General features: G+C 42.3%; 55 protein-coding genes, 1 other RNA gene and 1 pseudogene (2 of these 57 cut by a window edge). 43 read left to right on the top strand and 14 right to left on the bottom strand.

Translation table 11 applies throughout. The features are described from left to right. Positions 1-1331, bottom strand: the 5' portion of a protein-coding gene (gene nagE, locus IQ19_RS00555; RefSeq protein WP_144538870.1) for an N-acetylglucosamine-specific PTS transporter subunit IIBC. Its footprint begins 43 nt before the window's first position; the window shows 1331 of its 1374 coding nt (coding positions 1-1331); it begins with the start codon at positions 1329-1331; its stop codon lies beyond the left edge, outside the window. A 423-nt stretch (positions 1332-1754) separates the two neighbouring features. On the opposite strand from nagE, the gene nagB reads away from it, so the two are divergent. From nagB to IQ19_RS00535, 3 genes are all read left to right on the top strand, one after another. After that, the gene (gene nagB, locus IQ19_RS00550) at positions 1755-2492 is read left to right on the top strand and encodes a glucosamine-6-phosphate deaminase (protein ID WP_199749367.1); all 738 of its coding nucleotides are present in this window, start codon (positions 1755-1757) and stop codon (positions 2490-2492) included. 18 nt (positions 2493-2510) lie between these two features. Then, the gene (locus IQ19_RS00545; RefSeq protein WP_144538866.1) at positions 2511-3248 is read left to right on the top strand and encodes an SIS domain-containing protein; all 738 of its coding nucleotides are present in this window, start codon (positions 2511-2513) and stop codon (positions 3246-3248) included. A 394-nt stretch (positions 3249-3642) separates the two neighbouring features. Continuing rightward, positions 3643-4011, top strand: coding sequence for a hypothetical protein (locus IQ19_RS00535; RefSeq protein WP_242020841.1), 369 nt, complete (start codon positions 3643-3645; stop codon positions 4009-4011). Positions 4012-4192: 181 nt separating this feature from the next. Here IQ19_RS00535 and IQ19_RS00530 read toward each other — a convergent pair whose 3' ends face one another. From IQ19_RS00530 to IQ19_RS00500, 7 genes are all read right to left on the bottom strand, one after another. Further along, positions 4193-6133, bottom strand: coding sequence for an ABC transporter permease (locus IQ19_RS00530; protein WP_144538862.1), 1941 nt, complete (start codon positions 6131-6133; stop codon positions 4193-4195). Further along, positions 6123-6884: an ABC transporter ATP-binding protein gene (locus tag IQ19_RS00525; RefSeq protein WP_144538860.1), complete on the bottom strand. Its 762-nt coding sequence runs from the start codon at positions 6882-6884 to the stop codon at positions 6123-6125. The genes IQ19_RS00530 and IQ19_RS00525 overlap by 11 nt, the downstream gene beginning before the upstream one ends. Before the next feature lie 98 nt (positions 6885-6982). Next, a complete protein-coding gene (locus IQ19_RS00520) occupies positions 6983-7987 on the bottom strand; it encodes a sensor histidine kinase (protein ID WP_144538858.1) in 1005 nt (334 codons plus the stop codon). Continuing rightward, entirely contained in the window at positions 7980-8675 is a 696-nt protein-coding gene (locus IQ19_RS00515) for a response regulator transcription factor (RefSeq protein ID WP_144538856.1), read from the bottom strand. Before IQ19_RS00515 ends, IQ19_RS00520 begins: the two co-directional genes overlap by 8 nt. Positions 8676-9047: 372 nt before the next feature. Then, positions 9048-10259 (bottom strand): MFS transporter, encoded by a 1212-nt coding sequence (locus IQ19_RS00510; RefSeq protein ID WP_144538854.1) that lies wholly within the window; start codon positions 10257-10259, stop codon positions 9048-9050. Between the two features lie 4 nt (positions 10260-10263). After that, positions 10264-10653, bottom strand: coding sequence for a MarR family winged helix-turn-helix transcriptional regulator (locus tag IQ19_RS00505; RefSeq protein ID WP_144538852.1), 390 nt, complete (start codon positions 10651-10653; stop codon positions 10264-10266). 181 nt (positions 10654-10834) lie between these two features. Then, positions 10835-12106, bottom strand: coding sequence for an MFS transporter (locus IQ19_RS00500; RefSeq protein WP_158638712.1), 1272 nt, complete (start codon positions 12104-12106; stop codon positions 10835-10837). Between the two features lie 329 nt (positions 12107-12435). On the opposite strand from IQ19_RS00500, the gene IQ19_RS00495 reads away from it, so the two are divergent. The 4 genes from IQ19_RS00495 (at position 12436) to IQ19_RS00480 (ending at position 15620) form a co-directional block, all read left to right on the top strand. Continuing rightward, positions 12436-13170 (top strand): GTP pyrophosphokinase, encoded by a 735-nt coding sequence (locus IQ19_RS00495; protein ID WP_144538848.1) that lies wholly within the window; start codon positions 12436-12438, stop codon positions 13168-13170. A gap of 14 nt (positions 13171-13184) precedes the next feature. After that, positions 13185-13610, top strand: a complete 426-nt coding sequence (locus IQ19_RS00490; protein WP_144538845.1) for a DUF5392 family protein — start codon at positions 13185-13187, stop codon at positions 13608-13610. A 13-nt stretch (positions 13611-13623) separates the two neighbouring features. After that, the gene (locus IQ19_RS00485; RefSeq protein WP_144538843.1) at positions 13624-14232 is read left to right on the top strand and encodes a TetR/AcrR family transcriptional regulator; all 609 of its coding nucleotides are present in this window, start codon (positions 13624-13626) and stop codon (positions 14230-14232) included. 122 nt (positions 14233-14354) lie between these two features. Next, the gene (locus tag IQ19_RS00480) at positions 14355-15620 is read left to right on the top strand and encodes an L-lactate MFS transporter (protein ID WP_144538841.1); all 1266 of its coding nucleotides are present in this window, start codon (positions 14355-14357) and stop codon (positions 15618-15620) included. 239 nt (positions 15621-15859) lie between these two features. Here the strand turns inward: IQ19_RS00480 and IQ19_RS28865 are convergent, their stop codons facing one another. From IQ19_RS28865 to fdhF, 4 genes are read right to left on the bottom strand one after another with little or no spacing between them, the layout of a single operon-like run. After that, complete coding sequence (locus IQ19_RS28865) at positions 15860-15988, bottom strand: hypothetical protein (protein WP_277875240.1); 129 nt, start codon at positions 15986-15988, stop codon at positions 15860-15862. Positions 15989-16029: 41 nt separating this feature from the next. Then, positions 16030-16245, bottom strand: coding sequence for a heavy-metal-associated domain-containing protein (locus IQ19_RS00475; RefSeq protein ID WP_144538839.1), 216 nt, complete (start codon positions 16243-16245; stop codon positions 16030-16032). 8 nt (positions 16246-16253) lie between these two features. Beyond that, positions 16254-16760 (bottom strand): helical membrane plugin domain-containing protein, encoded by a 507-nt coding sequence (locus IQ19_RS00470; protein ID WP_144538837.1) that lies wholly within the window; start codon positions 16758-16760, stop codon positions 16254-16256. Continuing rightward, complete coding sequence (fdhF, locus tag IQ19_RS00465; RefSeq protein ID WP_144538835.1) at positions 16735-19725, bottom strand: formate dehydrogenase subunit alpha; 2991 nt, start codon at positions 19723-19725, stop codon at positions 16735-16737. The genes IQ19_RS00470 and fdhF overlap by 26 nt, the downstream gene beginning before the upstream one ends. A 269-nt stretch (positions 19726-19994) precedes the next feature. Between fdhF and IQ19_RS27620 the strand changes: the two genes are divergently transcribed. The 5 genes from IQ19_RS27620 to IQ19_RS00450 all read left to right on the top strand — a co-directional run bounded on the left by IQ19_RS27620 (position 19995) and on the right by IQ19_RS00450 (position 23498). Beyond that, positions 19995-20141 (top strand): hypothetical protein, encoded by a 147-nt coding sequence (locus IQ19_RS27620; RefSeq protein ID WP_158638711.1) that lies wholly within the window; start codon positions 19995-19997, stop codon positions 20139-20141. A gap of 419 nt (positions 20142-20560) precedes the next feature. After that, positions 20561-20757: non-coding RNA, 6S RNA (gene ssrS / locus IQ19_RS00460), on the top strand. A 105-nt stretch (positions 20758-20862) separates the two neighbouring features. Continuing rightward, positions 20863-21003 carry a hypothetical protein gene (locus IQ19_RS27940; protein ID WP_199749324.1) on the top strand — a complete coding sequence of 47 codons (141 nt, stop codon included), beginning with the start codon at positions 20863-20865 and terminating at the stop codon, positions 21001-21003. 148 nt (positions 21004-21151) lie between these two features. Beyond that, positions 21152-22129 (top strand): ring-cleaving dioxygenase, encoded by a 978-nt coding sequence (locus tag IQ19_RS00455; RefSeq protein WP_144538833.1) that lies wholly within the window; start codon positions 21152-21154, stop codon positions 22127-22129. Positions 22130-22244: 115 nt separating this feature from the next. Further along, on the top strand, positions 22245-23498 hold the full coding sequence (locus IQ19_RS00450; RefSeq protein ID WP_144538831.1) for an MFS transporter: 1254 nt from the start codon (positions 22245-22247) through the stop codon (positions 23496-23498). Positions 23499-23543: 45 nt separating this feature from the next. Here the strand turns inward: IQ19_RS00450 and IQ19_RS00445 are convergent, their stop codons facing one another. After that, positions 23544-24548, bottom strand: a complete 1005-nt coding sequence (locus IQ19_RS00445; protein ID WP_144538829.1) for a DUF3231 family protein — start codon at positions 24546-24548, stop codon at positions 23544-23546. Positions 24549-24706: 158 nt separating this feature from the next. On the opposite strand from IQ19_RS00445, the gene IQ19_RS00440 reads away from it, so the two are divergent. The 15 genes from IQ19_RS00440 to IQ19_RS00365 all read left to right on the top strand — a co-directional run bounded on the left by IQ19_RS00440 (position 24707) and on the right by IQ19_RS00365 (position 39870). Beyond that, positions 24707-25186 carry an SRPBCC family protein gene (locus IQ19_RS00440; RefSeq protein WP_144538827.1) on the top strand — a complete coding sequence of 160 codons (480 nt, stop codon included), beginning with the start codon at positions 24707-24709 and terminating at the stop codon, positions 25184-25186. A 244-nt stretch (positions 25187-25430) separates the two neighbouring features. Further along, complete coding sequence (locus IQ19_RS00435) at positions 25431-26642, top strand: acyl-CoA dehydrogenase (RefSeq protein WP_144538825.1); 1212 nt, start codon at positions 25431-25433, stop codon at positions 26640-26642. A gap of 33 nt (positions 26643-26675) precedes the next feature. Beyond that, on the top strand, positions 26676-27449 hold the full coding sequence (locus IQ19_RS00430) for an SDR family oxidoreductase (RefSeq protein WP_144538823.1): 774 nt from the start codon (positions 26676-26678) through the stop codon (positions 27447-27449). Between the two features lie 97 nt (positions 27450-27546). Next, positions 27547-29160 (top strand): long-chain-fatty-acid--CoA ligase, encoded by a 1614-nt coding sequence (locus IQ19_RS00425; RefSeq protein WP_144538821.1) that lies wholly within the window; start codon positions 27547-27549, stop codon positions 29158-29160. A 51-nt stretch (positions 29161-29211) separates the two neighbouring features. Then, positions 29212-29775, top strand: coding sequence for a TetR/AcrR family transcriptional regulator (locus tag IQ19_RS00420; protein ID WP_144538819.1), 564 nt, complete (start codon positions 29212-29214; stop codon positions 29773-29775). Positions 29776-30023: 248 nt separating this feature from the next. Continuing rightward, positions 30024-30908, top strand: coding sequence for a 3-hydroxyacyl-CoA dehydrogenase family protein (locus tag IQ19_RS00415; RefSeq protein WP_144538817.1), 885 nt, complete (start codon positions 30024-30026; stop codon positions 30906-30908). Positions 30909-30920: 12 nt separating this feature from the next. Next, the gene (locus tag IQ19_RS00410; RefSeq protein ID WP_144538815.1) at positions 30921-31307 is read left to right on the top strand and encodes an acyl-CoA thioesterase; all 387 of its coding nucleotides are present in this window, start codon (positions 30921-30923) and stop codon (positions 31305-31307) included. Between the two features lie 48 nt (positions 31308-31355). After that, the gene (locus tag IQ19_RS00405; RefSeq protein WP_144538813.1) at positions 31356-32429 is read left to right on the top strand and encodes a phosphotransferase family protein; all 1074 of its coding nucleotides are present in this window, start codon (positions 31356-31358) and stop codon (positions 32427-32429) included. After that, positions 32416-33216: a 2-phosphosulfolactate phosphatase gene (locus tag IQ19_RS00400; RefSeq protein WP_242020840.1), complete on the top strand. Its 801-nt coding sequence runs from the start codon at positions 32416-32418 to the stop codon at positions 33214-33216. The genes IQ19_RS00405 and IQ19_RS00400 overlap by 14 nt, the downstream gene beginning before the upstream one ends. Further along, positions 33191-34966: an acyl-CoA dehydrogenase family protein gene (locus tag IQ19_RS00395; RefSeq protein WP_144538811.1), complete on the top strand. Its 1776-nt coding sequence runs from the start codon at positions 33191-33193 to the stop codon at positions 34964-34966. Before IQ19_RS00400 ends, IQ19_RS00395 begins: the two co-directional genes overlap by 26 nt. 153 nt (positions 34967-35119) lie before the next feature. After that, positions 35120-36097 carry a quinone oxidoreductase family protein gene (locus IQ19_RS00390; RefSeq protein WP_144538809.1) on the top strand — a complete coding sequence of 326 codons (978 nt, stop codon included), beginning with the start codon at positions 35120-35122 and terminating at the stop codon, positions 36095-36097. Between the two features lie 364 nt (positions 36098-36461). Then, positions 36462-37247 carry an enoyl-CoA hydratase/isomerase family protein gene (locus IQ19_RS00385; RefSeq protein ID WP_144538807.1) on the top strand — a complete coding sequence of 262 codons (786 nt, stop codon included), beginning with the start codon at positions 36462-36464 and terminating at the stop codon, positions 37245-37247. A gap of 149 nt (positions 37248-37396) precedes the next feature. Next, positions 37397-38194, top strand: a complete 798-nt coding sequence (locus IQ19_RS00380; protein WP_144538805.1) for an SRPBCC domain-containing protein — start codon at positions 37397-37399, stop codon at positions 38192-38194. 15 nt (positions 38195-38209) lie between these two features. Next, positions 38210-38647, top strand: coding sequence for an SRPBCC family protein (locus tag IQ19_RS00375; protein WP_144538803.1), 438 nt, complete (start codon positions 38210-38212; stop codon positions 38645-38647). A 440-nt stretch (positions 38648-39087) separates the two neighbouring features. Continuing rightward, a complete protein-coding gene (locus tag IQ19_RS00365) occupies positions 39088-39870 on the top strand; it encodes an SDR family oxidoreductase (RefSeq protein ID WP_144538801.1) in 783 nt (260 codons plus the stop codon). A gap of 54 nt (positions 39871-39924) precedes the next feature. On the opposite strand, the gene IQ19_RS00360 is transcribed toward IQ19_RS00365, so the two are convergent. Continuing rightward, positions 39925-41109 (bottom strand): MFS transporter, encoded by a 1185-nt coding sequence (locus IQ19_RS00360; RefSeq protein WP_144538799.1) that lies wholly within the window; start codon positions 41107-41109, stop codon positions 39925-39927. Positions 41110-41276: 167 nt separating this feature from the next. On the opposite strand from IQ19_RS00360, the gene IQ19_RS00355 reads away from it, so the two are divergent. From IQ19_RS00355 to IQ19_RS00270, 16 genes and pseudogenes are all read left to right on the top strand, one after another. Next, positions 41277-42326, top strand: a complete 1050-nt coding sequence (locus IQ19_RS00355) for a DmpA family aminopeptidase (protein ID WP_144538797.1) — start codon at positions 41277-41279, stop codon at positions 42324-42326. Between the two features lie 83 nt (positions 42327-42409). Then, positions 42410-43033, top strand: a pseudogene (locus IQ19_RS00350) (malate dehydrogenase); the annotation flags it as partial. A 219-nt stretch (positions 43034-43252) separates the two neighbouring features. Then, positions 43253-43444: an IDEAL domain-containing protein gene (locus tag IQ19_RS00345; RefSeq protein WP_144538795.1), complete on the top strand. Its 192-nt coding sequence runs from the start codon at positions 43253-43255 to the stop codon at positions 43442-43444. A 509-nt stretch (positions 43445-43953) separates the two neighbouring features. Further along, on the top strand, positions 43954-44784 hold the full coding sequence (locus IQ19_RS00340) for an ABC transporter ATP-binding protein (protein ID WP_144538793.1): 831 nt from the start codon (positions 43954-43956) through the stop codon (positions 44782-44784). A 22-nt stretch (positions 44785-44806) separates the two neighbouring features. Continuing rightward, complete coding sequence (gene larA, locus IQ19_RS00335; RefSeq protein ID WP_144538791.1) at positions 44807-46081, top strand: nickel-dependent lactate racemase; 1275 nt, start codon at positions 44807-44809, stop codon at positions 46079-46081. A 422-nt stretch (positions 46082-46503) separates the two neighbouring features. Continuing rightward, the gene (locus tag IQ19_RS00325) at positions 46504-47490 is read left to right on the top strand and encodes a Gfo/Idh/MocA family protein (protein WP_144538789.1); all 987 of its coding nucleotides are present in this window, start codon (positions 46504-46506) and stop codon (positions 47488-47490) included. 275 nt (positions 47491-47765) lie between these two features. Beyond that, the gene (locus IQ19_RS00320; RefSeq protein WP_144538787.1) at positions 47766-48830 is read left to right on the top strand and encodes a M14 family zinc carboxypeptidase; all 1065 of its coding nucleotides are present in this window, start codon (positions 47766-47768) and stop codon (positions 48828-48830) included. Positions 48831-48963: 133 nt separating this feature from the next. Next, the gene (locus IQ19_RS00315) at positions 48964-50187 is read left to right on the top strand and encodes a C45 family autoproteolytic acyltransferase/hydrolase (protein WP_144538785.1); all 1224 of its coding nucleotides are present in this window, start codon (positions 48964-48966) and stop codon (positions 50185-50187) included. A gap of 542 nt (positions 50188-50729) precedes the next feature. After that, entirely contained in the window at positions 50730-50852 is a 123-nt protein-coding gene (locus IQ19_RS00310; RefSeq protein WP_394138152.1) for a YezD family protein, read from the top strand. A gap of 109 nt (positions 50853-50961) precedes the next feature. Further along, the gene (locus IQ19_RS00305; protein WP_144538783.1) at positions 50962-51678 is read left to right on the top strand and encodes a phosphoadenylyl-sulfate reductase; all 717 of its coding nucleotides are present in this window, start codon (positions 50962-50964) and stop codon (positions 51676-51678) included. 15 nt (positions 51679-51693) lie between these two features. Beyond that, entirely contained in the window at positions 51694-52758 is a 1065-nt protein-coding gene (locus IQ19_RS00300; RefSeq protein ID WP_144538781.1) for an inorganic phosphate transporter, read from the top strand. A 27-nt stretch (positions 52759-52785) separates the two neighbouring features. After that, positions 52786-53931 (top strand): sulfate adenylyltransferase, encoded by a 1146-nt coding sequence (gene sat / locus IQ19_RS00295; protein ID WP_144538779.1) that lies wholly within the window; start codon positions 52786-52788, stop codon positions 53929-53931. Positions 53932-53947: 16 nt separating this feature from the next. Beyond that, on the top strand, positions 53948-54547 hold the full coding sequence (gene cysC / locus IQ19_RS00290; RefSeq protein WP_144538777.1) for an adenylyl-sulfate kinase: 600 nt from the start codon (positions 53948-53950) through the stop codon (positions 54545-54547). Positions 54548-54942: 395 nt separating this feature from the next. Continuing rightward, positions 54943-55719 carry a uroporphyrinogen-III C-methyltransferase gene (cobA, locus tag IQ19_RS00280; RefSeq protein ID WP_144540010.1) on the top strand — a complete coding sequence of 259 codons (777 nt, stop codon included), beginning with the start codon at positions 54943-54945 and terminating at the stop codon, positions 55717-55719. 653 nt (positions 55720-56372) lie between these two features. Then, complete coding sequence (locus tag IQ19_RS00275) at positions 56373-57125, top strand: sirohydrochlorin chelatase (protein ID WP_144538773.1); 753 nt, start codon at positions 56373-56375, stop codon at positions 57123-57125. Further along, on the top strand, positions 57106-57671 hold the 5' portion of the coding sequence (locus IQ19_RS00270; protein ID WP_144538771.1) for an NAD(P)-dependent oxidoreductase. 52 nt of this gene lie beyond the right edge of the window; 566 of the gene's 618 nt are visible here — the first part of the coding sequence; it begins with the start codon at positions 57106-57108; the stop codon falls past the right edge of the window. The genes IQ19_RS00275 and IQ19_RS00270 overlap by 20 nt, the downstream gene beginning before the upstream one ends.

Here is a 57671-nt window from a genome sequence, read left to right as displayed (position 1 = left end):
TCGGTGCCGACAATGATTTGCAAATTCGTTTTGCTAAGCTTCATAATCCCTTTTGCGCCATGTGCTTTCAAAGCGCTTTCCTGAACTTTTTCTATGTCCTTAATGTTTAAGCGGAGGCGAGTCGCACAGTTATCAATCGAAGTGATATTCTCTTTGCCGCCAATATCATTGATAAAATGGCTGGCCATTACTTCATATTTGTTATCTCCTTCAACTACAGATGCTTCCTGATCTTCCTGAATTTCTTCATCTTCTCGTCCAGGGGTTTTCAGGTTGAGTGCTTTAATTAATCCATAGAAAATGACGAAATACAGAACGGCATAAATGGCACCGATTCCAAGCAGTAAAACCGGCTTTTCAGCAATATTAAAATTTAAGGCAAAATCAATCGCTCCTGCCGAGAAAGTAAAGCCATCTCGGATACCCAATAGTGAAGTTACCCACATGGATACCCCAGTTAAAACAGCATGAACACCATAAAGTAGCGGTGCGATGAACATAAATGAAAACTCAATTGGCTCTGTAATTCCTGTGAGGAAAGACGTTAAAGCGAGACCGATAAACATACCGGAAACAACTTTTCTTTTTTCTGGCTTCGCTGCAGCGATAATGGCAAATGCAGCTGCCGGAAGTCCAAACATCATGACTGGGAAGAATCCGGTCATATAAGCACCTGCTGATGGGTCTCCCGCAAAGAAACGGGCGATATCTCCATTAACCCCTTCAAATTCCCCAAATTGGAACCAGAACAGACTGTTTAATACATGGTGAAGGCCTAAAGGAATGAGCAAACGATTTAAGAATCCGAATAGACCAGATCCAACTGCACCCAGGCCAATAATCCAGTTGCCCAATCCATCAATGGCGCCTTGAATTGGAGGCCATGCAAAGCCGGCAATCGCAGCCAAAAGAATCATCGTTACAGAAGTGATAATGGGAACAAATCTTCTTCCGCTAAAGAAACCAAGCCATTCCGGAAGTTTAATATCGTGAAAGCGGTTGTATAATAATCCAGCAATAATACCAGCAATAATCCCGCCAAGCACGCCCATATTGATATTTTCATCGATCGCTGTTGCACCTTCTGTTAGCACTAGAAAGCCGATTGCACCTGATAGTGCGGCAGCGCCATTATTGTCTTTGGCAAATCCCATAGCTACCCCAATCGCAAAAATCAAAGCCAGGTTGGCAAAAATAGCATTACCGGCATTTGCGATAAATGGTATGCCTAATAAATCATCTTGTCCAAAGCGAAGCAAAAGGCCTGCAGCGGGCAAGACAGCGATTGGCAGCATTAATGCCTTACCAATACGTTGTAAAAATCCTAACATGTCTATCTCTCCTTTATCAAAAAGTAAAATTAAGAAAGCGTTTTATCGAACTGTCGTTATCATACCAAAATATTAATATAGTTGTCTATACCAATACCCAAAGAAAAAATTAAAATTTATCATCTAAAAAGCAAGGAGACTGATAATGAACATTCTTAGAAAAGATCCTAACCAAATAATTGGTATAGACAACTATACTTAATGGTGATACTATACATATCGTAAAGAAATGAAAAAAAATATAGATCATTTTATCTTGTTTAAATGTGTGGAATTATATACGGAAGAAAGTGAAATTTGAAAAGTGTTGACGCCTTCTGTTTTTCAATCTAATTTAAAGGAAAGTTTGATCCTTATGATCAATTAGATCTAAATATGACAATTTGCAGGGAGAAATTACCTTTAGCAAGGAGGAAATAAATGATGAACATTTTAAAAATGAAAAATTATGAGGAAATGAGCAAAGCTGCCGCTGATTATATTATGAATAAAATTCGCCAACACTCTGATATTACGCTGGGATTGGCAACCGGAGGGACGCCGGTAGGAACATATAAGAATCTGATTCAAGACCACAGCCAAAACGGGACATCCTACAAGAATGTTACCACCTTTAATTTAGATGAATATATCGGGCTTTCCGGGGAGAATCGCAACAGCTATCGCTATTTTATGAACTCGACTTTATTCGATCATTTGGATATTCAAAAGAAAAATACACATATTCCAAGCGGTGTTGCCAAGGATATGGAAGAGGAATGTCTGAATTATGAAGGCATGCTAAAACATCATGGGGGCATTGATCTTCAAATTTTGGGCATTGGTAGCAATGGCCATATCGGCTTCAATGAACCGGGGACACCATTTTCTTCTAAAACTCAAATTGTTGATTTAGCTTCTTCTACAAGAGAAGCGAACGCCAGATTTTTTTCAAATATAAATGAAGTGCCGACCCAGGCGATCACCGTGGGAATATCGACCATTATGCAAAGCAGGGAAATCCTTCTGCTTGTCTCTGGAGAATCAAAAAGTGAAGCTGTCCAGCAGCTATTGTATGGAGACATAGATGAACAATTTCCGGCGTCTGTTCTTAGACTGCATCCCAATGTCAAAATCATCGCCGATGAAGCCGCTCTTGCCGGTTCAAGGGTTAAAGTATAAGACAGGGGGCTTTTGATCATGCTTGGACAATACCTGAACGAAATTAAGGGATTATTGGACGTAATTGAAAAAGATGAAGAACAAAACTTGAAAAAAGCTGCAAAGGCTGTTGCGGAATGCATCCAAAACAATGGGATTGTTCATGTCTTTGGCTGCGGGCACTCCCATATGCTTGGAGAAGAGCTATTTTACCGGGCAGGAGGGCTTGCTCCTATTAACCCTATTTTAATAGAGGATTTAATGCTTCACAAAGGGGCAGTCCGTTCCTCGACTCTCGAAAAACAAAACGATTTTGCTGATCAATTTATGCAAAACGTTGAGATACAAGCCAATGATGTGGTGATTGTCGCCTCAACATCTGGGAGAAATCCTGTTCCGATCGATGTTGCAGAAATATCGAAGGCGAAAAGAGCTTTTGTCATTGCTGTAACTTCTCCACGCTATGCTGAAACTCAATCCTCCCGGCATAAAAGCGGAAAATACCTGTATATGTCCGCGGATTTGGCCATTGATAATCATATTGAAGCAGGGGATGCACTGATGAAGCACCCATCCATGGGTGCCAGTTTTGGATCAGCATCCTCCATTGCCGGTTTTGCCATCGTCAACAGTATAATGGTTGAAGCCGTTGAAATGATGCTTGAGAATCATTATGATCCGCCCGTCTTCAAAAGCGGGAATGTTGATGGAGCAGAAGACCATAACCGGGAACTTGTCGAAAAGTATAAAAAGAGGATTCCGATTCTGGAAGGGTAACTTGTATTTTGGGGTAATTGATACCCAGGCGAAAGCCGATTCTCTCCCGGATGTTCCAAAAACTGATGCCGAATTCGCGAAAGAAGTTCAGCGGGTGAACCGGGAATTCCCGGCAGCGTATTCTCTTATGTTCTGTGATAGCCGATGTTCATGCGGATTGTCCTGTAATCAGGATCAAGTGGCTCAAACTTTAGATAGCTGAATGATATGCTGCTTTTTTAACTAAATTTTAAACATATATTATTCAAAAATGGTGCATCCTACCAATTGGAGGTGCATGTTTTTGAAGCCATTTTCACGGTCCTTTTTAATTATAATGATGATTCTTCCCTGGCTGACAATGCCTTTTATTAAAAAAAGTGAATTCAGAAGGTTTCTCCCGGCCGCTGTTTTTATGAGTATATTTACAAAAATATTGAACATTGTGGCATACAAACGAAACTGGTGGCATTTTTATACGAGTATTCTCCCTAAAGTTAGAGGGGAAACTGCTTTTATTCTTGGACCGTATTTTTTGGCATCCTTTTGGGTTCTAAAATTGGCTTATGGAAAAATTAAAAAGTATATGATTATGAACGCCATCTTACACCTATTATTTGCATTTCCAGGAATGGCTTTTTTAAAATGGGCAGGTATAGGAACTTTAGCGCGCGTAAAAAATGTTCAGCTAGCAGGGATCCTCATGCTCAGAGCCGTTTTATTATATAGTTTTCAACTTGTTGTTGATGCTGTTAGGGAAAGAAAGTCTTTTTTTAAAAGATAACCTAACACGGAGCACACGATTTGCAAATAAACATTGAGAGTAATAGTTGCAAATTTGCTCTGAACTATACAAATAAAACAGGCATACGTGCAAATAAACAAGGCGTGAATTCCTAAAACGGGTTCTGATATCAAAAAAACCGTCCTGGATGTTGTTAATGTCCGGGAGCGGCTTTTTCATTTTAAAGAGCATCTTTGATCACTTTTTTTGAATAAATCACAGATAAAATACCGAAAATCGAGTAAAGGATGGTGTATAGCACCATTACTAAAATCATCGGCATCCAAAGTTCAGTTCCGAAGAAGAACCAGCCAGATTTAACTGCAAAATAACTGTGCATCAAGCCAATTACGAGTGGAATTCCGAAGTTAAAGGCTTGTTTGGCTTGAATTCCTCGCAATAAATCCCCCTGTGTAAAACCAAGCTTCCGCAAAATCGTGTAGTTGGGCTTTTCATCTTCACTTTGATCCATTTGCTTAAAGTAAAGTATACAGCCAGATGTGACCAGGAAAGTTAATCCAAGGAAACCGACAATGAACATGATCAATCCCATATTTGCTTTTTGGGTAGTGCTCATCTCCAGCTGGGAATCAGCCCTTCCACTGAACTCCATTTCCTTGAATAGCTCATTTACTTTTTCAACATTGTTTTTATCGGTCAAATTAATTCCGATAAATACAGAATGCTCAAGCTGGACTTCGGGATTAAGATCAGCCTTTAATCTTGAGTAAACCGTGTCGTCCACGATAGCAACTGGCATGCCGCCGCCTGTAAAATAAAAAGGAAGTACAAATTCCTCGTTTAAGCCCAAATAGTTTTGTTCTATATTCAAGGTTTTTCCCTTTAATTCAATGACCCCAGTATCCTTCAGCGTCATAAATTTTTGCAGCATATCATTATAACCCGTCAGCAATGTTTCTTCAGAATCAAGTTCGATGCCAGGGATGGATTTTTCACTTACAACCGGCAGAATCATTGAGGATGATTTTATATTCATTTCCTCCAGATTTACATCCAGTATGCTCTCCATATTGGCCTCTGCCTGCACGACTTCAATTCTTTTTTCCATAAAGTCTATTCCTGCTGATTCAAGAGCTTTTGTAAACTTTGCTGCATCTTCATTATTGGTCATCGTAAAGTGGGCAGGAAGGCTATCTTCTGCAGATTTTTCCGCCGAATAAAAGGAAATATAGCTCAGTGACAACAGTCCAATGGCCAATGCAGATACAGTTGTAATAATTGTTAATAACAACCCATTCGATTTCATACGGAACATAATCGATGATAATGATAAAACTTCATTTACATTCAAATAGCCATCTTTCTTTTTACGAATCATGTTGGCAATAAAGCTGACAGACCCTTTATAGAAAAGATACGTACCGATAATGACTGAAGCGAGTATGAATGTCATCGCCAGGAAGAGTTCATTCATGCTTGTAAAATCACCGCCAAAAAGCAGGGAAGAGACATAATAGCCGCAAATGATCATAATAATCCCAAAGACACCCATCAGCATTTCCCAAAGTGAAAGCTTCTTAACTTTTCCTTCCGAGACTGAAACCACCCTGAATAGGGAGAGGATGGTTTGTCTTTTAATAAAAGTGAAGTTCATCAGCATAATCAAAACATAAATTACTGTAAAAACAATCAGAGTCTGCAAAAGTGCCTCAACGGAAAAGTGCAAGGCCGCGACACCTTTAACTCCTGTCATCTTAAAAAGAATCATAAGAATCAATTTTGAAGCAGAAAATCCAATAAAGATTCCGATAACAAGAGAACCGAAATACAATAGCAAATTTTCAAGGCTCAGAAGCTTAAATATTTCATTCTTTGTCATCCCGATTAATTGAAAGAGTCCTATTTCTTTGCTCCGCCTTTTAATAAAAATACTGTTTGCGTAAAGAAGAAAGATAGAAACAATCGCGACAAGCAGAATGGATGCCGTTCGGATTGCAGCAGCACCTTTGATGGAGCCCTTCGCTTCCGTCATCGCAGGATCGTATTGCAGCGTGACAAAAGCGAAATAAAGAGCAACACTGAAGATAAGTGCAAACACATAGAGATAGTAATTTTTAAGATTCTTTTTCAGATTGCGGAGTATGAGTGTATTAATGCTCATGCTGGACACCGCCCAATACGCCCTGCGTTTTTATAACATCCTTAAAGAACGCTTGTCTGGATTGCTCACCCTTATTCAGTTGTGTATAGATCTGGCCATCTTTTATGAAAATCACTCGACTGCAGTAGCTCGCTGCGACCGGATCATGCGTGACCATGATGATCGTCGCATTACGCTTATGATTCAAATCGCTAAGCTTATTCAATAAATCGGAGGCGGATTTCGAATCAAGTGCACCGGTCGGTTCATCAGCAAAAATGATGCTTGGTTCATGAATAAACGCACGGGCGGCTGAAGTCCTCTGCTTTTGGCCGCCCGAAATTTCATTAGGGTATTTACCTTTGAGATCAAAGATGCCCAGCTCATTTGCTACAGCTGCAAACTTTTCATCTGCTGCTTTTTTTGGGGTTTTGCTGATTGTAAGGGGAAGGAGGATATTTTCTTTTACAGTCAGCGTATCGAGCAGATTATATTCCTGAAATATAAAGCCTAAATGCTCTTTGCGGAACTGGGCAAGCTGCTTTTCCTTCAGGCGGGTCATCTCTTCTCCTTCGATCTTAATTTCTCCCGAGCTCACTCGGTCAATTGAGGAAAGCACATTTAGCAACGTGGTTTTACCCGAACCCGAAGCACCCATAATGCTGACAAATTCACCTGTCTCAATCCGCAGATCAATCCCTTTCAGCACTTCCTGTTTATTAAATTTATTGCCATAGCTTTTATGAATTTTATTGGCTTCCAGAACAATCATGTGTAACCATCCTTTCTTTGATAGTTTCATTATAAAAACCAATTCCATATACTTCCTTCGATTGAGCGAACAAACTGCAAAAGCATGTGACATTTTTGTCACATGCCTGTTATGCTGACAAATTCGTTTCGTTTAGGGAATATCAGCGTAAAAGTTGAACCTTTTCTTGGCTCGGACTCCACCAGTATCGTTATCTTCAGAGGTTCCGCTGCTTTTTTCGCCAAATACAAGCCCATTCCGGTAGCAGATTGGTCCTGGTGGTTTACTGTTGAAGTAAAGCCTTTTTCAAAAATACGCGGCAAGTCCTTTGGGTCAATGCCCCTGCCGAAATCCTGGAACTCCATGATCACTTGGCCGTCTCTTTGAAAACTTAAGACATTGATATCTGATTCTTCACTATACTTTACAGCGTTGGTCAAAATCTGCCGGATGATAAAACTGAGCCATTTTGCATCGCTAAGAATCTCGGATTCTTCTAACTCAACCTCAAATCCGATTCCTTTTTGCATGCACCAGGATTGCAGAGATTTTATCTCGGAGAAAATAATATCCTCTAAATTTGTTTTTTCAATATATAAATCATTCTCCATAAAGGGAATCCGCTTTTGGTGAAGCTGCTGGTCAAGAAGGAGGTGAATGCGCAGCCACTCATAGGTTAGTGCTGTCTTTAGATTATGGTCCTCTAGACGGTCAATCATGAGGTGCATCGCTGTCAGCGGGGTTTTAACTTCATGGATCCACGAAAGCAAGTCATCTTTTTCCTGCTCTAGCAGCGTACGATTTTGAGTAAGCTCCCGTTTAAATCGTCCAGTTTGATTCACAATACCAGATTCAACAATTTCTTCAAAAGGGCTGCCTGGTTCAGGCATGCTAGTCATATCCAAATTTTCTTCACGTTCCTCAATCGCTTTATAAAATTTCGTTTCTTTTTGAAAACGAAGAATGAAAAATCCGATAAAAATCAGAAGCGATAAAAAGCTGCAGTATAGGAAAGGCTTTAGGGATAGTGCAGAATCTATGTAAATGATAAAAGCAGCAAGAATCTGCAGAAACAAAAAAAGCAGAATCCAGCTCAGCCGTTCTCTGACATATCTGCTAAACATGTGATGGATCCTCTTCGGTTGCCATATAACCCTGTCCGACTTTCGTTTCAATCCTGCTGCCCATCCCAATTTCATCAAGCTTTTTTCGCAAACGGTTTACATTCACCGTCAGTGTATTATCACTGATGAACCGCTTATCATCCCAAAGGCTATTGATAATCTCGTCCCGGCTGACAATTTGATTTTTCCGCTCAATCAGCAATTTTAATATGTATATTTCATTTTTAGTCAAATCAATGCTCCCGGCTTCAGCTGTGACCGTGTTTTTTTCATAATCTACAGTCGCACCGCACCATGTTTTCAGTTTACTTTGTACTGCACTGTAGTTATAAACCCGGCGCAGTATGGCCTGGATTTTTGCAATTAAGACATCAAAGTGAAAGGGCTTTTGAATAAAATCGTCAGCGCCAAGCTGCATCGACATGACCATATCTGTAGGGTGGTCACGAGATGACAGGAAAATGATTGGCACATTCGAATGCGAGCGAATCATCCGGCACCAATGAAAGCCATCAAACTTCGGCAGCTGAATATCAATGATCACCAAATCCGGTTCAATGCAGGAAAACTCCTGCATCACCTTACTGAAATCCTGAATCCCATATACATCATATGACCATTGTGACAACCGGTCTTTAACCTCGTTAAAAAGCGAGGTATCATCCTCAATTAATAACAGTTTAAACATAAAACGCACCACACTTTTGCTTGTTTGTAGGAATATTGTAAAGTAAAAGTTTGTTAATCGCCACAGAGATGCACGATTTTGGGGGAATTGGTATGGAAGTAATGGAAAAGTCCTTCTAAATTGATTCAGGGTTTTCACTTACATAATATTATTGTTTACCGGAATGTATCTGTTTGCTGAAAGTTTAAAGTAATCGCAGCAAGGCGAAAAAGTTTCAGATCGAGGAATCCTCGTTACGAGGCAAAAAGGTTCCAGTTCCCAACATAAACCAGCTAGATAGACTGAAATAGTTACAAATCGACGCAATTTCCCCTCGGTTCAACAAAAAAAGAACCGGGCAACCGCACCCGATTCTTTGAATAAATAAACCTATCATCCCGCAGCTGAAGCATCAAATCTTGTTTTCCCAGCACTTTCCTTTTTCCCATGAAGAATATAATAAAGTCCTGACGTAAGTATAATAAAGACGGACATCAAAGCATAAAGCGTGCTGTATCCTGTAACGGGAATGATAAACCCTAGCAAATATGGGCCGAATCCCAATCCAGCATCAAGAAAAATAAAGAAGGTTGAAGTCGCCAAACCCATTCGGCGGGTGGGTGTCAGTTTGACAGCTACCGCCTGTGTGCAGGATTGCATGTTTCCGAATCCAAATCCGATTAACGCTCCTGCCATTAGCAGGGTGAAGCTGCTGCTGGCTGTGCTTAACACGAACATACCTGCTGCAAAAATGGCAAAAGCAGGGTACATGACATAATTGGCGCCTTTAATATCCATCAAGCGGCCAGTAAACGGGCGGGAAATTAAAACCGCTGCAGAGTATACCAGAAAGAAGAAGCTTGCAGCGCTTACTAAATCAATCTCCATCGCGTAAAAGTTGATAAAAGAAAGGACGCCGGAGTAACCGAAAGCAATCGCCAAGGTTATAAATGCGATCGGAACTGCCTTTGGTTCAACAAAGTTAGAAATTTTGAAGGTTTTTGTCTCTGGTGTAGTATTTGAAGAAGCTTCAATTGGCGGCACGTATAAGAAGAATGCTGTGAATAGCGCAAAAACGCCCAATGCCAGACAGAAAAGAAAGATCGTTTGAAACGTTACTTGCTGCATCATAAATAAACCTATGAATGGCCCAACAGCAGTTGCAAGTGTGGCACTCATGCTGTAGTAGCCAATTCCTTCTCCTTTACGCATTGCCGGAATGATTTGCGCAACGATGGTTCCTGTTGCCGTACTTGCCATTCCCAGTGAAATGCCGTGAATGAATCGGTTGATCAAAAGAAAAGTAATGCCGATATTCACAAAATATAATAGTGTGGTCAGTGTAAAAAAGATTAGTCCTGTATATAACGTTTTTTTGCGCCCGATTGCATCAATTGCCCGGCCGATATATAGTCTGCCGATCAGCGTTCCAATGATAAAAATACCGGTTACAAGTCCGGCTTGGCTTGTCGTTGCACCATAATGATCGACTGCAAAAACGGCAATCGTCACCATCAATAAATAGAAAATGAATGTTAAGAAAAAATTGACCGATGAAACAATGATAAAGTCCTTTGTCCACAGTTTAGGTCTAGGATGCTTCAATTTTTTACTCTCCCTGCTGCTTTAAATTTTTCCGGATTTCGCTCATTAGGCGAATTCCCTCTAGCTGTTCCTCCTCAGATATTCCTTTTAAAATTTCCTGTTCAAATTCATCAATCGTCACACGGACTTCCAGGTAGATTCTTTTCCCAATCTCGGTAAGCTGCATTCTTTTTTCCCGTTTGTCCTTTGTTGGAACAGCTTCCAAATAGCCCATTTCTTCCAATTTATTAATGGTCCTTGTTACAGTGGGTTTTTCTACCCCCAGGTAGTTTGAAAGCTCCACAAGTGTTGCAGAACCTTCATTAAACAAATAATACAGGATGGACCATTGTGCTCTGAATAAATTGTGCTTGCTTAGCTCCACGTTCAGCCTGTTTTCAAAAGGGCGGTACATCAAAACAAGCCGGTGGAAGAATTTTTGAAAAGTCTTAATCTGAACAACCTCCTAAAATAGTTAATCAAAGTAATAGTTACTCAAGGTAATTAAATTAATATTATTATACAGCTGCAAATAGGGAAATGTAAATAGGCTGGAAAGCAAAAAAAAGCCTAACCACAGGCTTAGCAGCCAGTGATTAAGCTCCGCTTTTAATGTGCTGTGCTGTATGCAGTTTTGCTTTTTTTAGATAATGATGCAGCATAAGGCTGATAAGGGAACCCGAGAAGCAGGAGAGAGCGGAAAGGACAAAGGCATGTGAATAGGAGCTGGTTAAATTCAGAATATATCCAATGATTATAGGGCCGACTAACTGCCCGATTCCAAAGAAAAGTGTTAAAAACCCAATCGCACTGGATACTTGTGTTTGATTTACAAATTCCGCTGTACTTGCCAGAATGATGGCAGGGGTTCCCCATAATGTTATACTGTAAAGAATCGCCAGGGCCATTAAACCGCTGCTGTTCGCGGAAAAACTAAAACCCAGAAGGAAAAGCATTTGCAGAAAGAAAACAAGAGATAATGAAGTAAGCCGACCGAGGCGGTCTGAAATCGATCCCCATAGAAATCCGCTGATAATACTGATAAAACCGGCTATCGCAAATATTCTTCCTGCAAGGAGACTGCTAAGACCGAAGTCAATAAGAAAGTCTACCAGAAAAGTCGTGAACATAATGTAGCTGAATCCCCAAAGGAAATAACAAATGCCGATTGTCCATACCATTGGATTTTTGTAAACGGAGTAAAGGCTGCTGGTGATTAATTTTGGTGAAGCATTTTTATTTAAGCTTTCATTTGAATTGCCAACCGGCAGATCACCTATGTCGCTTGGATGGCTTTTTAAAAAGAAAATATTCAATATGGAAATAGCCAGCACCAGGATAGCCAGAAGCACCCAGCTGATTCTCCAGCCAGAACCAATACTCGAATTGACAATCATCGGAACAGCTACTCCAGAGAAAACAATTCCCAAACCATTGCCGGCATTCAGAATGCCTAAAGCCATACCTCTTTTTCGCGGAGAAAACCAAGAAGACACAACCCCCATTGAGGCAACATTTGCCCCTCCTGAACCAATCCCAATAAAGAAGCTTGATAGATAGGCTGAAATAAACCCTGTACTTAAAGACGTTGCTATCATACCCAGGAAAATAACCCATAAAAAAAAGATAATCACTTTCTTTGCTGAGAATTTATTCACAAAATAGCCTGCAAAAAATGCACACAAAACATACCCAAGGAAAATGGAAGAGGTTACCCAACCTGTTTCAATATAGTTCAGGTTTAATCCGGCTTTCATAAATGGAAGAATAGCGCCATATGAAAACCTTCCTAAACCAAGGCATGCCAGCCCTGTTAAAACTGATAAAAAAAGAATTAGCCAGCCCCTATGTACTGTTTTTATATTCACTTTTTTCTCCTTTAAAGTGGTGATGGAATTACTTTAATTGTAACATATTTACAAAATAATTAAATAATTTTGAATTTCATTTCCTATAGAAAGGCATTTAAGTATATTTTGTGACATATTGTCATATTCGATTGACGTATGACAATATGTCATATACAATCCAGGTATAGAGATGACACTGTGTCATATCGAGGTGAAAGCTTTGAATCAGTCAAAAATACAAGCGCTGGTAATGAAATTGCAGAAGCAGGGAGTAAATGCTTCCCTATGCAAAAGGCCAGCCATTTCCGGACAAATTAAAAATACGGCAAAAATATAAAGGAGTCTTTATGGTTACAAAAACACCAGATCATTACCATATGATGAAAACACTAAGGACAGATTTAGTGCGATTTATGATGTCCTACAAATTTGCTCTTAAGGAAATCAATACGAAAATAAACATTTTAAAAGAGGAATTTCAGTACGTACACGACTATAACCCGATCGAACATGTGAAATCCCGTGTGAAGTCCCCGGAAAGCTTATTAAACAAACTGCAGAGAAAAGGCTTGGAGATTTCCATTGATTCCATCCAGCGAAATATCAGGGATATCGCAGGAGTACGCATCACATGTTCCTTTGTTTCCGATATTTACGAAATCAAAAATATGCTTGAAAGCCAAAAGGATATCACTGTTCTGGAATGCAGGGATTATATCCAGCATCCAAAGCCAAATGGATATCAAAGCCTGCATCTGATTGTCCAGATTCCGATTTTTATGTCAGACAGAGAAGAGCTGGTTCCTGTTGAAATCCAGATCCGCACAATCGCCATGGATTTCTGGGCCAGCCTGGAACACAAGATTTACTATAAGTACAATAAGGAAATCCCGCAAAGAATAGTGAATGAGCTGAAAGAGGCTGCCGATACTGCCGCACGCCTCGATCGGAAAATGGAGACGATCCATAAAGAAATGATACAGCTGAAGGAGCTTGCAGCGGAAGAAGAATCTAATTCACAAACTCCCTTCCAACATGAGACCTTACAGATTTTAGTAACGAATAAATTTAACAAAATATAAAGGAGAGCAGTTGCATGCAAATATGGACTGACATGCCGAACTTTATAAAAAGAGAGCTTGAACAGCTGGAAGAAAAAGTTTCACCGTTCACAAAAAAAGCAGCCAGATATATTTTTTGGTCTACGCCATTAATCATCCTATCGCTAATCAATTTAATGACATTGTTTTTTGCCATGCCTGACCAGGAAACCTCGCCGCTGGCCATCCTCATGTATGCCATTATGGGGGCGCTGGGTTTCGCGCTTTCTAAAGAGGGGAAGCACCAGCAGCAGGAAATTCAAAAAATAAGTACTGGGTATATAAAGGAAAGGATTAATAAAAGCCAATGGGCACCTGATCATCTGAAGTCAAGATATCAGGCACTCATCAATGAACAACCTCGGAAAGCGATCCCCTATTTTATCCAGTTCTTGAAAGAGGAAAAAAGAGTTTGGCCGTAAGGAGGCACGATACATGCCCAAGATCACTTTTTTTAATTTGCCTGATGATAAGAGGAAAACATTAATATGCGCAGCCAAAAAGGAATTTGCCCGTGTCCCGCTTTATCAGGCTTCGATTTCCAATATCATTAAAGATGCAAAAATTCCGCGAGGGAGCTTTTATCAATATTTTGAAGACAAAGAAGATGCCTTTTTCTTCTTATTAAATAACCATGTTGCTTCGTACAAAAGCCATTTTGTAGACACGCTAAAAAATAATAACGGTGACATTTTCGAAGCGATGATCGAATTTTACCAAAGCATCATTTCGGAAGAAAAAGAAAACCTGCAGTTTTTGCGAAATCTGTTTCTAAACATGACGCACCGCATTGAAAATGTTTTTGCCAGAAGCTTTGGCGAAACGGATCTCAACGAAGATTTTAAAAAAATCAGCAAACTGATCAACCACGAAAACCTCAATGTGAAAGACGAAAACGAACTTTTTCATATGATGCAAATTATCTCTTCCGTCACTTTTCATAATTTCGTGAAAAAATTTGCAGGAGAATTATCCTTTGAAGAAGCCCTAAATAATTATAAAACGGAAATCCATTTATTAAAAAAAGGTTTTCTTTCAAGGTGATTTTACAAAAAGCCTGTCTCTAAAAGGATTAGAGACAGGCTTTTTTGGGAAGGTAAAAAGTAACATTAAGCTTATTCCTTTTTCGGGGGATAATAAAACAATATATGAGAAAGGGGTTACGTATGGCTAACAAGAATAGATGGCTGATTGCCCTTTCAGCTGTCGCCATTCATCTATCCATTGGATCCGTGTATGCGTACAGTGTTTATCAGAATCCATTAAAGGAAGCGTTGGGATGGGAAAAAACTGATGTTTCCCTGGCATTCACGATTGCCATATTCATTCTTGGTGTTGCCGCTGCCTTTTTTGGGCGGTTTGTTGAAAAAAATGGACCAAGAAAGTCTGCGATGATTGCCGCGGTATTCTTCGGAATCGGAACAGTTGGAGCAGGTTTCGCCGTACAAATGGAAAATTACATTCTATTTCTGATCTTCTTTGGTGCCGTCGGAGGTTTAGGACTAGGCTTCGGCTATATTGCACCTGTATCCACATTGGTAAAGTGGTTCCCAGACAGAAGGGGACTTGCGACTGGAATGGCTGTAATGGGGTTTGGTGCAGGAGCTCTTATTACAAGTCCAATCGCAAGCAGATTGATGATTGCTACATCCATTCCAACAACTTTTTACATCCTGGGAATTAGCTATTTTATCCTTATGATTGCAGGGGCGCTTTATATCGCGAAACCGGCTGAAGGATGGAAGCCGGAAGGAATGGAAGAAAAGAACGAAGAACGTTCGGTAAAAGCGGACCTTGCCCAGCTGACTGCCAATGAAGCCATCAAAACAAAACGCTTCTGGCTTCTATGGATTATGATGTTCATTAACATCTCAGCAGGGATCATGATTTTATCGGTTGCCGCACCAATGGCCCAGGAAATCACCGGTGCCAGTGCCATCACCGCGGCAAGCATCGTCGGCATTATGGGACTCTTTAACGGCGGAGGAAGAATTGGATGGGCATCCGCATCCGATTATATCGGAAGAGGCAATACATACATGACCTTCTTCCTGATCCAGGTTGCAGCATTCTTCATACTTCCGTTTATCACAAACTCATTTGTCTTTTCCGTTTTCCTCTACATTATCGTTTCATGCTATGGAGGAGGATTTGCATCACTTCCTGCCTTTATCGGCGACCTATTCGGAACCAAACAGCTTGGCGCCATCCATGGCTACCTTCTGACATCCTGGTCCATCGCCGGTGTCGTAGGCCCCATGCTTGTATCCAATATTTATGAAGCAACCCAAAGCTACACCGTCACATTCTATGTATTCGGAACCATGCTAGCAATTGGCTTCATTGTTTCACTGCTAATGAAGCGAGACATCAAAAAAATCAGAGCAACCAAAAAACAAAAAAGGACAAGCCAGCAGCTTGTCACAGAATAAAAGAAAGACTCCTGCCGGGTTAACTGGCAAGAGCCTTTTTTCTGTAAAAAAGGTAAGCCCCTTTCCCGAAAAGCAGGGGAAAGGGGCAGATGTTTTGCGTTTTGGAATAAACTGAATATTGATATTAAAAACCGCATATAACCTTTAAACTTGGCGGAATGCCAGATAAGTGATTCCACTTGCTACTTTTAACAAATTTGAATTTAATACGGGCGACTATTTATCCCTTATTCCCGTTTTCAATTTCCGAGAGTCAAAGGATGAATTCGGTCATTGGTACAATCAGGACACACATCCAAAATATCAAAGCTATACTCTTCTTCTTCATTCTCATCCCTGCGGCCGCAGATTTCACATACTCTTGCCAAATGAACTCCTCCTTAGGGTAAAGATCCTATTCGTCTGGTCCTTATTGATCAGCTGAAAGAATGTTATAACCGCAATCTTTTATTGCCTGCTCAAAATCCATAAAGGAAGCAGCGTCTTCATCAAAGGAGATAACCGCTTCGCCATTCTTGGGATTCAGCTTTACTTTGCGGACACCCCATACATCATTCAATGCCTGATTTAATCTTTCTTCGTCACCTTTATCCATATTTTCAATTGATATTATCCGTGTAATCAAGGCAGCATTCACTCTCCTGTTTTATAATGTGTATGCTCTTTGCCCATTTCCTTGCCCATCCCCTTGAGAAAACCGAGCATTGAATGAATCGCCAAATTGGTATCAGGGTCCCGCAGCGCTCTCATAAGTCCCCATATGCTGCGTTTTTCGTTTTTCTTCATGACATCGGCAGACTCATCCAGGCCTTTCGTAACTGCGCTCATCATGATATTCATCTCCTGTGGATCGAGAGAACCAAGGAAGTCGACTGTGTTAAACCCATTTCGGATAATGTTGTGCATATTGGGCTGGTTTACCTGCTCAATAGCGATAGCAGCCACTTTTTCCTTCGAATGCAAAAAGCCCTGGATGATATCGAGTATCCCTGCCTTTTGAAGCTGGCTGATGATATCAATGGCGCTTGAGATTGCTTCACGATTTTCGGCAAGCTGCTCCAAAAGTGCGGCTAAATCCTGTGCCTGTTCCTCCTGAGCTGATGGCTGAACCAGCTCAATTTGCTTGATCGCTTTTGCCATCGTAGAGACCCTCCCTTTTCAGCATTTCTGGAATGGAGGTAAAATCATCACGAATCCATTTTTTCTCCGTCTCAACTCCAATATGCGGCTGAGGGTTGCCAAAGCGGAAATTGTGATGCGGAAGCGGGGAATCGCCATCCCGTTCAAGCACTTCCATTTTTACCTGCATTTCTTTGTAGTTCGGTGTATGGGTGATCTTGTCATGATAGCTGCTTGTCAGCTTGTTGACGGCACCTATTCCTTCGGTTGTATGCATTGGCAAATAGAGTTCCTTGCCTTTAACCTGATCTGTCACCCAAACTTTTACTTTGACATGGCCGTAAGGGGAGGTCAGACGGACTAGGCTGCCTGTTTGAATATTTTTTTCCTCAGCAAGCTCCGGTGATACTTCAAGCCAAAGCTCCGGCACTTTATAGGAAATGCCTTCAGATTGATAAGTCATATTGCCTTCATGGAAATGCTCAAGGATCCGTCCATTGTTCAGGTGAAGATCGTACTCCTCGCCAGCTGTGAATGGAGGTGTCCAATCCACTGTTATGAGGCGCGCTTTTCCGTCAGGGAAGCCGAACTTGTCAGTAAAGAGCAGTGGCGTATCTGTTCCATCGGCAGCCACCGGCCACACTAAGCTCTCCCAATTTTCCAAACGCTTGTAGTTAACCCCGGCAAATGAAGGGGTTAGCATTGCGGCTTCATCCATAATTTCGCTCGGGTCTTTATAATTCCAGCTGGCTCCCAGTTTATTAGCAAGCTCCTGGAAAATTTGCCAATCCGGTTTGCTGTCACCCAGCGGCTCAAAAACCTTGTAAAATCTTTGGATGCGCCGTTCTGTATTCGTAAACGTACCGTCTTTCTCAAGGCTTGGAGCTGCAGGAAGAACAACATCTGCAAATTGGGCCGTTTTTGAGAAGAAAATATCCTGCACGACAAAGAATTCAAGTTTTTCAAACGCCTCATGGACATAGTTGATATTGGAATCAACCAAGCCCATTTCCTCGCCAAATAGGTACATTCCTTTTACTTTTCCTGCCTGTATCGCTTCAACGATTTGATGATTATTCAAACCAGGCTTCTTATGAAGGTCCGTTCCCCACGCTTTTTCAAAACGGCTGCGGATTTCATCATTTTCAATTGGCTGATATCCAGGAAGCCATGATGGCATCGTTCCAAAATCACTTGCTCCCTGAACGTTATTATGGCCGCGAAGAGGATATGCACCAGCGCCAGGTTTTGCAAAATTGCCTGTAATTAATAGCAGATTGGCAATCGCTGTACTTGTATCCGTGCCGCCCAAATGCTGCGTAACGCCCATTGCCCATAATATACAGGTTCCTTTGGACTCATGGATCATGGTTGCGATCGTGATTAAGGAATCCTTTGATATCCCGGTAACTTCTTCTGCATACTCAAGGGTGAATTTATCAAGAGACTTGATATATTCATCCACATGGTTTACGCGGTTATGGAGGAACTCGCGGTCTTCCCAACCCTGGTCAACGATATATCTGGTTACCGCAGAAAGCCATACCAGATCCGTTCCCGGCTTTGGATGGATGTGCAAATCCGCTCTGTCTGCCAGATCATTTTTCCGAAGATCCGCCACAATCAGTTTTTGATCTGCCAGTTTGTTAGCGCGTTTAATCCTGGTTGCCAGAACAGGGTGGGATTCGGCCGGGTTGGCACCAACTACGATAATTAACTCAGAGCTTGCGATATCCTTCATCGTTCCTGAATCGCCGCCGATGCCCACTGTACGAATAAGCCCCATGGATGCAGGCGTCTGGCAGTATCTTGAACAGTTATCGATATTATTTGTTTTAAAAACAGATCGGGCCAGTTTCTGGAATAGATAGTTTTCCTCGTTTGAACATTTTGAGGACGCAATAAACCCGAGTGCATTTGCACCATCTTCTTCTTTAATCTTGAGGAATTTTTCTGCAATAAGAGACAGGGCCTCTTCCCATGTCGCTTCATAAAATTTCTCGCCTTTTCTGATTAGAGGTTTGGTTAAACGCTCTTTGCTGTTCACAAAGCTCCAGCCAAACTTTCCTTTTACACAAGTGGAAATGCCATTCACGGGGGCATCAGGCTGCGGCTGAATTTTTAAAATTTCCCGGTCCTTCGTCCAAACCTCGAAGCTGCATCCGACTCCACAATAAGTACAGACGGTCTTTGTCCGCTCAATCCGCTCTTCCCGCATCGCCGCTTCCACATTGGAAATCGCAAAAATTTCCTTATATCCGGGCTCGACTTCTTTCGTCAAATCAATCATTGGCTCAAGAAGCGGCTTAGGAATATTGGTTAAGTAGCCCGCCTTGCCGAGCATGGATTTTTCCATCAATGCATTACAAGGACATACCGTCACACAATGACCGCACGAAACGCAGGAAGATTCATTAATTGGAACATCATTATCCCAAATGACGCGCGGCTGCTCACGGTCCCAGGCGATGCTCAGCACTTCGCTGACCTGCAGATCCTGGCAGGCCTCCACACAAAGCCCGCAAAGAATACACTGATCCGGCTCATACCGGTAAAAGGGATGCGAATTATCCTGTGGATATGGCTTTGGTTTAAACTCATACTTCTGATGCTCAATCTGAAAATGCTCCGCCGTATTATGTACCACACAGTTGCCATTATTATTGTCGCAAACCGTACAATAAAGCTCATGGTTTTTTAAAATGCGGGACATACCCTCAAGCTGGGCTTCCTTCGCCAGCTCGGAAACAGAGCTCACCTTCATATTCGGTTCTGCGGGCGTAGCACACGAGCGTTTCAGCTCACCATTAATTTCCACATAACACGTATCACAGGTCTGAATCACCCCAACCCCCAAATCAGGCTGAGTCGAACAAATCCCCGGCAAAAAATGATTAAACTCCCGCGCGGCTTCAAAAATCGATTGCCCCGTCCGAGCCTCAATCTCCTTATCATCGATATAAAAAGTAAACCTTTCCTCGCCCATACGACACCACCCAATCAAAAGTACCTTACAAAAAAGTATTTGCTAAAAGTGGAAAATGTATAACAGATTTCCCGGATTTGGCTGAGGAGGGGAAGGGGGCGGAAATTGTTTTTTTGTAGAGAGTAGGTATCTGGAATTGTGAACAAAGAGTTATGATGGCGATTTTAGGAGCAGAGAGTGTCCCTAGGCAAGACTGGTGATCGGTAAAAACCCTATCTTGCAGAAAGAAGAGGAAAAAGGGTCGTTAATAATCCGGATTAACGACGATCTTGCAGGCAGAGGAGGAAAAAGGGTCGTTAATAGCGCCGATTAACGACGTTATTTGGGGCAGAGGGGGAGAAATGGTCGTTAATAATCGGATTAACGACCATCTTGCAGGAAGAAGAGGAAAAAGGGTCGTTAATAATCCGGATTAACGACCATCTTGCAGGCAGAAGAGGAAAAAGGGTCGTTAATAATCCGGATTAACGACCATATTGTAGGCAGAAGAGGAAAAAGGGTCGTTAATAATCCGGATTAACGACCATATTGTAGGCAGAAGAGGAAAAAGGGTCGTTAATAATCCGGATTAACGACCATCTTGCAGGAAGAAGAGGAAAAAGGGTCATTAATAATCCGGATTAACGACCGTTTGCAGTAAGAAGAGAAAATATCGTCTTCATTAACTCCAGATTAACGCCAATATTGAAGGCAGAAGAGGAAAAAACATTAGTAGAAAGCCGTGAAAGACAATAAATAACTTCAAAAACCCTACTATTAAAACCAGTCTCTAAAAAATAATCACACGGGGAGCCCTTACCATTGAAAAACCGACCCAAATGATATAATATATAGATACAAGCTGCATTGTTCGTAATCATAATAAAGTTTTAACCTTTAAGCTGTAACAGGGAGTTTAACATCGAAACGGGAATGACAGGCCTCTGTCTATAAGACAAGGAGGACAAGCAGGAATGTTTCTGCGAACACCCACTTTGAGGAGTGGTGGTTTAAAACTTTCTTATACTTATTTACGGCAAAGGCGGCTGTTACATAATGTCACTAAACCAGTTCCCAAACGGGGACTGGTTTTTTTGTGTTTAGAATCCGGGATTATGGTTAAACCAAGATAAACGACATTAATAGGAGAGATAAAACATGAAAGAGATCACTGAAAATAGATACTGTGAAGTTTGTGGAAAAGAAACAGAACATATCGCAAGGGAGGATGCCTTGGAAATTGAGTATTTCTGCAAGGAATGCAATCATGAAGAAGATATCATAAAGTCTTTTTTTTAAGGAATTATCGCCCAGTATTATTTATTGACACCTAAACCTACCCGTGATAAAGTAAAATTATCTCGAATTAAAGATATTTTATTTTAAGATAAATACACAGTCATATTTATACATGGCTATAGAAAAAGCAAAAGGGAGGAACTTTACTTTGAATCACTTAAAAGGTATTCACCATGTAACGGCCATTACAAGCAGCGCAGAAAAGAACTACGAGTTTTTCACCTATATACTGGGAATGCGACTAGTCAAAAAAACAGTCAATCAGGATGATATCCAAACTTATCATTTGTTTTTTGCGGATGACACGGGGAGCCCCGGTACGGATATGACCTTCTTCGATTTTCCTGGAATTCCAAAGGGATCACACGGGACGAATGAAATTTCAAAAACTTCTTTCCGCGTGCCAACTGATGCGGCATTGGATTACTGGGTAAAACGCTTTGATCGCCTGGAAGTTAAACACACAGGCATTAAGGAACAATTCGGCAAAAAAACGCTGTCTTTTGCTGATTTTGATGACCAGCAGTATCAATTAATTTCAGATGAAAACAACAAAGGCGTTGAATCCGGTACACCATGGCAAAAAGGGCCAATCCCGCTCGAATACGCCATTACTGGATTGGGGCCGCTTTTTGTCCGGATCGCCCAATTTGATTATTTTAAAGAAATGATGGAAAAAGTGCTGCTCTTCAAAGAAATCGCACAAGAAGGAGATTTCCATTTGTTCGAAGTGGGTGAAGGCGGAAATGGTGCACAGGTAGTGGTTGAGCACAATACGGTTCTTCCGCAGGCACGCCAGGGATATGGAACTGTCCACCACGCCGCATTCCGTGTTGAGGATAAGTCTGTATTAGAAGAATGGGATAAGCATATGAGAAGCTTTGGTTTTCAAACTTCAGGATTTGTGGACCGTTTCTTCTTCGGTTCTTTATATTCAAGAGTAGCCCCGCAGATTCTGTTCGAATTTGCAACTGACGGTCCAGGCTTTATGGGTGATGAGCCTTACGAAACACTTGGTGAAAAACTGTCTCTGCCGCCGTTCCTTGAAGCAAAAAGAGAACAAATCGAAAGCTATGTCCGGCCGATAGATACAGTCAGAAGCACGAAAGAATTTGTGAAAGAATAATGTTAAAAATGGCGCCTAAACCTCCATGTGTTTTAATGATTTAACGCATTGGAGGACAGGTGCTTTTTTTTAGCGTATAATAGGTGGCATTAATAAACAACAGGAGCAGAGGTCAGTGGAGAAACATAAAAGCAAGTACAGATGGGTTGTCTTTGCGTCGGTATTATTTGCGTACTTTTTAATCGTTAGTCAAAGGACAGCACCAGGTTTAATTACAGATCAATTAATGAAGGATTTTGGGGTGACTGCCGCTGCCATTGGGCTGCTGGCAAGTGTTCAATTCTTTGCATATGCCAGCCTGCAGGTTCCGATTGGAATTCTATCAGACCGCTTTGGCCCGAATGTTTTCCTCATTGCCGGTACCCTTTTAAACGGAGCAGGCACACTCCTATATAGCTTCGCGCCAAATGAGTATGTCCTATTTGCAGCCCGATTGCTCGTCGGTTTTGGTGATGCAACCATCTGGATCAACGTGGTGATCATTTTAAGCCAGTGGTTCAAAGTAAATGAATTTGTGAAATTGCTCGGTATCGCAGGAATGTCGGGCAGCTTTGGGTTTTTACTGGCGACAGTGCCATTTTCCATTTGGATTTCGAATTGGGGATGGCGTGTGCCCTTTTTTGCAATCGGAGTCATTCTTACGATTCTCGGTATTTTACTGTATCTGATATTAATTTGGCAGCCAAAACGCATGGGGATCGTTTCCAAGGTTTCCTCCCGTAAAAAGAACCACAGAGAAAAATCGGTCTCCATATTGAAAAGGGTTATTTCTGACCGGCAGGCATGGGCAACGTTTTTTTGCCATTTTGGCCTGGTCGGCACCTATGTAGGCTTCATTGGATCATGGGCAGTACCATATGGGATGGATATGTATGGATTAACACGCCCGGAATCAAGCCAGCTCATCATGATTGGTTTGATTGGCGCCATAATTGGCGCCCCTTTAATGAGCTGGATCTCCGGACGGTTTGGCTCCATCAAACGCCCGTATCTTTTCGCCCACTCTATCGTGTTCTTGGGATGGGCTGCTTTTCTTATTTTTAAAGGCCAGCCGCCGTATCCGCTGCTGATTGTCCTTTTTTTGATCATGGGGTATGGAAACGGAGCCAGCACGTTAACTTTTGCCATTGTCCGCCAATCCTTTGATATCAAGGATGTTGGCGTTATTTCCGGTTTTGCCAATACCGGAGGATTTTTAAGCGCGGTGCTGCTGCCATTTATTTTCGGAAGAGTGCTCGACAGCTTCCAGGACGGCTATCGGTATGGATTTATGATCCCGGTTGTTTTTTCATTGATCGGGTTGATTGGTGCAGCATTAATTAAGGATAAGGCCCATGAAAGAGAGAAACCAGCTGGAATGGCGGTTTAAATAAAATGTATGCCTGGTTATCCAAAGCGGATACCAGGCATCTTTTTATTGATCCTGTGCCATTTCCTTCCGATTAGGTGCAAGCGGCGGCTGCTCCAACCATTTGTATTTCACCATCAGTTTAAACCACTCTTTCGTAACCATTAGATTTTTTAAAATGGTGCTTTCATAAACAGCAACCAGATCGGTTCGCATTGCTGAGGCCAGACCAGTACCATGATACGCCTGGGCAGCCTGAAACAGGAAACCAATATGATAGAGCATTAACTTATCGGAAAAAGGTGTTTCCGTTGAGGTTGTGATTTCTGTCTCCCATGATTTCGGAACTGGCAAATTATCCGCATGCATGATTTTCGAAAGTTTTTGAATTTGCCCATCTGCTGTCTCCTGGGAATCCTGCAAAAACTTCCTTACTTCCTTGGTTTGCGCTACTTGGCTAAATGCAATGGAAAGAGTTTTGGCCATAATACTTTTTTTCATATTAAAAGAAATACTGATAATTTCTGTTGCTGCCAACCTTCTGCCTTTACCAAAAATTCCATCGGTAAAATCAGTACTCTCAATAAATTCAGGGGCTGCTTCAGGATAAAACAGCGGATCTCTCTGGAAACTTCCTTTTTCAAGGAGCAGATCAATTGTTTGGTGATACATCTTTTTTGCATCATTATCACATTTATCATAAAAATAACGTAAATCTTTTCGAACGGAGACAGCCAATGAAGTACTATGTCCCAGTAAGCCATGCAGGGTCATAATATGTAAATAATTCAAACAGAAAATATCAGTAAAAAGTCTAGGTGCACCTTTTACTAGATCTGCCTCAGAAAATCCGATGGGGATTGGAAAACCTTCGCTTTTAAAAAACCTTATTAGTTGATCTTTTTGTTTAGCAAAAGTCTTTATAGCAACATCAAAAATTTGTTTAATTGCATCGTCTTCAATAATGGAGTACATATAACGGTTCACAGTATCTGTCATAGTCCCATTCATATACTCACCCCATAGAGTGCCGACTTCGGAGGATGTCAGTTTTAAATCTTCCTTACTCATTTTATCACCTCAAATTACAGTATTTCCTAATTTTCTCTGGTGTATGAAACTTAAATAAAAGGATTTTGACGTTAAAAATTGAATTAAAATGTTGAGGCAAATACATTTTGTCTATCCTATATGAAAACGTAAAATATTTTGTAAAGGAGTTTTTCACCTTGCTGGCTTTAATTGATAAAACTAAAAACGGCTATACAGCCACATTTGTACGAAATCTGGATCATCCAAGGGAAAAAGTGTGGGCGATGCTGACCGATAATAACCAGTTGAAAAAATGGTTCCCAGAGCTTCGAGTAGACGAACTTAAGAAAGGTGGATCGTTCAAGTTTGATATGGGGGATGGCAGCTTTGAAGAGATGGAGATTTTGGGGCTTGAACAGTTAGCTATCCTCGAATACACATGGGGCAAGGATATTGTCCGTTTTGAATTGGATGATGAAAACAGCAATACTCAATTAAAGCTGATCGAAAAAATAAGTGAAATAACCGGCCATACGCCAAGGGATCTTGCCGGCTGGCATGTATGCCTTGATGTGATTGGCCGATTGCTCGATGGTCAAAGTATTGGCACTCGTAAGGAAGAATGGGAAAAGTGGTATGAGGAATATAAAATAGCTGTAAATTTTGTACAAAAATAGATGGAGCCCTGAATGGGGCTTTTTTTATTACAATTAACCCAGTCCTCAGATAGGCATTTCGACGACAAACTTATAAAAATAAGCTAGCTTAAAGACATTTATTAGCTATGAGAAGCCATTTACCGAATATGAACGTTTGTCAAAATAAGAATTTTCAGAATAAATAGTTGAATATTTTTCAAGATTGTTTATACTTAAGTTGTAATATACCGACCGGTTAGTTAGTAAAGGGGGTGACACAAGCTTGAATTTTTCTTATTCATCCAAGGTACAAGAGCTGCAACAAAAACTTAATGGGTTTATGGAAGAAAATATATATCCTAATGAGTCATTGTTTGAGCAGCAGCTGAATGAACAAACGGATCGCTGGAGTGCGATTCCGGCGGTTATGGAGGAGCTCAAGCTCAAAGCCAAAGAAGCTGGATTATGGAATTTGTTTTTGCCTGAAAGTGAGTATGGAGCAGGCCTTACGAATGTGGAGTATGCTCCATTGTGTGAAATCATGGGCCGCTCGATGATTGCCCCGGAGGTTTTCAACTGCAATGCTCCAGACACCGGCAATATGGAAGTACTGGTCCGCTATGGAACTGAACAGCAAAAGCAAAGCTGGCTGAATCTACTTTTGGATGGGGAGATTCGTTCCTGTTTTTCGATGACTGAGCCGGACGTTGCTTCATCAGATGCCACGAATATCGAAGCTTGCATTAAAAGGGACGGTGATGAATACATTATTAATGGACGGAAGTGGTGGTCGTCAGGTGCGGGAGATCCAAGATGCAAGATTGCTATTGTTATGGGAAAAACAGATCCATCCGCAAACCGGCTTGAGCAGCAATCTATGATTCTGGTACCGCTTAATACCCCTGGTGTCAAAATTGAACGGATGCTTCCGGTGTTTGGCTATGACCATGCCCCGCATGGACATGCCGAAATTACATACGATAATGTCAGGGTTCCTGCTGAAAATATTATTTGGGGTGAAGGAAAGGGATTTGCCATTGCACAAGGCAGGCTAGGGCCAGGCCGAATCCATCATTGCATGCGTCTGATTGGGGCTGCCGAGCGCGCGCTTGAAGAATTATGTAAGCGTGTACAAAATCGAGTCGCCTTCGGAAAACCTTTATCTTGCCAGGGCGTGATCCGAGAATGGATTGCCGATTCCCGCATTGAAATCGAACAGGCAAGGCTTTTAACATTAAAAGCTGCCCATATGATGGATACGGCCGGCAACAAAGTGGCCAAAACCGAGATTGCCATGATTAAGGTGGTTGCTCCAAGCATGGCCTTGAAGGTCATCGACCGGGCGATCCAGGCATTTGGAGCAGCAGGCGTTTCGAATGATTTTCCACTTGCAGCGCTGTGGGCGAACGCAAGAACATTGAGATTGGCTGACGGTCCTGATGAGGTTCACCGTGCACAGGTTGCCAAGCTGGAATTAAGGAAATATCAATCATAGATAGCTATTTTAATAGAAACGGAGGAATGAAATATGAAGGTCCTGGACTTATTTGATTTAACCGGAAAAACTGCACTCATTACAGGAGGGGGCCGCGGGCTTGGCGCCCAAATTGCTGAAGGCTTTGCTGAAGCGGGTGCCAATGTAGTGCTGTGTTCAAGAAAGGTGGAAGCCTGCCAGGAAACAGCTGATAAGCTTTCCAGCCTCGGGGTAAAGACACTTGCTCTTAAGTGCGACATCAGCAACTCTGATGATATTCAAAAAGTGGTGGAAGAAACCCTAAAACAGTTCGGTTCAATCGATATTCTCGTCAATAACAGCGGTGCAACCTGGGGTGCCCCAGCAGAAGAGATGCCTCTTGACGCCTGGAATAAAGTGATCAACGTGAATGTGACAGGAACCTTTTTAATGAGCCAGGCTGTTGGTAAAGTCATGATCGAACAAAAATCAGGCAAGATTATCAATATTGCCTCTGTTGCCGGACTGGGCGGGACGGATCCAAGAGTAATGGACACAATTGGCTACAACACAAGCAAAGGTGCTGTCATAACCATGACTAAGGATCTTGCTGTAAAATGGGGGCGCCATCATATAAACGTTAATGCGATTGCACCAGGCTTTTTCCCGACGAAAATGTCAAAAGTGATCATAGAGCACGGAAAAAATCCTATTTTGGAAGCAACCCCTCTTCGCAGGTTTGGTTCTGATGATGATCTGAAAGGAGCCGCTCTATTCCTGGCTTCCAATGCCTCAAACTATGTAACCGGCGATGTCCTGATTATCGATGGCGGAACACATGCTATGTAAAAAAGCAGGGTTCTATTTAGCAAACTGAATTAAAAACTCCCAGGGAAATGAGCAAGAATGATTGGCCAAAAGATTGCAAAATATGGAGGGATTTTTAATGAGTGCGAAAAAAGCCTGGCTTGCCCACTATCCTGAATCAATTGCAACCGAAGTGAATATTCCAAGTAAATCAATGCCGGAGATACTGCAGGAAGTCACAGCGATGTATCCGCATAACATTGCTCTATCCTTTTATGGAAGGAAAATGACCTACGGGGAGCTGCAAAAAGCTGTTTACGGTTTTGCTGCATCTCTTCAAAAGAACGGGGTCCAGAAGGGTGACCGTGTCGCCATCATGCTGCCAAACTGTCCGCAATACGTGATTGCCTATTACGGCGCCCTGGCTGCGGGCGCTATCGTTACACAGGTAAACCCAATGCTGGTGGAGCGGGAAATCGAACATATTTTGAATGATTCAGGTGCCGAAGCCCTTGTCGTTTTTGATGCATTATATCCACGTGTTAAAAGCGTTCAAGGTAATACAAAGATGAAAAATCTAATTGTTGTCAGCCTCCAGCCAACGGAATCCGAATTCTCACCGGACAAGAAATTTGATGCCTTTTTACAGGAAGGAAAAGGGCAATTTTCACCGGTAAATATCGAACCGGAGCATGATATCGCAGTCCTTCAATATACAGGCGGAACCACAGGCCGGTCCAAAGGAGCCATGCTCACACACCGCAATATTTTGGCCAATGTCATTCAGTCATATGAATTTTTTAAAGAAAGAACAAAAATAGGCCAGGAAAAATACTTAACTGTCATCCCATTGTTTCATGTATTCGGAATGACTGCCTGCATGAACTTTGCTATTTATACAGCAAACGAATCGATCCTTTTGCCACGTTTTGATTTGGAGGAAGTGTTGAATACAATCAAAAATGAACAGCCGACCGTTTTTCCGGGTGTGCCGACCATGTATGTGGCGATTACCAATCATCCTCGTGCAGAGGAATATGGCATCGACAGCATTGAAACTTGCAACAGCGGCAGTGCTCCCATGCCTGTCGAGCTGCTGCGTGATTTCGAACGGAAAACAGGCGCCAAAATTCTTGAAGGCTATGGTCTATCTGAAGCTTCGCCTGTTACCCATTGCAATCCGCCTTTTTCAGAAAGAAAGCCAGGAAGCGTAGGAATCGGGTATCCATCAACAGAGTATAAAGTAGTTGATTTGGCAACCGGATCGAAAGAGGTGCCGGCTGGTGAGTTAGGGGAAGTCATTATCAAAGGTCCACAGATTATGAAGGGATACTGGAACATGCCGGAGGAAACTGCCAACACATTAAGGGACGGCTGGCTTTATACCGGTGATATTGCACGCATGGATGAGGACGGCTTCCTCTATATTGTTGATCGGAAAAAAGATCTGATCATTGCAAGCGGATATAATATTTATCCGCGTGATATTGAAGAGGTTTTATATGAACACCCTGCTGTCCAGGAGGCTGTTGTCATTGGTGTGCCGGATGCTTACCGCGGTGAAACCGTAAAGGCAGTACTTGTTTTAAAAGCTGGCAAAACAGCGTCGGAAGAAGACATCATCTCCTACTGTAAACAGAACTTGGCTGCGTACAAGGTTCCGGCCGTAGTCGATTTCCGCGATGAGCTTCCGAAGACCAATGTCGGGAAAATCCTGAGAAGGGCTTTACGGGAAGAACTCCGGAAAAACTAGTATTTATGATATAATTCTGTCGATATTTTCTTACAGAAGCGGGGACTAACATTGAAAGAAAAAATTACTGAAAAGAGTATCCAGCTATTTGATCAAAAGGGCTTTAGCGAGACATCGATTCAGGATATTGTCGACAGCATCGGTGTGACGAAAGGTACGTTTTATTATTATTTTTCAAGCAAGGAAGAGCTCCTGATGGATATCCACCTTCGCTATATTGATGATTTGCTGGCAAACCAGGAGGAAATCTTAAAGGATGAGTCGCAGACCAGTAAAAACAAACTATTTGCGATTGTCCATATGCTAATCAGCAATATTAAAACACAGGGAGCCAGCGCGAAGGTGTTTTTCCGGGAGATGCGTAATCTTAGTGACGAAAGGCTTTCGGAAATCATCCCTAAAAGGGACCAATTCAGGCTTAACATCGAAAAACTGCTTGAAAAAGGAAAGCAAAGCGGTGAGTTCCGTGCCGATTTAAAAACGCCCATTGTTACGTTTGGCATTTTAGGCGTCGCGAACTGGAGTTACCAATGGTTCGATCCGGAAGGCAAGGTTTCTGATCAGGAAGTGGCAAAAATTTTTACAGAAATGATTTTAAAAGGGATTGAAATGTAAACATTTAAAGTTCGGACAGCTGAAATTGCATACCGAAAAGGCGATATCCGCGAAAATTTCAATATAATCGCGAAATTCTCGTTCTATCCCCGAAATTTTTCAAATAACCGCGAAAATCCGATTATATCCGCGAAATATTGAATTTAACCGCTAATTGGATTTATCAGCAAAAAATATCTAGAGAGAGGATGAGCTTTAAACTCTCTCACTCAAAACATACCAACTGGTCAGTATAAGGAGGAGAAAATATGAATGCAAACGATGTAAAGCAAATTACGGTTATTGGTTCTGGTCAAATGGGCCATCAAATCGGAATGCTATTTGCACTGGGCGGTTATGAAACAATTATCCAGGACGTAAATGAGGCTGCACTGAAAGATGCTGAGTCTAAGCTTCAGGCTATTATGGATAAATGGGTTGCAAAAGGGAAGCTTTCTCAAGACGGGAAACAAGCCGCATTTAGCAGACTGCGTTTTTCACAAAGCCTCGAGGAAAGTGTTAAACACTCCGACTTGATCCTTGAAGCCGTAACCGAAAGGCTTGATGTTAAAAAAGACGTGTTCAGCAAGCTTGAACAATATGCCCCTTCACATGCCATTTTCGCCACCAACAGTTCTACGATTGTTAATAGTTTAATAGCTGACGTAACAAACCGTCCTGACAAAGTCGTCAACATGCATTTCTTTTTCCCGCCGCTCTTGATGGACTGTGTGGAAGTGGTTATGAGTGAGGAGTCGTCTGAAGAAACAGCACAGATTGCGATGGATGTTTGCAAGCAAATTAACCGGACATCAGTGCTGTTGAAAAAAGAGATTTCCGGGTTTGTCGCAAACCGGATCTTGGGGGCATTGCAGAAAGAGGCTGTCGCTCTATATGAACAAGGGATCGCAGATTATAAAGATATTGATATTATTTGCCGAAAAGCGCTAAACCACCCGATTGGCCCTTTTGAGCTGATGGATTTGTCAGGGCTTGATGTAGCTTATTATGTTATGGATCAGCGTTACCGCGAGACTGGCGACCCGGACGATAAACCGTTCGCTTGTGTAGCGGAGAAAGTAGAGAAGGGCGAGCTTGGAAGGAAGACAGGCAAGGGATGGTATGAATACAACACACAAAAGGTGAAGAGTTAAGAGGGAGACAACATGCATGAACTTCAAATAAACGTCCGGTTTGGGGAGACGGATGCACTTGGGCATATCAATAATACGAGTTATTTTATTTACCTGGAAGAAGCACGTGTAAAGTATTTTGAAACGCTCGGCTACAGCATGGACGTCAAAAAATGGCATTTCATTCTCGCCTCCACCAAGTGCGATTTTTTAAGCCAGGGGTATTTTAATCAAATCCTTACGGTTAAAACCTGGGTATCCAGGATAGGAAGCAAAAGCTTTCAGCTGGATCATGAAATTGTCTGCTCCCGGACAAACGATCTGATAGCCAGAGGGCATGCGATTGTCGTTTATTTTGATTTTGACAAACAGGAAAGTGCCGTCATTCCGGATTTGCTTCGGGAAGGATTGAGTGAATGAATCCTAGAATAATATAACTGAATTTTCGTATTAAAAAGGAGGAACACTATGCCGCGGCAAATAAGCCAGGAAACCATTCCTGTAAGAAAAGGAGAGCAAATAAGCGAAGCTCTATTGGAAGGATATTTGCGAGATCATATTAGTGGCCTCCCAAGTGATCCTTTGGAAATTCTACAGTTTTCGGCAGGACATTCCAATTTGACGTACCAGTTAAAAATAGGAGAGTGGGAAGCTGTTCTAAGGAGGCCGCCTCTTGGGCCGGTAGCTCCGAAAGCTCATGATATGGAACGTGAATATCGAGTCATTTCAGAGATCCACCCATTTTTCAAACAAGCGCCAAAACCGCTCCTGTTTTCTGATCATGAGGAGATGATCGGCAGTCCATTTTTTATTATGGAAAGAAAGCATGGCATTATGTTGGATACTGCTTTTCCAGAATGGTTTACACCTACAGAAGTAATATGCCGGCAGATATCGGAGACGATGGTCGATAAACTGGCTGAGCTGCATTCGATTGACTACAAAAAAACCGGTTTAACCGAAATCAGCAATCCAGACGGTTTTATGGAAAGGCAGGTGTATGGCTGGATCGGGCGTTATGAGCAGGCGAAAACGGACGACGTATACGAAGCAGAAACGTTGAAAAAATGGCTGACAGAAAATATTCCTGTAAGCGGGGAACCAGCCATCATCCATTATGATTACAAATTGAACAATGCGATGTTCAGCGACGATCTGCAGGAAATGGCCGGGCTGTTTGATTGGGAGATGACAACGGTTGGCGACCCGCTGGCAGACCTTGGGGCAGGGATGAGCTATTGGATACAGGATGATGATCCTGACTTGCTGAAATATGGCTTGGGCAAACCGCCAGTTACAGTCCAAAAAGGGTTTTACACCCGCCAGGAGTTTATTGAAGCATACGCCAGAAAAACAGGCCGTGATGTAAGCAATATAAACTTTTACTTAACCTTTGCCTACTTTAAGCTTGCTGTCATCTGCCAGCAAATCTATTACCGATATAAAAAAGGCCAAACAAATGATGCGCGTTTTTCGCAATTTAACCAATTCGTGAAAGTGCTTCTAAAGCATGGAGTACAAGTTGCGAATGAAAACAACTAATATGAGGAAAGCGCATGTGGTTTTGAAGAAAGAAGATATTTCTCAAGAAAAAATGAGAGTTGGCGACAAAACGGTGGTGGTGCTGGATGTGCTGCTGGCAACCACCACGATCACATCCGCCCTTGCAGATGGAGCGACTGAAGTTATTCCTGTAATGGATGTGACTGAAGGAATGAATGTGGCTTCCGGCATGGATCCGGATACTTGTGTACTGGCTGGCGAGATTCATGCCAGACCAATTGATGGGTTTGTGTACCCGAGCCCCAGCCATATTCGCAGTGTGATAAAAAATAAGAAGCTAGTACTCTCGACTACTAATGGAACAGTTGCTTTGCGAAAATCGGAAGGAGCCTTACGTGTTTATATAGGCTGCCTTTTAAATAACCCAGCTGTTGCAAAGACCATTCGAGATGAAAGTTTGGCCGAGACCATCCTCATCGTCTGTTCCGGAAATTCAGGAGATTTAAGTCTTGAAGACTTTTACGGAGCCGGGCATTTTCTTGATTGTTTAGTACAGAAAGATGAGTGGGAGCTGACGGATTCCGCTAAAGCTGCCCTTCAATTTTACCGCGGAGCACAGGGAAGCGTCTATGAACTATTATCTGAGTCAAGGGTAGGGCAGCTATTCTGTGAAAATGGGTTTTTGGAAGAATTAAAATTTGCTGCAGGAGTTGGGACGACCTCCATTGTGCCTGTACTGAAGAATGGCATAGTAGTGATCCATCAGCCTGTAAGCATGAATAAAGGAAGTGACCTTTTTTATGGAAAAAGTGAACACAGCCAATAAAGGAGCCAGTTTTTTATTCTCCACGCTGGACCCGGAAACTCTTTTTACTCCAGAGGAACTTACTGATGAGCATGTTATGATCGGAAGAACGGCGAAGCAATTTGTTGAAAAAAATGTGCTGCCGGAAAAGGAACGGATTGAAAACCAGGATTTTGATCTGGTTACGGATTTACTTAGAAAAGCTGGGGATTTGGGCTTGCTTGCTCATAGCATTCCTGAAGCATACGGCGGACTGGGCCTTGATAAAATCAGCAAGGGAATCGTCGGCGAGAACATTGCGTCATCAGGCGGCTACGGGGTGGCGCATTCCAACCATACTTGTATTGCTACGCTGCCGATTACTTATTTCGGAACGCCGGAGCAAAAAGAAAAATATTTGCCGAAGCTAGCGTCAGGCGAATATATCGGGGCTTATTGCCTGACTGAACCTAACGCCGGTTCTGATGCTCTTTCCTCGCAAACAACGGCTGTATTGAATAAGGAAGGCACACATTACATTTTAAACGGAACAAAGATCTACATTACGAATGCTATTTTTTCAGATACCTTTATTGTTTATGCCAAGGTGGATGGCCAGCATTTTACTGCGTTTATAGTGGAGCGGAATACACCTGGATTATCTTTTGGGCCTGAAGAAAATAAGATGGGGATCAAAGGTTCTTCCACCCGGTCAGTTATATTTGAAGATTGTCCTGTACCTTCTGAAAACTTGCTGGGCGAAGTGGGCAAAGGTCATGTGATTGCCCTTAACGTATTGAATCTGGGGCGATTTAATTTAGGTTCAGCCTGTATGGGGGCGTCAAAATCTGGCTTAAAAAAATCACTGCAATTCACACAGGAAAGAAAGCAATTCGGAATAAATATAGCTGATTTCCCGGCAACAAAGGAAAAGATTGCTAAGATGGCAGCCCGAATATATGCGGCCGAATCAATGCAATATCGGGCTTCCAGTTTGCTGGAAGACTCTCTGGGCGATTTATACACTTCCTTCGATATAAAGCTGATCGGAAAAAGAATGAGCGAATTCGCTACAGAATGTGCTATCTGTAAAGTATTTGGTTCTGAAACGCTGGATTATGTAGCAGATGAAACACTGCAGCTGCATGGCGGAGCCGGTTTTATCAAGGAATATGGTGTTGAACAAATGTACCGTGATTCACGTATTAACCGCATCTTTGAAGGAACCAATGAGATTAATCGATTGCTGATCCCGACCCATCTTTTCAGAAAAGCAATGAAGGGCGAAATCAACCTGGCAGCAAGAGTTGAAGAAGCGATCGTTCAGTTAAGCAAACCGGAAAAAGGCGGAGAGGCCATTTTTGAAAAAGAAAAAGCAGCCATCGATACGATGAGGAATCTATTCTTATTGAATGCCGGACTGGCATATGAAGCATTTGGCAGCTCCCTCGTTCATGAACAGGAAACACTCATGAAGCTCGCTGACCTGGCAATTGCCTTATTTGCAGCGGAATCTGCTGTATACCGGACTTATAAAGCGATTCAGAAAAATGGTGAAGAAAAAGAAGAATTGAAGATTCATTTAACCAGGACTTATCTTGAGGGCGCCTTCTGGGATGCAGAACGCCTTTGCCGCCAATTGGTCACAGAACTAACGTCTGAGGAAAAGAGGGAACAGCTGTTGGGATTGGTCATTCGTGAATGCAGCCGTTTTAGCTCTTTTGGGAAGGGAATTGCTAGAAATAGAAGCATTGCGGAGAAGTTTTATGACCGTGCAGAGTATATTTGCTAGTTTTACAGTAGAAAAAATCAAAAAAATCAATTTGAAATCATGTTTATATGCGTTAATTCTTTTTATCCGCGAAAAAATGGTTAAATCTACGAAAATCTAATATTAACCGCGAAACGAGTTTTCGCAGCCATTTTACAAAAGGAGTGTTCACATATGAAAGCCATTCAGCTAAATGAGTACGGAGGACCGGAAGTTCTTAACGTCATAGAAAAAGAGAAACCAGTACCTGCGGGGCATGAAGTCTTAATCGAAGTCCATGCGATTGGCGTGAATTTTGCCGATACAGCCAGAAGGGAAGGACAATATGTGGTTCCGACCCCGCTTCCATTTATACCGGGAGCCGAAGTGGCGGGCGTTGTCGTAGCAGCTGGTGAAAAAGCGAGCATCACGCCTGGAACAAGAGTCGTTACGTTAATCGAATCCGGCGGTTATTCGGAATATGTGACAGCGGACGAAAGAGGGCTGATTCCTCTCCCGGAAGGTTTAGATTTCAAGCTTGCAGCTGCACTTCCGCTTCAGGGCCTGAGTGCTTATCATATTTTAAAAACGATGGGCAGGCTTGAAAAAGGAGAGAGTGTACTTGTGCATGCAGCTGCAGGAGGTGTAGGAACAATTGCGGTCCAGCTTGCCAAACTCTTTGGGGCAGGAAAAGTAATTGCCACTGCCAGCTCATATGAGAAGCTTCAGCTCGCAAAAGAGATGGGGGCAGATGTGCTTGTTAACTATTCGAAAGAAGGCTGGGAAAACGAAGTTCTCGAAGCTACTGGAGGAAGAGGTGTCAATGTTGCACTCGAAATGGCCGGCGGAGAGATTTTTAATAAAACATTAAAGTGCCTTGCCACTTTTGGCCGTCTTGTCATTTACGGTGTGGCAAGCGGAGAGCAAAGCAGGTTTTATCCCTCATCCTTAATGGCAAGAAACCAGTCCGTTATTGGCTTCTTCCTTCCGCAAATTATGAGAAAACCTGAACTCCTGCAGCCGAGCATGAAGGAATTGATGACGTATGTGGCTGAAGGGAAACTAAAGCTTACAATCGGAGAAGTTCACCCGCTGGAGGATGCCGCAAAGGTTCACACACTCTTGCAGTCCCGAAAAACAAAGGGGAAACTGATCCTGGAACCAACAAGGTAATATGAAGCCTGCCATCCGCAAATGGCGGGCTCCTTTATTTTTCCATTGGCTCTGTTAAAGCTTATTGTTGTTTTTTAGGACCCTGTTGATTGGAGCGGAAGGCACTAATCCCGCGAAAATGCATTCGCATTTCCTTCGTGCGGTGTTTATACAAGGAAGCTTATTCAAAGTCCTGCGGGAGTGCGGATCAAAGGGAGACCCCACAGGAGCAAAGCGACGAGGTGCGTCGGACCGCCCGCGGAAAGGGAGTGCCTCGTGCTGCAATCAACAGGCAAATTTAACAGAGCCTTTCCATTAAAACTTACAGGAATACAGGCCTATAAAATAGAAATCTATTAAGAGCATTCAATGAGGAGGATAAGAATTGGAAAATAAAAAGGTACTGTTAACCATCGAAAATAATGTAGGGATTGTTACATTAAACCGTCCGGAAGCTGGCAATGGCATTGATTTGCAGCTTTCAAAGGAATTGCTGGACACGGCTATTATCTGCTCGGAAAATGAGGATATCCGATCGGTTATTATTACTGGAGCCGGCAATAAGTTCTCAGTTGGCGGCGATTTAAAGAGTTTTTCGAGCGAGGGTGAAGAAATTTCCGCTCATTTAAAAATGGTAACCGCTTATTTGCATGGGGCTGTTTCGCATTTTGCCAGAATGAACAAGCCTTTTATTGGGGCGGTAAATGGTGTGGCTGCTGGTGCAGGTATGAGCCTGGCCCTCTCCTGCGATCTTGTTTATGCGGCTGAAAGTTCAAAATTCGTTATGGCTTATAATAAAATCGGATTAACTCCAGATGGCTCAGGCAGCTACTTTTTACCGAGAGTAGTTGGCATGAAGCGGGCACTTGAGCTGATGTATACAAACCGAATGTTAAATGCGAAAGAAGCTGAAGAGTGGGGGATTGTCAATCAAGTCCTTCCTGAAGAAGAACTGATGCCGGCTGTCATCAACTTGGCTGAAAATCTCGCAAAAGGGCCAATGAATGCTTTTGGAGCCACAAAAAAGTTATTCTACCACTCTATGCAGGAAACGCTTGAATCCCAAATGGCGATCGAAACTGAATTTCTTGCGGATAGGGCAAATAGTGCAGAAGGAAAAGAAGGGATATCGGCATTTTTAGGAAAAAGGGAAGCTAGATTTTTAGATTAAATAAACGAAAACAGCCTAGGCTTTATTTGCCTAGGCTATTTTTTTCCCCTATTGACCTGAAAAAAATCTAATGTTACCATTAGGTCACATAAAATATGTTACTATTTTGTCACATGTAAAGAATTCCAAAAGCGAAAGGATACTTAGTTATGGAAGATGAGCTTTCAGCATTATTTAAAGCACTCGGACATCCAATACGCAGAAAGATTCTTGATATTCTTCGCCATTCACCCCGTACGACAGGAGAGCTGGATGAATGTTTTCCTGAAGTTTCGAGGTACGCAATCATGAAACATTTATCTGCTTTACAGGAAGGCAATTTGGTGGTTGTCCGCAGGAAGGGAAGGTACAGACTTAACTTTCTGAATGCTGTACCACTACAGGAAATGCATAACCGCTGGGTGGGAAAGTACATGGAATCATCAGCCTCAACTTTGCTTAATTTAAAATTAGCGGCTGAACAATTAGGAGGAGATAAAGAAATGGCTCTTACAGATCAAGCAAAGGTATTTCAAATTGAACAAGAAGTAATCATTAACGCACCTCGTCATCAGGTTTTTAAAGCTTTAACCGAAAATGCAGGGGACTGGTGGGAATTTCGTTTAGCTCCAAAGGGAACAGAATCAAATTTTTCATTTGACCCTGTGCCTGGTGGCCTTTTTGTGGAAAAGTGGGGAGAAAATGAAGGTGCCGTCTGGGGAAATGTTTATTATGTGAATGCGCCTGAAGAAATCAGGATGCATGGCCATCTTGGAATGCAGGGTGCTGTGCAAAGCGCATATACTTATCGGCTAAAAGAAAAAGATGGTGTTACAACTCTTCAGCTCTCTCATACTGCGTCGGGTATTATAGAGGATCATTGGGAAAAGGAACACACAGAAGGCTGGAAATATCTTTTGGGAACCCTCCTGAAAAATTACTTGGAACAACCTAACGATTCAATTTAAAGGTGGAGGAAAAGTATGGTTGATGTAGTGACAAATAAGAATATCCGTGCTCCTCTTGAAAGAGTGGCGGATTATACTGCAAACCCAGACAATGCTCCTGAATGGTACGTAAATATTCAATCAGCAGAGTGGAAAACAAAGAAGCCCTTGAGTGTAGGTTCCCAAATTGCTTTTAAGGCTCAATTTCTGGGGAGAGAATTAGCCTATGTATATGAAATAGTGGAATATATCGCTGGGGAAAAAATGATCATGAGAACGGCACAAGGACCCTTTCCTATGGAAACAACCTACACATGGGAAGCCGTTGACGAAAACACCACACAGATGACCCTACGCAATAGGGGAAACCCCACTGGTTTTTCAAAATTGGTTGCCCCGATAATGTCTGCCATGATGAGAAAAGCAAACATGAAGGATCTGGATAAACTAAAAAATATTTTAGAGAAAAATTAATAAATAAAAGCTATAGAATGGCGGATCTGACTATCAAAGGCATATCCGCCTTTTTAGTTTGGCTGTTTTCGTAAAGTTTGTTGCTTTTTGAAGGCAAACTTAGTTTAACAAACTGAGTTGATTGTAGTGGAGGGCACTTGATCCTCGAAAATGCATCCGCATTTTCTTACGACGAGGTGTTTATTCAAGGATGATTATTCAATGTCCTGCGGGAAATGAAGGAAGTGTGAGACCCCACAGGCGAAGCCGAGGAGGCTCACATTGCTCCCCGTTGTTCGCTGAGTGCACGCAAGGTAATCAACGGGAAAAATTGATAAGCAAAAACAACAATCTATGAGAAAACATCCTTTAGTTTAAAGCTTATTTTTTAAAAATTCACTATTTTGTATTATAATTGATTTATGCTTTTTTATGAATAAAATTAAATGGAGGAAAACAATATGGACCTTAACCTAAAAAATAAAAACGCCCTTGTCATTGCATCAAGTCAGGGCCTTGGAAAAGCAGTGGCTGCTCAATTGGCAAAAGAAGGCGCACGCGTAATGATTACAAGCCGGGATGAAGGGAAATTGCAGTCCGTGCAAACGGAATTCCGTGAAAATGGCATAGAAGTTGAATATTTTAGAGCGGATATTACCAATCCAGAAGATATTAAACAACTAATCAAGCATACAAGTGAAACACTTGGGGGAATTGATATTCTTGTCAATAACGCAGGCGGCCCTCCTGGCGGGACATTTGAAACCTTTACAGACGAAGATTGGGAAAAGGCCTTTCAATTAAATCTGTTAAGTTACGTAAGACTCATTCGTGAAGCACTTTCTGATCTGAAGAAAAATGGCGGCAGAATCATTAATATTGCATCTTCATCCATTAAGCAGCCGATCCCGGGCCTTCTTTTATCCAATACATTCCGTTTAGGGATCGTTGGCATGACAAAAACGCTGTCAGAGGAGCTGGCACCTTATCATATTTTGATTAATACCGTAGCTCCTGGCCGCATTGCGACAGACAGGGTTGATTATCTGGATCAGCACAATGCCGATAAACAGAACGTCTCCAAGGAAGAAATTGTGGAAAGAGCAAAAAGCATGATTCCATTGCGAAGATACGGAACTCCGGAAGAGTTTGCAAATGTGGTTACCTTCCTTGCCTCCGATGCGAGCAGCTATGTAACCGGAAGCTCCATTCTCGTGGATGGCGGCATGGTGAAGGCTTTATAACTTTTTACATAAAAAAGACGATGTCCCTGTGAAAAAGGAAAATCGTCTTTCTTTTTAGCCTCGTTTAGTTACCAGAATTCCTATATATAGAAGGATCGAAATTAGAACCGAGCCTCCAGCTGTCAGGTAAATCGTACTGTAGCCAAATAGGTGAGCAATTTGCCCGAAAACGATAGCCCCGATACCAACACCAAGGTCAAAAAAGGAGAAAAAGGTGGCATTTGCCATGCCCCGGCGATTGGCTGGGGCTTCTTTTACAGACCAGGCCTGAAGTGCAGGCTGAACAGATCCGAATCCGAGTCCATAAAAAATGGCAGCTGTATACATAACATTGCTGTTTGGCAGCCAGGCCAGGAGGACCATGGCTGCTAAAATTAAAACAGCGCCCGGGATAAATACCGCTTGATGCCCTCTTTGGTCATATAATCTCCCTGCAAATGTCCGGGAAACCATTAGTGCAATGGCAAATAAAAGAAAGTACCAGTGTATTCCGCCTATTCCCTTTTGAGCCGAGTAGATCGGAAGGAAAGAAGCGATACCGCCAAAGGACACCGTGATAAAAAATAAAAGAAGGGATGGTTTTAAAGCGCCTTTTTCATATATATCCCATCTCTTCATGGGTACAGCCTGCTTTTCAACTTGTTTATATTGTATTCTTGAAGATAGCAAAAGGGCTGCCATTCCTAAGAGTGCACAAAATAAAAATAAGAGCTTAAAAGAAATAATCCCAGTTAAAGCGAGTCCCAGGGTTGGACCAAATGCAAGTGCAATATTTCCGGAAAGCCCAAAATAGCCCATTCCTTCCCCGCGCCGTTTGGCAGGGATCAAATCAGTGGCAATCGTGCCTGAAGCAGTTGTCGAAAAGCCCCAGCCAAATCCTTGGACAACTCTTAGAATAAATAAGAAAAGCAAACTGTTTACAAAGCCGAAAGATCCTACCGACACAACGAAAATAGCCAAACCAATTAAATAGACAAAGCGCCTGCCCTTTGACTCCAGGGCATGACCTGCATAAGGGCGCAATAGAAGTGCTGAAAAAGTAAAGATTCCTACCACAATACCAATCATTTGATCATTTCCGCCCAATTTTTCAACGAACAGGGGTATGGTTGGAAGTGTCATTTGAAATCCTAGAAATATAAAGAAATTGGACATCAGAATCAGCACAAAATCCCGAGACCATATTTTTTCGGAGCCCACTGTTTGCTTGGGTGTCCCCTTTGCTATTGACTGACTCATAATAAAAATCCTCCCAAAACCTTAGCAAACTATAATAAAATGATTAGGAAACCTAAATGTCTATCTATTATAAAGGAAACCATTTGGAAATTCTAATGAATGAATCTGTTTTAATAAAATACCCAGGTATTTGCGATTGAATCAAAAATCTCGCTTGGAGGATACATATGAAAATAAGAGAAAGAGGCGTTAAAATAGGCAAACAGAAGCCTGGCAAAAAAAATTGCATCACAGATATTGAGGGGGTCAGGGTAGGACATGTCACTTTGGATGATCCGCTCCAGGGAGAAGGCGAATATGCCTGCACCGGCGTAACCGCGATTTTGCCGCATGGCGGTAACCTGTTTCATGAAAAAGTGCCTGCAGCCAGCTATGTCATCAATGGCTTTGGAAAAACAACAGGTCTTGTACAGGTAGAAGAATTAGGTCTGCTTGAATCACCGATCATGCTGACCAACACATTTGGCGTTCCGGCGGTCACTCAGGGTACACTGAAATATATGCTAAAAAACAATCCTGAAATTGGGGAGACAACCGGAACCATCAATATTGTCGTTGGCGAGTGCAATGACGGGTATTTAAATTCCATTCGGGAATTGCCGGTTAAGCCTGAGCATGCCATCGAAGCAATTGAAAGTGCGAAAGAGGACATTGCTGTTGAAGGTGCAGTGGGGGCTGGTAAAGGGATGGTCTGCTTTGGCTATAAAGGTGGCGTTGGATCGGCATCACGCGTAATTAATGAGGAGAAAAAACCTGCAGAATACATAATCGGCTGCCTCGTTGTCACCAATTTTGGCAATAAAGACGATTTCCCATTTAGTAAATATGGGCTGTTTTCAGAGGATGTAAAAGAGGTTAATGAAACGCCAGATGGATCCATCATGATTGTCCTGGCTACAAACGCACCTGTCAGTGACAGGCAGCTAAAAAGACTGGCAAAGAGATGTGGAATTGGGCTCGGCCGGACGGGAAGCCACTTCAGCAATGGCAGCGGCGACATTGTCATTGCGTTTTCAACCGCCAATAAAGTTTCCCATCAAAGTAACCATATGATTGAAACTGCCCATTTTCTTAGAGATGATCATCCTATTATGAATCAGCTTTTTCAAGGTGCAGCTGAAGCAGCCGAAGAAGCCATCCTCAATTCGCTTTCACAGGCAGAGACAACGAAAGGGCGGAATGGACGGGTGGTTGCGGGGATGTTTAGTAAAAGGTAATAAGTAATTATAAGCAATCTTGCAATAATTGATCATGCAGCTGCTCAGGATGCAGTTTTTAAAGATGTATCAGAAGAATTTTTTCAGAGAATATTATAAAATATGCCCCTGAAAGCTATATCATTGTATTAAGTAACCCTGTCGATGCGATGACCTATGTTTGTTATAAAACAACAGGATTTCCAAAAAACCGCGTAATCGGTCAATCAGGTGTATTGGATACTGCCCGTTTTAATACGTTTGTTGCCCAAGAGTTAGGCGTCTCAATCGAAGATATCTCAGGATTTGTCCTGGGGGGCCATGGAGATGACATGGTTCCTTTAGTACGCTACTCTTATGCTGGAGGTATCCCGCTTGAAAAAATTCTTCCTGCTGAAAGAATCGAAGCAATTGTGGAAAGAACCAGAAAAGGCGGAGGAGAAATTGTTAATCTTCTTGGCCAGGGCAGTGCGTATTATGCACCTGCGGCCTCTATGGTACAGATGGCAGAAGCGATCCTGAAGGATAAAAAACGCATTTTGCCTTCGATTGCCTACCTCGAAGGAGAGTATGGCTACAGCAATATATATCTTGGTGTGCCTACCATCCTCGGCGGCAATGGAATTGAAAGTGTAATTGAAATTCCGCTGACAGCAGATGAAAAAGCTGCGCTCGATAAATCTGTTAAGTCCGTTCAAAATGTTATGGGCATACTCCAAACTGAATAGGTCAATAACTAGTCGAAAAAGCTGACTTGTAAGGAAGAGCAATTTTCTTTATAATTCAGCTTTTTTGTCTTTTAACTCTATATTGTTTAAACAACTTGCTATCTGGGTACATTGAAAATACAAGCTTAGCAGCTGCTAAACTAAATTTCAGAAAATTATGGTTTGAATTATCAGAAAACTTTTGTTATAATAGAAAAAAGGTCAAGGGGTTGATTTCAAATGGAAAAACGTCTACTTAACTCGCCGCAACAGTCTGAGGAAAATGTGTCACAGTTAGCAGAACAGGTCCTAAATCAAGCTCTTAAAGAATATCGTAAAGATAAGCTTCGCGAAAAAATTGATGAAGCTCTTACGGACCGAAACAAGGATGAATTTATCCGCCTAACAGATGAATTAAAAAAGATTTCGTAATTAGCCGACAATTTAATGTGTAAAAAGGCAGCCTGTTCGAAAGAATGGGGCTGCCTTTTGTTGTTTTAGGAAAATTATATAAACGAATCATAAAAACGCTCTATGACGTCCATTTTTCCATCTGGGTGAAGGTTTTCGTCTTCATGAACGCCCTATGACGACTTATTTCCACTGCATCGAAGGTTTTCGTCTTCAAAAACGCCCTATGACGACCTTATTTCCACTACATCGAAGGTTTTCGTCTTCATGAACGCTCTATGGCGACCAAATATCCATTCTATTGAAGGTTTTCGTCTTCATCAAAGCCTATGACACCCTTTTTTTCACTCCACCAAAAAGGAAAAGCATGGCAGATGAAAAAGTATGAACTAAAACACAGGATTTCACAGCAGTCATATGGAAATCAAAGAATAGTGTCTTCAGCTTTATTCCGTATTGAAGGCAAATAATTTTCGTTATCTGTATGCATTAATCACCCTATTAAAAAGTGAGTCAGAAGGAGGATTACCATGAGTCAAATAGATTCCAGAATTGTCATCTGCTTAAATAGCATCAGCTGGAAAAGAGACGGAAAAGAAATTTTACATAATGTTTCCTGGGAAGTGGAGAAGGGACAGCATTGGGCAGTTCTTGGTTTGAATGGATCGGGGAAAACCACTCTGCTTAAGATGATTACTGGATATGAGTGGCCAAATGGAGGACAGGTATCCGTGTTAGGGAATCTTTACGGGAAAACAAATATCCCTGAATTGAGAAGGTCGATAGGATGGGTAAGCACCTCTTTGGATGATAAATTTCAGTTCCGTCCTTCCGATACAGTCCTTGAGATTGTCTTGAGCGGCAAATTCGCTTCCATTGGTTTGTATGAGGACATTACTCAAAAGGATTTAGAGAAAGCCATTGAATTAATGGAGAGGTTTAATATCCGTCATGTGGAAAATCAAACATTGTCGTCCCTCTCGCAAGGCGAAAAAAGAAAAGCAATGATTGCCAGAGCTTTAATGGCATCCCCAAAATTATTGATATTGGATGAACCATGCAATGGTTTGGATATCTACTCCAGGGAAGAATTATTATCTTCAATTGAGAAGATGATGGCACAGCCAGAAGGTCCTACTGTCCTTTATGTAACCCATCATATTGAGGAAATTGTCCCTTCCATTTCTCATACACTTTTGATGAGGGAAGGAGAAGTGATTGCTCAGGGCAGCAAAAGGGCAACACTCACAGAACCTTTGCTGGAAGAGACCTTCAGAGTACCAGTTTCCTTAAATTGGGAAGATGGCCGCCCTTGGATCCGCGTCAACTCCATTCAGGAAACGTTAAAAACAGGCAATTAAAAAATTGAAGGAGGAGAAACCCTTGAAGATAAAATTGGCATACGGAAAGGAAGGGCTGCACGTCAACCTTCCTGACAACACAGCAGTTATTGAACCAGTACGTATTCCAGGATTGGCAAATGAAAAGGAAAAAGCCTTCGAGGCCATGCGAAATCCTATAGGAACCGGACCATTAAAAGAAATGGTTAAAGTAACAGATAAAGTCTCCATTGTCATAAGTGATTTGACCAGGCCAACACCAAATCACAAGCTTGTACCCTGGATAATGGAGGAATTAAATCACGTCCCCAAAGAACAGTTTGTCATTATTAATGGCACTGGCAGCCATCGCGATAATACTCGCGAAGAGCTCATCCAAATGCTCGGCGAAGAGGTGGTAAATAGCGTCCGCATCATTCATAACAATGCCTTTAATAAAAATACTCAAAGCTATTTGGGGACTACTTCATATGGGGCAGAGGTTTATTTGAACAAAGAGTATTGTGAAAGTGATATTAAAATTGTCACAGGATTTATAGAACCGCATTTTTTTGCCGGATTCAGCGGAGGGCCGAAGGGGATCATGCCTGGAATAGCCGGAATCGATACGATTATGCATTTTCACAATGCGAGGATGATTGGCGATAAAAACAGCACTTGGGGGAAAATTGAGGGGAACCCTATACAAGGTGAAGCAACAGAAGCCGCGTTAATGGCAAAACCGGATTTCATGTTGAATGTAACTTTAAACGGTGATAAGGAAATTACAAATTACTTTGCAGGGGATGTCATAAAAGCCCATAGGGCAGGCTGTGAATATGTCAGGGAACATTCGATGGTGGCTTGTGAAGAACCCTTCGATATTGTGATTACCAGTAACAGCGGATATCCTTTGGATCAAAATTTGTATCAAGCCGTAAAAGGGATGAGCGCTGCCCAAAAAATCGTGAAAAAAGGCGGAGCCATTATTTGTGCAGCTGAGTGCAGCGATGGACTCCCCAACCATGGCAACTATGCTGAAATTTTAACAATGAAACCAACACCTCAAGAGATTTTAGATATGATCGGTAATCCTGAGTTCTCCATATTTGATCAGTGGCAAGTGCAGAAGCAGGCGCTTATTCAAGTCTGGGCAGATGTCTATGTGTATTCCACCCTTTCTAATGAGGACATTGAAAATGCGATGTTCCTGCCAACAGACTCAATCGAGAAAACGGTTGAAGAACTAGTAGAAAAACAGGGGAAAAAGGTAAGGATTGCAGTCCTGCCTCTTGGGCCATTGACGATTCCTTATATAAAAGAGGGAGTTAGGAGTTAATGAACGTAAACTAACTGTCATGCCTAATCCTCTTAATGAGCCATATAGACATATATTCAACAAAGCGGCCTGCTCAAAAGATAGGCTGCTTTATTTTTAAGGCTGTTTTCGCAAACTTTGTTGCTTTTTAGTAGTAGTGAGGAGAGGTTGACTTCCGCTCCAGGATGCTCGCTTTCCGCGGGGCGGGCGGTGAGCCTCCTCGGCGCGCAGCACCTGTGGGGTCTCACCTTCCCGCTCCTCCCGCAGGAGTCTCGCACCTTACGCTCCAATCAACCAACCTTATTTATCTCACAGAACCTATTCAAAACCAACAATCTTTTAGAAAAGAGCCATTTTTAAGAAGGAAAATAGTTGCTTTTTACTAAAATGTCCTGCATCATAAAAAAATAATATTTTTACATAAGAAAATGGAGGAAATTATTTTGGTTCGTTTCGGCGTTGTAGGCACCAATTGGATTACAGAAGCATTTTTAAAAGCAGCAGTTCAGATAGAAGATTTTCAGTTATCAGCTGTTTATTCGCGTACAGAGGAAAAGGCAAAACAATTTGCCGGCAAATTCGGTGTTAATAAAATTTATACGGATTTAGAAGCAATGGCAGTCAGCGGCGATTTAGATGCCGTTTATATTGCGAGTCCAAACTCCTTGCATGCCGAGCAGGCGGTCATTTTCATGGAACATAAGGTTCATGTATTATGCGAAAAGCCAATTGCATCTAATACAAAGGAACTTCAAAAAATGATTGATTCGGCTAAGGGAAATAATGTCCTGCTAATGGAGGCGCTAAAGTCTACCTTCCTGCCAAACTTTAAGGCAGTCCAGGAGAATTTACATAAGATTGGCCAAATCCGCAGATATTTCGCTAGCTATTGCCAATACTCTTCCCGCTATGATGCATACAGGCAGGGTACAGTGTTAAATGCATTTGATCCTAAATTTTCAAATGGTGCCCTAATGGACATTGGCATTTACTGCATTTATCCGCTTGTCACGCTTTTCGGCAAGCCGGAAGAGGTAAAAGCAGCCGGCTACATGCTGGAATCAGGCGTTGACGGAGAAGGAAGCATTGTGCTGAAATATCCAGACAAAGATGCAGTAGTAATGTACAGCAAAATAGCCAATTCAAATCTGCCATCAGAAATCCAGGGTGAAGATGGCAATATCTTTATAGATAAAATTAATACTCCTGAAAAGGTTGAAATCCATTATCGAAATGGATATCAAGAAAATTTGACACAGCAGCAAATGAGTGACAGCATGTATTATGAAGCAAAAGAATTTATCGAATTGGTGCAGGCAGGCAAGACTGAATCTGAAATTAATTCATTTGCAAACTCGATGATTGCCATGGAGATTATTGAGGAAGCCCGCAGGCAAATTGGTGTTGTATATCCGGCTGATCAAAAATAAGAGTAAAAAGACCAAGCGTAAATTGTTTGGTCTTTTTTGTAGTTCCTATTACACCTTATAAATTTGGTTTTTTTTGTAACAAACTAACCAGTTTGGGAATATTGGATTATTTTTACATAGTATACCCGGGTTTCATTGATTTAAACTCCTCCATATTTACTTATTTCGCATTACGAAATTTGTCAGAATAATAGGCACCTTACTCTATTAACACTATTAAAAATATTCACTAAAATTAATAGTGTAATAAACTTTTAATTTGGAGGAATGAATTTATGACATTAAAGAAAAAGGTTTTATCCGTTTCTTTATCAGGCCTAATGGCTTTGGGTGCCGTTACGGCTGTAGGGCTGCCTGCTGGTGCTGTTGGAAATGGACCAAGTGCTGGAAATGGTGCGGTGCAAACATCGATTCTGCATACATATGATAGTTTAGTAGAGTACTTAAAAACTCAAGATGCCAAACAAGAAGCTATGGAGCTTGAAGTGATCGGCCAAACAGTCCAAAAGCGCGATATTTACATGGCAAAATACATTTCAAATCCTGAAAATCCAACTGTCTTGTTCTTAACCCAGCAGCACGGCAACGAGCAGCTGACAACAGAAGGGGCTTTACAATTCATCAAGCATTTAGGTACTGCGAAGACAGGGGGAGTTCTTGAGAATGTTAATATTCTTGTTATTCCTATGTTAAATGCTGATGGGGCCATGGGTGATGTAGGTTTCTCACTTGATGACTATCACGCCGATGGAGATCGCCATTTAACACGATACAATTATAATGGAATCGATCTCAATCGCGAACATGCTAAAGAGACTAGCGAAATGGAGCCTGAAGCACGAGCTCTTCATGAAAATGTATTTATGAAATACGATATCGACTACATGATCGACCTTCATCATCAGGGTACTTTAAGTGAAACAGAAGGAAAGCTTGTTTCCGGTTCAATTCTGTATCCAACAAATCCAAACGTAGCTCCAGAAGTGCTGGAAGGTTCCAAAAAATTAGGGTCTGTCGTTTTTAATGCCTTACATGATACAGGCTGGGGCCATATCGGTAAATATGCGGGCGGAACTGGTGAAAATATCGGCCGAAACGGCGCTGCAGTCCGCTACGATATCTCAACACTCCTTTTTGAAATGCGCGGCATGTCAGACCATTATATTGAATCCTATGCTCTTGGCCAAAAGAGCAACGGCTACCTGATTAAGCAGACGATCACTACTCTTGATGCTACTGTAAGAGCAATTGCAGACGGTTCCATTGAAACTGCTGACACTAGCTTCTGGGACACTTTGCCTGAACAGAAAAACAGACAAGGTGAAGAAGCGGACGAATAAGAACTAACAAACATCCCCGTTTAACTTCTTTTGAAAAACGGGGATGTTTTTATTTTATTTTGCCATTTGGTTAGGTCCCCCACTTTAACAGCAGAGAGTTTTTTTTAAAATTTTATGAAAAGGAGCCAAAAAATTGAAATTAGCTAAAGCTTTTTTATTAGTTTCTATAGCAGCCATCACCTTATTTTCCTTAAGTCCGCAAAATATAATCATTGTATCGGCAGAGGATTCAAAAGAGACTGTACTAGCATCTGGCCATTCTGAAAAGATTGGGAAAGAGTACGGGGAGCAAGCAAAATCTGCCATCAGGCATAATCTCGAGATATTTAAAGAGTCTGCTAGTTTGGCAGGCTATACAAAGACTGAACTAGACAGCGCTGCAGAAGAATATCAGGAATTTTTAAAGGATGTACAGCCAAACCTATTGGAACAGTACAGAGCAATGGCTGAAAGTTCAGGCACAGAGTTATCAGATTTGCTGGCTTTTAATGTTTTAGAAGAAGAAGTTGCCGGAGATGGATGTACGACAATCATTGCAACAGGTTCTGCTACTCAGGGAGATAAAGCGTATTATCACAAGAATCGTGATGCATCAAGAGGATATAAGCAAGTGGTTCTCCAGATTAAACCAGAGAAGGGGTATAGTTTTATCGGCATAACGAGTGCCGGTTCTTCAGGAATTGCAATGGGAATTAATGAGTATGGTGTCTCTGTAGGCAATAATGTTCTTCATACATGGGACAAAGGAAAAGGATACGGAAATTTGACGGTTATACGCATGGCGCTTGAAAACGCAGCGGATGCGAGGGAAGCAGTATCCTATATTCAGGATCTGCCAAGAGCTTCTGGCTCTGCGTATGGGATAGCCGATGCTAAAGAAGGCGCCTTTCTAGAAACCACAAACAGTGCATTTGCTGTTAAGTGGGTTGTCGATGAAGCAATGGCTCATACCAATCATTATATCCTCCCTGGAATGGAGAAATATGAAGCCCTGGATGACGATCCTGCTGAAAAATCCCGCTGGAGCTGGTATATTTCTACTGAAGAACGATTGGATCGTGCAACATATCTTTTACATGGACAAATTGGAAAGCTTAATCCACAGGATTTAGTCGAAATTTCTGAGGATCAGAACGGAGAAGATAAAGTCTACTGGATTGATGCCCAATCTGAAATTAATGGCATTGAAATGGGATCTGTATCAACCGGAACATTTGATGGCAGCAAATTAAGAATGTGGTCTCAATTAGGCCAGCCAAGTATTGCCCCAGCAATCCCTTTTGAAGTAGATCGTCCATTGATTCCTGAACCATTCCAATCAGGAGATCTGAATAGCAAAATCGAAAACCGCAAATAAGAATTTCAAACAGCTTAAAACCATCCTGCATCCCTTAAAAGGGGTGCTTTTTTTGGTTGAATTTTTAAAGCCATCATATAATTCACTTATTAAATTAGGCTCTGTTAATGCCCAATGTAGATATTTGCACCCTGTTGATTGGAGTGTAAGGCGCGAGATCCTCGAAAATGCTAACGCATTTTCTTCGTGCGGTGTTTATTCGTGGAAGCTTATTCAATGTCCTGCGGGAGAAGCGAGACAAAGGCAGACCTCAGGCGCAGAGCGCTGAGGAGCGTCAGACCGCGCGCGGAAAGCGAGTGCCTGGAACGGAAATCAACAGGCAAGTTTAACAGACCCTTTAAATTAAGAAAAAAAGCCCATTTTTTACAATTTTAAAATTTTCTTTGAATAACTTGTTGACAATTCCTATAGGTATGGTAGGATTAATCTCAACATTACAAAAAATTTAGTGAATATCCAACCCAAAATAAGTATTTTCCTAGACTTTGAAAAGGAGGCGAGCCGCTCTGAAACAGGCTGACTGGGAAGAACTATCTGCTCATTTGAAGCAGATGCTGCAGAGCATCAAATACGGATCGATCACATTGGTCGTCCAGGATGGCAAAGTTATACAACTTGAGAAGAACGAAAAGGTTCGTCTTCAACCGAATAAGCGCGCTGACTAGACAAACTAGAGGCGGTCTTTTTACCTGAAAGAAACTTCAGGCGAAAAGGCGGCCTTTTTTGGTTGAAACATTAGGCAAGATTTTTACAGGATGAAAGGAGTACTGCTAGATGAGCACTGCGGTAACATATGAAAATTGGAATCAGATATCTGAAACATTTACCTTCGATGACAAACTGAAAGGCGCCCGAAAGGTGTTGGAGTGGGCGTATAAAAACTATCCCCAGGATAAAATCGTTTACGCTTCCAGCTTTGGAGCGGAAGCAATTGTTTTAATCGACCTTATCCAGGAAATACAGCCTGACGCGCATATTGTTTTCCTGGACACCGGACTGCATTTTCCAGAAACCTATGAAGTGATTGAAAAAATCGAAGCCCGCTTTCCCAAGCTTCAAATTGAGCGGAAAGAGCCATCGTTAACGCTGGACCAGCAAGCAGCAGAATTCGGATCGGCCCTGTGGAAAAGAGAACCAAACCAGTGCTGCCAGATCCGCAAGGTTATCCCACTAAGAGAAGCCTTAACGCCAAAGGAGGCATGGATTTCAGGCCTTCGACGCGAGCAATCGCCTACGAGAGCCAACACGGAATTTCTCAACAGGGACGAAAAGTTCAGAAATATCAAAATCTGCCCGCTCATTCACTGGACCTGGGATGAAGTTTGGTCCTATATCAGGGAAAATGATCTTCCATATAACACACTCCATGATCATGGCTACCCAAGTATCGGCTGCTTTCCCTGTACACAGGCAGTCGATGAAAACGGCGATTCCCGTGCCGGCCGATGGTCAGGTAGCGGCAAGACCGAATGTGGACTTCATACCAGGTAAAAGGAGGGAGATGAGATGCTCACAATTATAGCGGTCACTGTTGGTTTGTTTTTTGCCATGAATATAGGTGCCAGCGGAGCAGCAGCATCAATGGGGATCGCTTATGGCTCAGGTGTTATTAAAAACAGGATCATAGCTCTCATCCTTTGCGGAATGGCCGTTTTTTTGGGGGCATGGCTGGGCGGAGGGGAAGTCGTTAAGACAATGGGAAGCGGAATTGTACCGCAGAGTACATTTACAGAGGCGGTTGCCCTCATTGTAATCGCTTCTGCAGCACTCTCACTGTTTCTGGCTAATGTATTTGGAATTCCGCTGTCAACCAGCGAAGTAACTGTCGGAGCAGTAGTCGGTGCCGGGATTGTATATCAATCGGTTTTTGCAGGAAAGCTGGCATGGATTGTCATGTTTTGGCTCCTTACACCAGTTGTAGCCTTTATTATTGCCATTTTGGCAGCAACACTGTTGAAGAAACCCTTCATGCAAAAATTGGTCAGCACCCCAAAGTCAATCCCGATATTAACTGCCCTTGTCATTTTCATGGGCGTGTTTGAAGCCTTCTCTGCTGGCATGAATAATGTCGCGAACGCTGTTGGACCACTGGTTGGCGCAGGGATCATGAGCACCGCTAACGGAATCTTCTGGGGAGGATTATTCGTTGCAGCTGGAGCGGTTTTTCTCGGAAAAAAGGTTCTGGAAACGAATGGAAAAAAGATTACCAGCATCAGATTGGAAGAAGGCTGTGTCATTTCGGGTACAGGTGCCGGAATCGTCATGGCAGCATCCATTTTTGGAATTCCAGTTCCATTAACGCAAATCACGACCTCATCCATTATCGGGATCGGATTTGCCAAACAAGGCCGTTCCGTCCTAAAAAAGGATATAGTTGTCCAGCTATTGGTTGTATGGGTTGTTTCTCCAGTACTATCAATGGTTCTATCCTACACATTCATCCAGCTGGTAATTGAGCAGAATGTGTATCCGGTCATTGCAATGCTGGGTGTACTCATATCCGTTTTCGGAGTGAAGTTTTTAATGACTCAGGCAACATCAAGTGCAAGGCCGTTAACTGAAAAAAAGTAAATTCTAACAGGAAAGGTTGATGAAAAAATGGCTTTACCGAAACCTCATGGAGGAAAACTAGTTCAAGCATTTGACTCCAATTACAATCTTGCAGGAATTGAAAAAGAAATCCCGATTGATGCCATCGCACTGAGTGATCTAGAGCTGATCGGCGTAGGATTATTCAGCCCCCTGACTGGTTTCCTTGGAAAAGCAGACTATGAATCTGTTGTAGAGAAAATGAGATTAGCAGACGGAACAGTTTGGTCAATCCCTGTTACGCTCCCAGTATCAAATGAAAAAGCAGAGGAGCTTGCAGCTGGGGAGAAATTAAAGCTAGTTAACGAAGGCATTGTTTATGGCGTGATCACAGTTTCTGAATGGTACGAACCGGACTTAAGCAAAGAAGCCCGTGAAGTCTACAAAACAGAAGAACTTGCACATCCTGGTGTAAAAAGGCTGTTCGAACGCGGACCGGTGTATGTTGGCGGTGAAGTAACCCTTATTAAAAAGCCTGGCAAGGGTGTAGCAGAAGATGTTTGGTTCGAGCCTCAAAAAACAAGAGCGTTATTTGAAGAAAAAGGCTGGAAAACCGTTGTTGGTTTCCAAACAAGAAATCCAGTTCACCGAGCCCATGAATACATCCAAAAAGCAGCCCTGGAAACAGTGGATGGACTTTTCCTAAACCCGCTTGTCGGTGAAACAAAGTCAGATGACATCCCGGCAGATGTGCGCCTGAAGAGCTATCGCGTCCTTTTGGAAAATTACTATCCAAAGGATCGTACACAGCTGGCTGTTTATCCGGCTGCGATGAGATATGCTGGCCCTCGTGAAGCGATTTTCCACGCGATTGCCCGCAAAAACTTCGGCTGCACGCATTTCATTGTTGGAAGGGACCACGCCGGCGTAGGCAATTATTATGGTACCTATGATGCGCAGCATATTTTCAGCAACTTTACCGAAGAAGAGCTTGGCATCAAGCCTTTATTCTTTGAACATAGCTTCTATTGCAACAAGTGCGAAGGCATGGCTTCAGATAAAACCTGCCCTCACAGCAAAGAAGACCGCGTCATTCTATCAGGTACGAAGGTTAGGGAAATGCTCCGCAACGGTGAACTTCCGCCATCAACCTTCAGCCGGAAAGAGGTTGTTGAGGTATTAATTGAAGGCATGAGAGAGAAAGAAACGGTTTGAGGGGGGAGGCAGCAAAATGACGAAGGCAACAAACATAACCTGGCATGATGCCACTATATCTAAGGAAGAAAGACGCGCACAAAACGGCCATGGCAGTGTCGTGCTTTGGTTCACAGGCTTATCCGGTTCAGGAAAATCGACCATTGCGAACGCAGTCTCACATGAACTATTTCGACAGGGAATCAATGAATATGTCCTCGATGGAGATAATGTCCGCCATGGATTAAATAAGGACCTAGGTTTTTCAGAAAGTGATCGGAATGAAAATATCCGCCGAATTGGGGAGGTCGCCAAGCTTTTTGTCGACAGCGGAAAAATTGTCACAACAGCCTTTATCTCCCCATTCCGTTCCGACAGAGACGGAGTGAGAGCGCTTTTTGAAGAAGGGGAATTTGTTGAGGTATTCATCGACTGCCCATTGGAAGAATGCGAACGCCGCGATCCAAAGCAGCTTTATGTAAAAGCACGCCGCGGGGAAATTAAGGACTTTACCGGAATTGATTCTCCCTATGAAGCACCTGATTATCCGGAAATAACCGTTCGGTCTGATCAATTCTCAGTTGAAGAAGCGGTAGAACAGATTTTAAGTTATCTCCGCGAAAAAAATATTTTATAAAAATCGGGAGTCTCTTTTGTGGAAGAGGCTCCTTTTCTAAAATAATTCCTACTATTTCACTCTGAAAAATGGTATTATAAAAATCAATTAGAATAAAAGCTTAATAAATGACTGTATAAGTATATATAAAATCAAAACTGTTTTGGTATAGTTTGTTGCATTTGGGCGGTTAACTGAGTATAGCGTCTGAGTTGATTGGAGCGGAGGGCACTTGACTCCTGCGGGAGGAGAGGGGGTGAGAGACCCCACAGACGAAGCCGAGGAGGCTCTCATTCCTCCCCGCGGAAAGCAAGTGCCAGCAGCGGAAATCAACGGGCATCATTTACAAACTAAAACAACAATCAATGAGAAAACAGGCAAAACAAAAAAACATTTTAGAAAGGACGATCATGATGGTGACGGGAAAAGTTTATTTAGTGGGTGCAGGTCCGGGAGATCCCGAATTAATTACTGTCAAAGGAATGCGTTGCCTTCAGGAAGCGGATGTCGTTCTTTATGATCGTCTCGTGAATCCGGAACTTTTAAAATATGCCAAAAAAGAAGCGCAGCTCGTATACTGTGGGAAACTTCCAAATCATCACGTTATGAAGCAGGAAACGATTAACCATCTTCTTGTCAAATATGCTAAAAAGGGACTCCAGGTTTGCCGCTTAAAGGGAGGAGATCCTTTTGTTTTCGGAAGAGGCGGTGAAGAAGCGGAAGAGTGTGTGAAAAATGGCGTCGCGTTTGAAATCGTTCCAGGCATTACTGCAGGAATTGCAGCTGCAGCCTATGCAGGCATTCCTGTCACACACCGGACCTTAAGCAAGAGCTTCGCGTTTGTCACCGGCCACCAAGCAGGAAATGAGGAAGCTGAGCACCAATGGGCTCATTTGGCTCATGCGGTAGACACCATTTGTGTCTACATGGGTGTATCGCATTTGCCAAACATCGTGAAGAATTTACTGGACAATGGAAAATCCCCGCAAACACTAATTGCACTTGTACACTGGGGAACCCTGGGAGAACAGCGGACTGTAACAGGTACTCTAGCCAATATTGAACAGAAGGTAAATGAGGCCAATATCGCAAACCCTAGTATGATCGTTATTGGCGATGTAGTTAAGCTCCACGATAAAATTAACTGGTTCGAAGAAGAAGTTTTGCCCCATTTACCGGTTATGCAGGGGTAGAGTGAACCTATTTGTGGTATAGGAGGAAGGGAGCTATTTTATGCGCCCCTATCCAAGAAATATGCGCCCGTTTCAGTCAAATGTGCGTGGCTAACCGCAATTTGTGCGAGACTTTTAAGGATTTATGCGCAGAAACCAAGTTTAGGATCGGCCTGCCAAGAAATATGCGCAGACTAAGAAAGTTTACGCGTGAGCTTCTGCAAAAAGTGCGCGACTTCAGGAGATTTATGCGCAAGGATCCAAATAATTAGCGGCTTTGATGATATGTTTCATTCACTAAAGTAATTGCGTCCATATAACGAATGACGCGTAATTTCTCGTTTAAGGAGCAATTACCTGCTTTCGGAGCAAATCCCGTTGAAATCAACTCAATTCCTTTAGGGAGCGACGCATACCATACAAGTCACGACGCATATTTCCTCATTAATGACGCAATTACCTGCATTTGGCGTAAATTCCGTTGGTATCGACGCCATTCCATTAGAGAACGACTTATAATTCCTCGTGGCGTTAAGCAGGAATTATAAGTTGTTACTGGAGTAGAGTAAAATAAATCATGCCAAACTGCTGCTCACTCGTTATTTTGCTTATTAAAAATAGTAGTTCCCAAAGTCTCTTTATTTATCTCAAACTATCAAGGAAGGAGTCCCCATATGAAAGCGATTTTATATATCGGCCATGGAACCCGTTCGAAACAGGGTGCTGCGGAAGCAAATCTTTTTACAGAGAGTGTCATAAAAAAGGTGAAGCATCCCATTCAGCAGCTGAGCTTTCTCGAACTCACAGAACCAACAATAGAACAAGGGTTTGACAGCTGTCTCCAGGAAGGCGCTACGGACATAACCATAGTCCCTCTATTTTTGCTGGCAGCAGGCCATATTAAGCAAGATATTCCCGACGCACTTGCCCCTCTAATAGAAAAGCACCCTAATATAAGCGTAACAATGGCCGATCCTTTTGGCGTGCAGGGCAGAATCCTGGACGCAATTGCTGAACTGGTCACTATAGAAGCCGAGCCATTTAGTCTGAATGATTCCATCTTGATAGTCGGCAGAGGAAGCAGCGACCCATCAATACAAGAATCATTCCACTCAATCGCACAAGGGATCAGCCAGCGTCTTGGCATAAAAGAGGTCCACGTGTGTTATTTGGCTGCTGCGTCCCCATCTTTCCAAGAAGGTCTAGATTCCATATGCGAAAAAGCTAGTGGTCGAATTATTGTCATCCCTTATCTTTTATTTGCAGGACTTCTATTGAGTGAGGTTAAAAAGGAGGTAAAAAAGAAGAAAAAACAGGTACACTCGATTTTACTAACTGGTGCTTTGGGAAGCCATCAGGTTATACAGGATATTGTCATAGAAAAAGCTAACGGAAAGGAGAATGCCAGTGCAGCCGCTAGTCATTAATTTAACTGGCAAAAAAATTGTTATTGCGGGCGGGGGCAGGGTGGCATTCCGTAAAGCGATGGTGCTAGATGCAGAACAGGCCGATATTATGTTTATTGCACCTGATTTTTCAAAAGATGTCATTGGGCTTGCCAACCAAAAAGGGTATGAGCTGGTTCACCGTGAAGCCTATCCAGAAGACTTTAAGGATGCATTTCTCTCCATCCTGGCTACCAATAATCGAGAAATTAACCATACTCTGGCCAAGTCGCTTGCGCCTACACAGCTAGTTTGCGTTGTAGATGAATCCCGAGAAGGGAATGTGACTTTTCCGGCTACTGTCTGCCGCGGCCATCTTCAGGTTGCCGTCACTTCAAACGGTGCTAGCCCCAAGCTTACCCGCAAACTGAAAAAAGAATTGGAAGAGCAATTTAATGATAGCTGGACGGGATATACTGCCTTTTTGGCACAATGCCGTGAGCATATCAAAAGGCTTCCAATCTCTTTGGATGAAAAAAATAAGCTTCTGGCAGAATTGTTGGATGACCGATATCGCGTACATGAAGA

This window comes from Cytobacillus oceanisediminis (assembly GCF_007830235.1).
Taxonomy (GTDB): Bacteria; Bacillota; Bacilli; order Bacillales; family Cytobacillaceae; genus Cytobacillus; species Cytobacillus oceanisediminis.
The sequence above is the reverse complement of the archived record's forward strand: the minus strand, read 5'-3'. Positions and strand labels throughout refer to the sequence as shown.

Bases quoted from the DNA above. Each gene is read 5' to 3' on its own strand.
- cysC (WP_144538777.1), top strand. From the start codon at position 53,948: ATGACGAAGGCAACAAACATAACCTGGCATGATGCCACTATATCTAAG.
- IQ19_RS00530 (WP_144538862.1), bottom strand. From the start codon at position 6,133: ATGAGCATTAATACACTCATACTCCGCAATCTGAAAAAGAATCTTAAA.
- IQ19_RS00375 (WP_144538803.1), top strand. From the start codon at position 38,210: ATGGTTGATGTAGTGACAAATAAGAATATCCGTGCTCCTCTTGAAAGA.
- IQ19_RS00305 (WP_144538783.1), top strand. From the start codon at position 50,962: ATGAGCACTGCGGTAACATATGAAAATTGGAATCAGATATCTGAAACA.
- IQ19_RS00400 (WP_242020840.1), top strand. From the start codon at position 32,416: ATGAAAACAACTAATATGAGGAAAGCGCATGTGGTTTTGAAGAAAGAA.
- sat (WP_144538779.1), top strand. From the start codon at position 52,786: ATGGCTTTACCGAAACCTCATGGAGGAAAACTAGTTCAAGCATTTGAC.
- IQ19_RS00405 (WP_144538813.1), top strand. From the start codon at position 31,356: ATGCCGCGGCAAATAAGCCAGGAAACCATTCCTGTAAGAAAAGGAGAG.
- IQ19_RS00505 (WP_144538852.1), bottom strand. From the start codon at position 10,653: ATGTACCGCCCTTTTGAAAACAGGCTGAACGTGGAGCTAAGCAAGCAC.
- IQ19_RS00525 (WP_144538860.1), bottom strand. From the start codon at position 6,884: ATGATTGTTCTGGAAGCCAATAAAATTCATAAAAGCTATGGCAATAAA.
- IQ19_RS00345 (WP_144538795.1), top strand. From the start codon at position 43,253: ATGGAAAAACGTCTACTTAACTCGCCGCAACAGTCTGAGGAAAATGTG.
- IQ19_RS00300 (WP_144538781.1), top strand. From the start codon at position 51,694: ATGCTCACAATTATAGCGGTCACTGTTGGTTTGTTTTTTGCCATGAAT.
- IQ19_RS00470 (WP_144538837.1), bottom strand. From the start codon at position 16,760: ATGGCAAAAGCGATCAAGCAAATTGAGCTGGTTCAGCCATCAGCTCAG.
- IQ19_RS00485 (WP_144538843.1), top strand. From the start codon at position 13,624: ATGCCCAAGATCACTTTTTTTAATTTGCCTGATGATAAGAGGAAAACA.
- IQ19_RS00410 (WP_144538815.1), top strand. From the start codon at position 30,921: ATGCATGAACTTCAAATAAACGTCCGGTTTGGGGAGACGGATGCACTT.
- IQ19_RS00480 (WP_144538841.1), top strand. From the start codon at position 14,355: ATGGCTAACAAGAATAGATGGCTGATTGCCCTTTCAGCTGTCGCCATT.
- IQ19_RS00415 (WP_144538817.1), top strand. From the start codon at position 30,024: ATGAATGCAAACGATGTAAAGCAAATTACGGTTATTGGTTCTGGTCAA.
- fdhF (WP_144538835.1), bottom strand. From the start codon at position 19,725: ATGGGCGAGGAAAGGTTTACTTTTTATATCGATGATAAGGAGATTGAG.
- IQ19_RS00390 (WP_144538809.1), top strand. From the start codon at position 35,120: ATGAAAGCCATTCAGCTAAATGAGTACGGAGGACCGGAAGTTCTTAAC.
- IQ19_RS00430 (WP_144538823.1), top strand. From the start codon at position 26,676: ATGAAGGTCCTGGACTTATTTGATTTAACCGGAAAAACTGCACTCATT.
- IQ19_RS00360 (WP_144538799.1), bottom strand. From the start codon at position 41,109: ATGAGTCAGTCAATAGCAAAGGGGACACCCAAGCAAACAGTGGGCTCC.
- IQ19_RS00520 (WP_144538858.1), bottom strand. From the start codon at position 7,987: ATGTTTAGCAGATATGTCAGAGAACGGCTGAGCTGGATTCTGCTTTTT.
- IQ19_RS00445 (WP_144538829.1), bottom strand. From the start codon at position 24,548: ATGAGTAAGGAAGATTTAAAACTGACATCCTCCGAAGTCGGCACTCTA.
- IQ19_RS00515 (WP_144538856.1), bottom strand. From the start codon at position 8,675: ATGTTTAAACTGTTATTAATTGAGGATGATACCTCGCTTTTTAACGAG.
- IQ19_RS00320 (WP_144538787.1), top strand. From the start codon at position 47,766: ATGACATTAAAGAAAAAGGTTTTATCCGTTTCTTTATCAGGCCTAATG.
- IQ19_RS00545 (WP_144538866.1), top strand. From the start codon at position 2,511: ATGCTTGGACAATACCTGAACGAAATTAAGGGATTATTGGACGTAATT.
- IQ19_RS00535 (WP_242020841.1), top strand. From the start codon at position 3,643: ATGAGTATATTTACAAAAATATTGAACATTGTGGCATACAAACGAAAC.
- IQ19_RS00340 (WP_144538793.1), top strand. From the start codon at position 43,954: ATGAGTCAAATAGATTCCAGAATTGTCATCTGCTTAAATAGCATCAGC.
- IQ19_RS00365 (WP_144538801.1), top strand. From the start codon at position 39,088: ATGGACCTTAACCTAAAAAATAAAAACGCCCTTGTCATTGCATCAAGT.
- IQ19_RS27940 (WP_199749324.1), top strand. From the start codon at position 20,863: ATGAAAGAGATCACTGAAAATAGATACTGTGAAGTTTGTGGAAAAGAA.
- IQ19_RS00395 (WP_144538811.1), top strand. From the start codon at position 33,191: ATGGAAAAAGTGAACACAGCCAATAAAGGAGCCAGTTTTTTATTCTCC.
- IQ19_RS00275 (WP_144538773.1), top strand. From the start codon at position 56,373: ATGAAAGCGATTTTATATATCGGCCATGGAACCCGTTCGAAACAGGGT.
- nagB (WP_199749367.1), top strand. From the start codon at position 1,755: ATGAACATTTTAAAAATGAAAAATTATGAGGAAATGAGCAAAGCTGCC.
- IQ19_RS00495 (WP_144538848.1), top strand. From the start codon at position 12,436: ATGGTTACAAAAACACCAGATCATTACCATATGATGAAAACACTAAGG.
- IQ19_RS00490 (WP_144538845.1), top strand. From the start codon at position 13,185: ATGCAAATATGGACTGACATGCCGAACTTTATAAAAAGAGAGCTTGAA.
- IQ19_RS00355 (WP_144538797.1), top strand. From the start codon at position 41,277: ATGAAAATAAGAGAAAGAGGCGTTAAAATAGGCAAACAGAAGCCTGGC.
- IQ19_RS00425 (WP_144538821.1), top strand. From the start codon at position 27,547: ATGAGTGCGAAAAAAGCCTGGCTTGCCCACTATCCTGAATCAATTGCA.
- IQ19_RS00380 (WP_144538805.1), top strand. From the start codon at position 37,397: ATGGAAGATGAGCTTTCAGCATTATTTAAAGCACTCGGACATCCAATA.